General features: G+C 62.7%; 56 protein-coding genes, 1 tRNA gene and 1 pseudogene (2 of these 58 cut by a window edge). 21 read left to right on the top strand and 37 right to left on the bottom strand.

Translation table 11 applies throughout. From position 1 onward, the window contains the following. Positions 1–254, bottom strand: the start of a protein-coding gene (locus ACFPN5_RS03635; RefSeq protein WP_379780203.1) for a DUF1302 domain-containing protein. Its footprint begins 1471 nt before the window's first position; 254 of the gene's 1725 nt are visible here — the first part of the coding sequence; the start codon lies at positions 252–254; the stop codon falls past the left edge of the window. A gap of 351 nt (positions 255–605) precedes the next feature. On the opposite strand from ACFPN5_RS03635, the gene ACFPN5_RS03640 reads away from it, so the two are divergent. After that, positions 606–1358, top strand: coding sequence for a TetR/AcrR family transcriptional regulator (locus tag ACFPN5_RS03640; protein ID WP_379780205.1), 753 nt, complete (start codon positions 606–608; stop codon positions 1356–1358). Positions 1359–1378: 20 nt separating this feature from the next. Here ACFPN5_RS03640 and ACFPN5_RS03645 read toward each other — a convergent pair whose 3' ends face one another. Further along, positions 1379–2521: an LLM class flavin-dependent oxidoreductase gene (locus ACFPN5_RS03645; protein ID WP_379780207.1), complete on the bottom strand. Its 1143-nt coding sequence runs from the start codon at positions 2519–2521 to the stop codon at positions 1379–1381. A 154-nt stretch (positions 2522–2675) separates the two neighbouring features. Here ACFPN5_RS03645 and ACFPN5_RS03650 point away from each other — a divergent pair, with 154 nt between their 5' ends. Then, positions 2676–3461, top strand: coding sequence for an enoyl-CoA hydratase/isomerase family protein (locus ACFPN5_RS03650; protein WP_379780209.1), 786 nt, complete (start codon positions 2676–2678; stop codon positions 3459–3461). Positions 3462–3469: 8 nt separating this feature from the next. On the opposite strand, the gene ACFPN5_RS03655 is transcribed toward ACFPN5_RS03650, so the two are convergent. The 6 genes from ACFPN5_RS03655 to ACFPN5_RS03680 form a co-directional block, all read right to left on the bottom strand. Next, complete coding sequence (locus tag ACFPN5_RS03655; protein ID WP_379780211.1) at positions 3470–5116, bottom strand: class I adenylate-forming enzyme family protein; 1647 nt, start codon at positions 5114–5116, stop codon at positions 3470–3472. Between the two features lie 41 nt (positions 5117–5157). Beyond that, positions 5158–6345 (bottom strand): flavin reductase, encoded by a 1188-nt coding sequence (locus tag ACFPN5_RS03660; protein ID WP_379780213.1) that lies wholly within the window; start codon positions 6343–6345, stop codon positions 5158–5160. Between the two features lie 55 nt (positions 6346–6400). Continuing rightward, positions 6401–7171 (bottom strand): enoyl-CoA hydratase-related protein, encoded by a 771-nt coding sequence (locus tag ACFPN5_RS03665; protein WP_379780215.1) that lies wholly within the window; start codon positions 7169–7171, stop codon positions 6401–6403. Continuing rightward, entirely contained in the window at positions 7164–8036 is an 873-nt protein-coding gene (locus ACFPN5_RS03670) for an enoyl-CoA hydratase-related protein (RefSeq protein ID WP_379780217.1), read from the bottom strand. Before ACFPN5_RS03670 ends, ACFPN5_RS03665 begins: the two co-directional genes overlap by 8 nt. A gap of 14 nt (positions 8037–8050) precedes the next feature. Next, entirely contained in the window at positions 8051–8521 is a 471-nt protein-coding gene (locus tag ACFPN5_RS03675; protein WP_379780219.1) for a nuclear transport factor 2 family protein, read from the bottom strand. A 110-nt stretch (positions 8522–8631) separates the two neighbouring features. Further along, the gene (locus ACFPN5_RS03680; protein WP_379780221.1) at positions 8632–9822 is read right to left on the bottom strand and encodes an LLM class flavin-dependent oxidoreductase; all 1191 of its coding nucleotides are present in this window, start codon (positions 9820–9822) and stop codon (positions 8632–8634) included. Between the two features lie 220 nt (positions 9823–10042). Between ACFPN5_RS03680 and ACFPN5_RS03685 the strand changes: the two genes are divergently transcribed. Genes ACFPN5_RS03685 through ACFPN5_RS03695 form a run of 3 tightly spaced genes read left to right on the top strand, consistent with a single transcriptional unit; the run spans position 10043 to position 11900 of the window. Beyond that, positions 10043–10465 carry a nuclear transport factor 2 family protein gene (locus ACFPN5_RS03685; RefSeq protein WP_379780223.1) on the top strand — a complete coding sequence of 141 codons (423 nt, stop codon included), beginning with the start codon at positions 10043–10045 and terminating at the stop codon, positions 10463–10465. Next, complete coding sequence (locus ACFPN5_RS03690; protein WP_379780225.1) at positions 10462–11208, top strand: glucose 1-dehydrogenase; 747 nt, start codon at positions 10462–10464, stop codon at positions 11206–11208. Before ACFPN5_RS03685 ends, ACFPN5_RS03690 begins: the two co-directional genes overlap by 4 nt. A gap of 29 nt (positions 11209–11237) precedes the next feature. Beyond that, a complete protein-coding gene (locus ACFPN5_RS03695) occupies positions 11238–11900 on the top strand; it encodes a carboxymuconolactone decarboxylase family protein (RefSeq protein WP_379780227.1) in 663 nt (220 codons plus the stop codon). On the opposite strand, the gene ACFPN5_RS03700 is transcribed toward ACFPN5_RS03695, so the two are convergent. From ACFPN5_RS03700 to ACFPN5_RS03720, 5 genes are all read right to left on the bottom strand, one after another. After that, a complete protein-coding gene (locus tag ACFPN5_RS03700) occupies positions 11897–12403 on the bottom strand; it encodes a nuclear transport factor 2 family protein (protein ID WP_379780229.1) in 507 nt (168 codons plus the stop codon). The two genes, ACFPN5_RS03695 and ACFPN5_RS03700, sit on opposite strands and share 4 nt — an antisense overlap. An 11-nt stretch (positions 12404–12414) precedes the next feature. Continuing rightward, a complete protein-coding gene (locus ACFPN5_RS03705) occupies positions 12415–13101 on the bottom strand; it encodes a TetR/AcrR family transcriptional regulator (protein WP_379780231.1) in 687 nt (228 codons plus the stop codon). A gap of 49 nt (positions 13102–13150) precedes the next feature. Then, positions 13151–14242, bottom strand: coding sequence for an LLM class flavin-dependent oxidoreductase (locus ACFPN5_RS03710; RefSeq protein ID WP_379780233.1), 1092 nt, complete (start codon positions 14240–14242; stop codon positions 13151–13153). Between the two features lie 61 nt (positions 14243–14303). Continuing rightward, a complete protein-coding gene (locus ACFPN5_RS03715; RefSeq protein WP_379780235.1) occupies positions 14304–15443 on the bottom strand; it encodes an LLM class flavin-dependent oxidoreductase in 1140 nt (379 codons plus the stop codon). Between the two features lie 128 nt (positions 15444–15571). After that, positions 15572–15937 carry a hypothetical protein gene (locus ACFPN5_RS03720; protein WP_379780237.1) on the bottom strand — a complete coding sequence of 122 codons (366 nt, stop codon included), beginning with the start codon at positions 15935–15937 and terminating at the stop codon, positions 15572–15574. A gap of 507 nt (positions 15938–16444) precedes the next feature. On the opposite strand from ACFPN5_RS03720, the gene ACFPN5_RS03725 reads away from it, so the two are divergent. Then, positions 16445–17008 (top strand): TetR/AcrR family transcriptional regulator, encoded by a 564-nt coding sequence (locus tag ACFPN5_RS03725; protein WP_379780239.1) that lies wholly within the window; start codon positions 16445–16447, stop codon positions 17006–17008. Between the two features lie 383 nt (positions 17009–17391). Here ACFPN5_RS03725 and gstA read toward each other — a convergent pair whose 3' ends face one another. Beyond that, positions 17392–18000 (bottom strand): glutathione transferase GstA, encoded by a 609-nt coding sequence (gene gstA / locus ACFPN5_RS03730; RefSeq protein WP_379780241.1) that lies wholly within the window; start codon positions 17998–18000, stop codon positions 17392–17394. Positions 18001–18380: 380 nt separating this feature from the next. Here gstA and ACFPN5_RS03735 point away from each other — a divergent pair, with 380 nt between their 5' ends. After that, positions 18381–18725 (top strand): DinB/UmuC family translesion DNA polymerase, encoded by a 345-nt coding sequence (locus tag ACFPN5_RS03735; protein WP_379780243.1) that lies wholly within the window; start codon positions 18381–18383, stop codon positions 18723–18725. Positions 18726–19159: 434 nt separating this feature from the next. Here the strand turns inward: ACFPN5_RS03735 and mqo are convergent, their stop codons facing one another. Then, a complete protein-coding gene (mqo, locus tag ACFPN5_RS03740) occupies positions 19160–20878 on the bottom strand; it encodes a malate dehydrogenase (quinone) (protein ID WP_379780245.1) in 1719 nt (572 codons plus the stop codon). Positions 20879–21058: 180 nt separating this feature from the next. Here mqo and ACFPN5_RS03745 point away from each other — a divergent pair, with 180 nt between their 5' ends. Then, on the top strand, positions 21059–21250 hold the full coding sequence (locus ACFPN5_RS03745) for a hypothetical protein (protein WP_379780247.1): 192 nt from the start codon (positions 21059–21061) through the stop codon (positions 21248–21250). A 55-nt stretch (positions 21251–21305) separates the two neighbouring features. On the opposite strand, the gene ACFPN5_RS03750 is transcribed toward ACFPN5_RS03745, so the two are convergent. The 6 genes from ACFPN5_RS03750 to ACFPN5_RS03775 form a co-directional block, all read right to left on the bottom strand. Then, a complete protein-coding gene (locus tag ACFPN5_RS03750) occupies positions 21306–21938 on the bottom strand; it encodes a TetR family transcriptional regulator (RefSeq protein ID WP_379780249.1) in 633 nt (210 codons plus the stop codon). A 74-nt stretch (positions 21939–22012) separates the two neighbouring features. Continuing rightward, positions 22013–23434 carry an efflux transporter outer membrane subunit gene (locus ACFPN5_RS03755; RefSeq protein WP_379780251.1) on the bottom strand — a complete coding sequence of 474 codons (1422 nt, stop codon included), beginning with the start codon at positions 23432–23434 and terminating at the stop codon, positions 22013–22015. Beyond that, a complete protein-coding gene (locus ACFPN5_RS03760) occupies positions 23427–26585 on the bottom strand; it encodes an efflux RND transporter permease subunit (RefSeq protein ID WP_379780253.1) in 3159 nt (1052 codons plus the stop codon). Before ACFPN5_RS03760 ends, ACFPN5_RS03755 begins: the two co-directional genes overlap by 8 nt. Before the next feature lie 12 nt (positions 26586–26597). Further along, positions 26598–27788, bottom strand: a complete 1191-nt coding sequence (locus ACFPN5_RS03765; protein WP_379780255.1) for an efflux RND transporter periplasmic adaptor subunit — start codon at positions 27786–27788, stop codon at positions 26598–26600. Between the two features lie 445 nt (positions 27789–28233). Then, positions 28234–28800: a TetR/AcrR family transcriptional regulator gene (locus tag ACFPN5_RS03770; protein WP_379780257.1), complete on the bottom strand. Its 567-nt coding sequence runs from the start codon at positions 28798–28800 to the stop codon at positions 28234–28236. Positions 28801–29058: 258 nt separating this feature from the next. After that, on the bottom strand, positions 29059–29607 hold the full coding sequence (locus ACFPN5_RS03775; protein ID WP_379780259.1) for a TetR/AcrR family transcriptional regulator: 549 nt from the start codon (positions 29605–29607) through the stop codon (positions 29059–29061). Between the two features lie 122 nt (positions 29608–29729). Here ACFPN5_RS03775 and ACFPN5_RS03780 point away from each other — a divergent pair, with 122 nt between their 5' ends. From ACFPN5_RS03780 to ACFPN5_RS03790, 3 genes are read left to right on the top strand one after another with little or no spacing between them, the layout of a single operon-like run. Further along, entirely contained in the window at positions 29730–30449 is a 720-nt protein-coding gene (locus ACFPN5_RS03780) for a Rossmann-fold NAD(P)-binding domain-containing protein (RefSeq protein WP_379780261.1), read from the top strand. Continuing rightward, positions 30437–31507 (top strand): MBL fold metallo-hydrolase, encoded by a 1071-nt coding sequence (locus tag ACFPN5_RS03785; protein WP_379780263.1) that lies wholly within the window; start codon positions 30437–30439, stop codon positions 31505–31507. Before ACFPN5_RS03780 ends, ACFPN5_RS03785 begins: the two co-directional genes overlap by 13 nt. Positions 31508–31526: 19 nt before the next feature. Beyond that, on the top strand, positions 31527–31730 hold the full coding sequence (locus tag ACFPN5_RS03790; protein WP_379780265.1) for a hypothetical protein: 204 nt from the start codon (positions 31527–31529) through the stop codon (positions 31728–31730). Between the two features lie 110 nt (positions 31731–31840). On the opposite strand, the gene ACFPN5_RS03795 is transcribed toward ACFPN5_RS03790, so the two are convergent. Next, positions 31841–32032: a helix-turn-helix domain-containing protein gene (locus ACFPN5_RS03795; protein WP_379780267.1), complete on the bottom strand. Its 192-nt coding sequence runs from the start codon at positions 32030–32032 to the stop codon at positions 31841–31843. A 156-nt stretch (positions 32033–32188) separates the two neighbouring features. On the opposite strand from ACFPN5_RS03795, the gene ACFPN5_RS03800 reads away from it, so the two are divergent. Then, entirely contained in the window at positions 32189–33214 is a 1026-nt protein-coding gene (locus ACFPN5_RS03800; RefSeq protein ID WP_379780269.1) for a 2-dehydropantoate 2-reductase N-terminal domain-containing protein, read from the top strand. A 367-nt stretch (positions 33215–33581) separates the two neighbouring features. On the opposite strand, the gene ACFPN5_RS03805 is transcribed toward ACFPN5_RS03800, so the two are convergent. The 3 genes from ACFPN5_RS03805 to ACFPN5_RS03815 all read right to left on the bottom strand — a co-directional run bounded on the left by ACFPN5_RS03805 (position 33582) and on the right by ACFPN5_RS03815 (position 36851). Next, a complete protein-coding gene (locus tag ACFPN5_RS03805) occupies positions 33582–34562 on the bottom strand; it encodes an LLM class flavin-dependent oxidoreductase (protein ID WP_379780271.1) in 981 nt (326 codons plus the stop codon). Between the two features lie 167 nt (positions 34563–34729). After that, entirely contained in the window at positions 34730–36040 is a 1311-nt protein-coding gene (locus tag ACFPN5_RS03810) for an NtaA/DmoA family FMN-dependent monooxygenase (RefSeq protein WP_379780273.1), read from the bottom strand. A 133-nt stretch (positions 36041–36173) separates the two neighbouring features. After that, the gene (locus ACFPN5_RS03815) at positions 36174–36851 is read right to left on the bottom strand and encodes a nitroreductase (RefSeq protein WP_379780275.1); all 678 of its coding nucleotides are present in this window, start codon (positions 36849–36851) and stop codon (positions 36174–36176) included. Positions 36852–37028: 177 nt separating this feature from the next. Here ACFPN5_RS03815 and ACFPN5_RS03820 point away from each other — a divergent pair, with 177 nt between their 5' ends. Both ACFPN5_RS03820 and ACFPN5_RS03825 read left to right on the top strand, forming a co-directional pair. Next, positions 37029–37919, top strand: coding sequence for a LysR family transcriptional regulator (locus ACFPN5_RS03820; RefSeq protein WP_379780277.1), 891 nt, complete (start codon positions 37029–37031; stop codon positions 37917–37919). A 15-nt stretch (positions 37920–37934) separates the two neighbouring features. Next, a pseudogene (locus ACFPN5_RS03825) lies at positions 37935–38462 on the top strand (glutathione S-transferase family protein); the annotation flags it as partial. 79 nt (positions 38463–38541) lie between these two features. On the opposite strand, the gene ACFPN5_RS03830 reads toward ACFPN5_RS03825, so the two are convergent. From ACFPN5_RS03830 to cysS, 8 genes are all read right to left on the bottom strand, one after another. Next, the gene (locus ACFPN5_RS03830; protein ID WP_379780279.1) at positions 38542–38745 is read right to left on the bottom strand and encodes a hypothetical protein; all 204 of its coding nucleotides are present in this window, start codon (positions 38743–38745) and stop codon (positions 38542–38544) included. 197 nt (positions 38746–38942) lie between these two features. Next, complete coding sequence (locus ACFPN5_RS03835; RefSeq protein WP_379780281.1) at positions 38943–39410, bottom strand: tyrosine-type recombinase/integrase; 468 nt, start codon at positions 39408–39410, stop codon at positions 38943–38945. A 164-nt stretch (positions 39411–39574) separates the two neighbouring features. Next, positions 39575–39667 (bottom strand) — tRNA-Ser (locus tag ACFPN5_RS03840). 96 nt (positions 39668–39763) lie between these two features. After that, entirely contained in the window at positions 39764–41011 is a 1248-nt protein-coding gene (locus ACFPN5_RS03845) for an aspartate kinase (protein ID WP_379780283.1), read from the bottom strand. A gap of 145 nt (positions 41012–41156) precedes the next feature. Beyond that, on the bottom strand, positions 41157–42566 hold the full coding sequence (gene tilS / locus ACFPN5_RS03850; protein WP_379780285.1) for a tRNA lysidine(34) synthetase TilS: 1410 nt from the start codon (positions 42564–42566) through the stop codon (positions 41157–41159). Positions 42567–42690: 124 nt separating this feature from the next. Beyond that, complete coding sequence (locus ACFPN5_RS03855; protein ID WP_379780288.1) at positions 42691–43668, bottom strand: acetyl-CoA carboxylase carboxyltransferase subunit alpha; 978 nt, start codon at positions 43666–43668, stop codon at positions 42691–42693. Positions 43669–43736: 68 nt separating this feature from the next. Beyond that, positions 43737–44408, bottom strand: a complete 672-nt coding sequence (locus ACFPN5_RS03860; protein ID WP_379780291.1) for a DNA-3-methyladenine glycosylase family protein — start codon at positions 44406–44408, stop codon at positions 43737–43739. Further along, positions 44408–45814: a cysteine--tRNA ligase gene (cysS, locus tag ACFPN5_RS03865; RefSeq protein ID WP_379780293.1), complete on the bottom strand. Its 1407-nt coding sequence runs from the start codon at positions 45812–45814 to the stop codon at positions 44408–44410. The genes ACFPN5_RS03860 and cysS overlap by 1 nt, the downstream gene beginning before the upstream one ends. 260 nt (positions 45815–46074) lie before the next feature. Between cysS and ACFPN5_RS03870 the strand changes: the two genes are divergently transcribed. The 3 genes from ACFPN5_RS03870 to ACFPN5_RS03880 are packed head-to-tail and all read left to right on the top strand — an operon-like array spanning position 46075 to position 48052. After that, positions 46075–46686, top strand: coding sequence for a peptidylprolyl isomerase (locus tag ACFPN5_RS03870; protein ID WP_379780295.1), 612 nt, complete (start codon positions 46075–46077; stop codon positions 46684–46686). Between the two features lie 39 nt (positions 46687–46725). Beyond that, on the top strand, positions 46726–47220 hold the full coding sequence (locus tag ACFPN5_RS03875; protein ID WP_379780297.1) for a peptidylprolyl isomerase: 495 nt from the start codon (positions 46726–46728) through the stop codon (positions 47218–47220). 55 nt (positions 47221–47275) lie between these two features. Then, positions 47276–48052 (top strand): UDP-2,3-diacylglucosamine diphosphatase, encoded by a 777-nt coding sequence (locus tag ACFPN5_RS03880; protein ID WP_379780300.1) that lies wholly within the window; start codon positions 47276–47278, stop codon positions 48050–48052. 139 nt (positions 48053–48191) lie between these two features. On the opposite strand, the gene ACFPN5_RS03885 is transcribed toward ACFPN5_RS03880, so the two are convergent. After that, entirely contained in the window at positions 48192–50420 is a 2229-nt protein-coding gene (locus ACFPN5_RS03885; protein ID WP_379780302.1) for an NHL repeat-containing protein, read from the bottom strand. A gap of 449 nt (positions 50421–50869) precedes the next feature. Here ACFPN5_RS03885 and ACFPN5_RS03890 point away from each other — a divergent pair, with 449 nt between their 5' ends. The 4 genes from ACFPN5_RS03890 to ACFPN5_RS03905 are packed head-to-tail and all read left to right on the top strand — an operon-like array spanning position 50870 to position 53866. Continuing rightward, positions 50870–51238, top strand: coding sequence for a GntR family transcriptional regulator (locus ACFPN5_RS03890; RefSeq protein ID WP_379780304.1), 369 nt, complete (start codon positions 50870–50872; stop codon positions 51236–51238). Further along, complete coding sequence (locus ACFPN5_RS03895; RefSeq protein WP_379780306.1) at positions 51235–52107, top strand: ABC transporter ATP-binding protein; 873 nt, start codon at positions 51235–51237, stop codon at positions 52105–52107. Before ACFPN5_RS03890 ends, ACFPN5_RS03895 begins: the two co-directional genes overlap by 4 nt. Further along, entirely contained in the window at positions 52104–53093 is a 990-nt protein-coding gene (locus ACFPN5_RS03900; RefSeq protein WP_379780308.1) for a hypothetical protein, read from the top strand. The genes ACFPN5_RS03895 and ACFPN5_RS03900 overlap by 4 nt, the downstream gene beginning before the upstream one ends. A gap of 2 nt (positions 53094–53095) precedes the next feature. Continuing rightward, positions 53096–53866: a hypothetical protein gene (locus ACFPN5_RS03905; protein ID WP_379780920.1), complete on the top strand. Its 771-nt coding sequence runs from the start codon at positions 53096–53098 to the stop codon at positions 53864–53866. On the opposite strand, the gene ACFPN5_RS03910 is transcribed toward ACFPN5_RS03905, so the two are convergent. The 3 genes from ACFPN5_RS03910 to rlmB form a co-directional block, all read right to left on the bottom strand. Then, entirely contained in the window at positions 53826–54527 is a 702-nt protein-coding gene (locus ACFPN5_RS03910; protein WP_379780310.1) for a YceH family protein, read from the bottom strand. The two genes, ACFPN5_RS03905 and ACFPN5_RS03910, sit on opposite strands and share 41 nt — an antisense overlap. Positions 54528–54535: 8 nt before the next feature. Next, positions 54536–55273: a serine O-acetyltransferase gene (cysE, locus tag ACFPN5_RS03915; RefSeq protein WP_379780313.1), complete on the bottom strand. Its 738-nt coding sequence runs from the start codon at positions 55271–55273 to the stop codon at positions 54536–54538. A gap of 198 nt (positions 55274–55471) precedes the next feature. After that, on the bottom strand, positions 55472–55805 hold the 3' end of the coding sequence (gene rlmB / locus ACFPN5_RS03920; protein ID WP_379780315.1) for a 23S rRNA (guanosine(2251)-2'-O)-methyltransferase RlmB. The gene runs 407 nt beyond the window's last position; 334 of the gene's 741 nt are visible here — the last part of the coding sequence; its start codon lies beyond the right edge, outside the window; it ends in the stop codon at positions 55472–55474.

Genomic DNA, 55805 nt, shown 5'->3' on the forward strand with positions numbered 1-55805 from the left:
TGGAAGAACGGATGGTTGGCCGTATAGGGACTGATATCCTGGACGCGCCAGCCGGCGGTGTACATCACTGAATTGTCGATGTTGATTTTCCAGTCGGACCCGGCCTGGATCGTGGCGGCGTGCGCCGAGCCGGCCACCATGGCGGCAGCCAGGGCCACCAGCCTGACCACGGCCGTGCAAGCGACCGTGCCGCCACTGCTTACCACAGCGCCAACGGCGTTGCCCGCTTGTCGCCTGCTGTTCTTGATCCCCATTGCATGTGCTCCTTTGTCTGGATGTTTGTTCTGGTCGAAAAAGCCATCGTCGAGGCGCGCCGGCTGCCATCCCCCGCGCCGCCCGGCTGCTGTTGCCAGATTTCCCGAGAGAGCAAACTGATTCGCTCGTTTGAAGGATGCGCCATACTTTTTCTCTTGTCAACAGCCATGTTGATAATCTACGTAGGTGTTGACAGGCGGGGCATATACCCGTGGCGTCGGGCGCACCGGGCAGCCATCGAGGCCTGCTGCGGCGCCGCCCGGCGCAGCTTGAGCGCCTGGGACTGGTGTAAAATAGCGGGTCTACAACGCTGCCTTGAGGGCGTGCGCGCCTCTCGACTCAAAGGAAATATGGATCACACCCCCAAACCCGTTCGCAAGGCCAGGCCTGCGGTCAAGCAGGCTAGCAGCGCGGCGCTCTCGGACAGCGCCGTGGCGGCGCCGCAGCCGGCCAAGCCAAGCAATATCGCGCGCCGGCGCCAGGCGGCGTTGACTGAAGGCGGCGTCGAGTACACGGCCAAGCGCCGCGAGCTGGTCGAGCTGGCGGTGCGCGTGTTCAAGGACAAGGGATTCAAGGCCACCACGCTCAATGACATCTCGAAGGCAGCCAACATCGACCGGGCCACCTTGTACTACTACGTCGCTAGCAAGGAAGAGCTGCTGCAGGAAGCAGTGCAGGACATGCTCAAGAATAATCTGGAGGAAGCCGACCGGATCATGCGCAGGGACGAGCTCGATCAGCGCGGCAAGCTCACGCTGCTGTTCAAGATGCTGATGGTGTCGTACGAACAGAACTATCCACATATGTACGTCTACATCCAGGAGCTGATGCACGAGGTACCGCATGACAGTTCGCCCTGGGCCAAGCAGATGCTCAAGCAGACCCGGCGTTTCGAAAAGATGACGATGACCCTGATCGCGCAAGGCATTGACGAGGGCGTATTCCGCCCCGACGTCTCGGTGCATGTCGCCACCAACGGCCTGTTCGGCATGTTCAACTGGACCCACCGCTGGTTCAAGCCGAGCGGCAAGCTGAGCGCCGAGGATGTCGCAGAGCAGTTCTGCAAGATCTTCCTCGACGGCATCACCCTGCGCACTGCCTGAGCCTCTGCGCGCGCGGCCGCTCAGACGAAGGTGCCGTCCTTGTCCTTGTTGCCGAAACGCGGCGCCACCAGGCGGGCGAACTTTTCAAGCTCGTCGTTGTTCTGCTCCGGGTCGAGGTGCCCCTGGCCGAACATCAGGAACAGTTCATTGAAGCCGAGCCTGTCGTGTGCGCGGCCGATTTTGTCGGCAATATCTTCGGCGGTACCGATCAGCACATTGGGCATCTTCTGGCCGAAGGGAATGAACCATTTGTCCCAGAACCATTTGTGCTCGGCCATCAACTGCTCAGCCTGCGCCTTGTCGCTGGTCAGCATCAGGAAGCCGCCCCATGCCGCCAGGTCTTCGCGCGGTATTTCGCGGCCGGCCTGCTCGGCGCTGTCGGCATAGCGCTTCCATAGGGCTTCGCAAAAATCGAGATCCTCGGCCAGCACGATGAGCTTGCCGCCTTCGCGCGCCCAGAAATCAACGGTCTTCATGCTGGCGGCGAACCCGCCATACACTTTTGGATGCGGGTTTTGCAGGCAGCGCGGGGCGATGCCGATCTCGCGCACGATGCCTTCCGCATCCATTCCCTTGCCGAATTCGGCATACGCCGGATGGCCGGCCGAGCCGCCATTGGGCGGGAACTGCCAGTGCTTGCCCTGGTGGCTGAAAACATCATTGGCCCAGGCCTTCTTGATTACCTCGAACGATTCCTCGAACACTTCGCGGTTCAGTTGATCCTGGTCGCCCGACTTGGCGCCGGTCGCCTGCACGCCACGCACGGCGGCGAACGAATCAACCCAGCGCGGATGATACCCGCGCGTGAAGCCGACGAACAGGCGCCCGCCCAGCATATGGTCGAGGGTGGCGATTTCTTCGGCGATGCGCAGGGGATTATGGGTTGGCAGCGTGTAGCCCATGATCCCGGCGCGCATGCGCTTCGAATGCAGGCCAACGAACAGGCTGAACATCCCGGGGTGGTTGTTGATCTCGAAACCTTCGATCTGTAGATGGTGTTCGGGCTGGCAATAGCCGGCATAGCCAAGCTCATCAGCCAGTCCGACGTAACCCTTCACTTCGCTCAGGAAGCGCTGGTACAGCTCGGGACGCTGCCCGGCCATGCCTTGTTCGAGCTCATAACGACGGCCGATGACGCCGGTTTGCATTAGATTGAATTTCATGGTTTCCTCAGGTCGGTGGCGGATTATCGAACTTCCATTGTGCCGTCCTTCCGGCACTCAGTCAACACTTATGTTGACAGTCATCGAATGTGTTGACTGGGCCGCGCGAAGTGACATAAGCTCGGGCTTCATCCCTAGCCAACTGGAGTTCTTCATGAATCACCCAGCAGCACATCTTCGCTACACCTGCCAGGACGCCATCGCGCGTATCGTGTTCGACCACCCCCAGGCGCTCAACGCGATCGACAGCGCGATGGCGCGGGCCTTCCTCGACGCTTGCCGGCAGATCGCCGCCGACCCGTCGGTGCGGGTGGTGCTTATCAGTGGCGAAGGCCGGGCCTTCATGGCCGGCGGCGATATCGCCCAGTTCCGCGACGCGCCCGACAGCATTGCCGCGCAGCTGATCGATCCGATGCACGAGGGGCTTGCCTTGCTGGGTAAGGTGAATGCGCCGGTGATCGCTAGCCTGCATGGCGCAGTAGCCGGCGCCGGGCTCAGCATAGCGCTGGCGTGCGATCTGTCCATCGCTGCGGACTCGGCGAAATTCAACTTCGCCTATACCAGCCTGGGCGCCAGCTGCGACTGTGGCGCCTCATGGAGCTTGCCGCGCCTGGTGGGTCTCAAGCGGTCGCTGGAAATCGCCCTGCTGCCAGGCGCCATCGATGCCGCCGGTGCGCTCGGGATGGGCCTGGTGAATCGGGTGGTTCCGCTGGCGCAGCTGGCCGACGCCACCGAGGAACTGGCGGCCAAGCTGGCCGCCGGCCCCACGCTGGCGTATGGCAGCCTGAAGCGTCTGATGCGCGGCTCGCTCGGCCGCAGCTTCGGGCACCAGCTGGAGGCCGAGCGCGCCGCCTTTGTCGCGTGCTCCGCCACGGCCGACTTCAAGGAAGCCGTCGGCGCCTTCCTCGGCAAGCGCGGCGCGCAGTTCGCGGGCCGCTGAGCGGCTGCCTACGCTGGCGCCAGGCGCGCGCGCAAGGCGCGCTTGTCGACCTTGGTGGCCGACATCGGCCACTCCTGCTGCTGCATGAAATGGATTTCGCGCGGCACCTTGTAGCTGGCAATGCGGCCCTTGCAAAAGTCGATCAGCGCGGCCGCATCGACGCTGTGCCCGGGGCGCAATTCAACGAACGCGACCGGCACTTCGTCCAGGCGCGCATCGGGCTTGCCGACCACCTCGGCCAGCCTGACGGCGGGATGCTCGCACAGGAACGCCTCGACCTCGACCGCGGCGACGTTTTCCCCGCCGACCTTGAGCATATCCTTGAGACGCCCCTGAAACATCAGGTTGCCGTCGGCCGCCTGGCGGTACAGGTCACCCGTATGCAGCCAGCCATCGGCGTCCAGCGTGGCGGCGGTCTTGGCCGGGTCGCGGTAGTAGCCTTCCATCACGCAGTAACCGCGAACCTGGATCTCGCCCACCTGCCCGGGCGCCACCGGCGCACCGGAGTCGGGATCGATGATGCGGATCTGCATGCCCGGCACGACTTTGCCCTGGCTGGTGACGCGCAGCGCGTCCGGCGTATCGGGTGCGCTGAGCGCGAAAATGCCGGCCGTTTCGGTCATGCCGCAGCCCTGCACCACCTCGACACCCGGCAGTTGACGGAAGATCCGTTCGATCAGCGCCGGCGGCCCGATCACGATCAGATGCCGCAGCGCCGGCAGCGCCGCCGCATCGAAGCTCGGATGGTCGAGCAAGCCCTGCACCACTGCCGGGAACCATGGCCAGGCGTTGGTCACCCCTTCGCGCGCCATCAGCGCCAGCGCCCTGCCCGGGTCGAAATACGTGTCGGTCAGGTAGCTGCCGGCGGCGGCAATGGTGCCGATAAAGGGCGCCATCGAACCGATGTGGAACAGCGGACCGGCGCCCCAGGTCACCGGGTGGCCGTCGGCGCACAGCCGCTTGCGGCTGCGCTCGGCCGGCCCGCGGGTGACCGCTTCATGCGACAGTACGCAGCCTTTCGGGTTGGCCGTGGTGCCCGAGGTGTAGATGATCAGGGCCGGGTCGCGCAAGCGCACCGCCTGGCGCGCCTGTTCGACCAGGCTGGCGTCGACCTGCGCGGCCAGGTCGGCGAACCGGGCCATTCCCACGCAGCCGGCGCCACTGGTGCCACCGGCGCCGCGCAGCAGTACCACGCGGCGCAGCAGCGGCGCTTCGGGCAGCGCCAGGCAGGTGGCGTCGGCGGCATCGGCGAGCGAAGGCAGCGCGCTGCGCAGTACTGCGCAAAAGTCGACATACTGGCCTTCGTCGGCGGTGGTAAGCAGCGTAGTCAGTTGGGCGTTTTCGATAATGAACGCCAGTTCGCTGTTCTTGTGGCGCGCGTTGAGCGGCACCGCCACGCAGCCCAGCAGGCTAATGCCGAACAGGGCGGCGGCGAACTCGGGGCAATTTGCCGCGAGCACGCCGATATTCTCGCCCGGCCGCACGCCGAGCGCCAGCAGCCCGCGGCCGACTTCGACGGCGTCCTTGAGCAGCTGCTCGTACGACTTGCGGCTGTCGGGAAAGATGATGGCGTCGCGTTGCGGGTGCAGGCGCGTGGCCCGCACCAGCAGGTCGCCGATGGTCGACACTTCATTGTAATAATCAAGATCGGTCATGGAAGGTACTCGGATGGGTTGCCAGCAAGCTGGAATGGCGCCTATGCGCTGGTGGGGACGGTGCCTCCGATCCTGCGCGTGGCACGCGCCGCGGCGGCCAGCATCCGGTCGATATAGGACTGGATTCCGACGCCTTCGGCCGGCTTGGGAAAATCGTGCAGTGTCAGCGCGAGCGCCACGGCGCCGTCCGGGCCGAATACCGGCACTGAAATGAGACGGATATCGTTCTGCACCTCAGGCAGCAGGTGTTCGGGATCGAACGACAGATGCCGGATCAGTTCGCGCAGGTCGACATCCGGCGCGGCGCCGCCGCCATCGGCCCGCCGCGCCAGCGTGCTGACGAAGGCGCGATGGGCGTCACTTACCAGGCCGACCGAAAAACCGCGCGCGCGCACCGCCTGCAGCGAGGCCTTGCACTGCGCATGGACGGATGCCGGGGTCGAGCGTTGCAGCCATTGGCCGATGGCGGCCTCGCCGCTCCAGGCGCCGAACACCGATGCTGTGGGCGGCATGTCGGGCAGGCGCTGGCCGACCAGGGTCGGCACGGTGTTGCGGCGCGAGCTGCCGGCGCCGGCAATGATGACGATTTCGTTATCGACCCTGGCCGTGGCGATGCAGCGCGCCGCCAGGTCGTCGGCCAGCTCTTCCATCTCCGAGCGCACCATGTCGACCAGGCGCAGCTGCTCGGCAATCGTGCCCAGCGGGTCGGGCGCCACCAGCGACAGCGGCGAGAACTTGCCGTAGCCACCCTGGAAGAACAGCATGGGCAGGCCGCCCGTGTTGATCTGAAGTTCGTTGACCTTGCCAAGGACGATGAAGTGGTCGCCAGCTTCGGTGACCGACGCGATGTCGCAATCGATCCAGGCCACGCAATCGTCGAGAACGGGGGAGCCGGATTGCGCCGGCCGCCAGGCGATACCCTCGAACTTGTCGCTGGCCTTGGACGCGAAACGGCGGCACAGTGCTTCCTGGTCCGCGCCAAGGATATTGACACAGAATTTTCCGGCCGCCTCGATTTTTGGCCAGCTGCTCGAACTGCGGTCCGGCAGGAAGGCCACCAGCGGCGGTTCCAGCGAGACCGAGGTAAATGAACCGACTACCATGCCGGCCAGCTGCGCGCCGGGCGGCGCCGCGGTCACCACGCAGACGCCGGTCGGAAACTGGCCGAGTACCTGCCTGAACCACTTCGGGTTGTGCGCCTCGCGCGCTTCATCGCTATTCGTTGTCATGTCTGCCTCACTGGTTTGAATGGAACCGGCCGGATTGCACTGCGGATTGCACTGATTAGCGGCCGCGCCATTCCGGCTTGCGTTTTTCGGCGAAGGCGCGCTCCCCTTCGTGGCGGTCTTCGGTGAACGCATACGCTTCGATCGGTTCGAAGCGCGTGGCCAGCGCCACTTCCAGCGGCCAGTCGAGGCGCTGCAGCACCGCGGCCTTGGCCGCCTGGACCGCCAGTGGCGAGGCGGCGGCGATGCGCTCGGCCCAGCGCTGCGCTGCCTCCTCGAGTTCGGCCGGTTCGACCACCTCGTTCACCAGTCCATAATTGAAGGCGTCGGCCGCCTTCATCCGCTCGCCGGTCAGGATCATGCCCATCGCGATGTGGTGCGGCAGCTGGCGGATAGCGCGGTGCATGACGCCGCACTCGCCCATGATGCCGGCCTTGGTTTCCGGCAGGCCGAACTGGGTGGTGCTGGCGGCCACGATGATGTCGGCGCACATGGCCAGCTCAAAGCCGCCGCCCAGCGCATAGCCCTGCACCGCCGCGATCAGCGGTTTGGTGAGGGTCACCAGCGGCCCGCCGATGCCGGTCAGCCCGCCCCCCAGCGCCATGCGGCCTGCCCGGTCGGTTCCTTTACTGACGTCGGCGCCGACGCAAAACGCACGCTCGCCTTCGGCCGTCAGAATGGCCACCCAGATCTCCGGGTTGCGGTTGATTTCGTCCCACGCCGCGCGCAGGTCGCGGTCCATGCCGGGATCGATGGCGTTGAGCGACTTGGGGCGATTCAGCTTGACCTGTGCGACGTGGCCGCGGATGGTGAATTCGATGTCAGACATGGGGTGGTAACTCCTTCTTGATGGTTGGCGCCGATACGGTCAGCGGCGTGGTCGAGGCGACCCGATAGGCGGCCATGGCTTCCTTCAGGCCGACCCTGGCGATAAATTCCTTCACTTCCAGCACGGCCGGCGTCAGGTGCAGCAACGCGTCCATCTCGGCCACAGCGGCGCCCGCACTGCGAAATCCCATCGCCTCGGCGGCGCGGTTGATCGACAGCTTCTTGATGCGCAGGACAGTGGGCGGAGTCATGGCGATGCGCGCGGCCAGGTCTTCGACGATGGCGACGAGCTGGTCGGCCGGCACGCAGTGATTGGCCCAGCCCCATTCGACCGCGGTGGCGCCGTCGATACTATTACCGGGAACAAAGGCCATCTCCTTGGCGCGCTTGGCGCCGACCAGCGGGGCCCACAGCGGGGCGATATAGCCGCCGCCGATCGGCACGCTCGGCTCGCCGATGCGTGCGTTGTCGGCCACCACCGTCAGGTCGGCATACACGCACATCTGGGTGGCGCCCGCCATGCAATATCCGTGCACGGCGGCGATGATCGGCTTGGGGTGGTCCCACATCGCCAGGTAGCGGTTCAGGTTGCGCTGCAGGCGCTCGCGGTCGGCTACAGGGTCGGCGATGGTGCTCAGTTTCCCCACCTGCTCCAGATCGTAGCCCGATGAAAATCCCTTGCCTTCACCCCGGATCGCCAGCACCGGCCCGCCTTCGGTGGCCAGACGGCGCAACGCGTCGGAAAATTCGTCCAGCAGTTCGTTCGACAGCGCATTGGCCTTGTCAGGGCGATTCAGGATCACCCAGGTCAACGGGCCGCGATGTTCGATCCTGATGGTGCGGTAGTTAAATTCGGAGTTGAGCACAGCCGCTCCTTCCATCAGGCGCGCCGGCCGATTGGCATGGTTTCCTTGACGTGGAAATCCTTGGCGCCGGTAGTGCGCAGCTCGCGCCGCTTGAAGCGCCACACGCCGTCGACGCGTACGACTTCGTCATGGTACTGGCCCCACACATGCGAATCCGGGCGTTCGCGTGTGTAGCGGTGCCAGGCGTACAGGATGGTGCGCACCTTGGCCTCGTCTTCGCTGACGAAGTCGATCACGATGTTCGACACGTGGTGGCTGGTGGCCACGAAGTAGGAGCCGACGCCTTCAAGCGTCTTGGCATAGGCGGCGCGGCCCTCGGCGCCGAAATTGGGGCCGTACACGACCACACAGTCCTCGACGAACAGGTCGGCCAGTTCGGCCGTATGGTTCATGTCGAGGTGATAGGCATAGTCATAGATCAGGCGACTGATTTGCGATTCGGAAAACATCTGCTCGGCGTTCTGCTCGCGCGTTGCGGTATTCATTTCAGGCTCTCCAGGTCTTTGTCAACATGTGTGTTGACTTGTGGGTTAAAAAAATGGCGCGACGCGACAGCCTGCCGTGTCCATGCACGGCGGCCCGCTCCGCGCGCGTTTCAGGTCGGCAGCTTGATTTTCGGCGCGACTTCCTTGGCGATCAGTTCAAGCGACTGGAACCACGGCGCCGGATCGTCGTAATAGTCGTGCGACTCGACCTGCAGCGTGCCCCAGCCGCCGGTGGCTTCGAACAGGGTGTTGATCTTGTCGGCCACGGTGGCCGGAGAACCGACCACGAACACCTTGTCGACCAGGAATTCCAGATCGGCGTCGGCCGGATCGATCCCGGCATCCTTGGCGAAACCGTCCATCATGCCAAAGCGGCGCCAGATCGGAATCAGGTACTTCTGGAAGCAGTAGCCGATCGGGCCTTCCATGACCAGGCGCTTGGCTTCCTTGTCGGTTTCGGCGCAGAACACGGTCTGCGACACCGCATGGCGGGAGCGGTCGGGAGTGAAGCCGGCCTTGTGCTGCGCTTCCGAGTAGATGTCCCAATGGCTCTTGAGCGCTTCCAGGCCGGAGAAGATCGAGACCGGCTTGAAGTTGCGCTCGCCCGCCAGGCGCATTGACGGTGAGTTCATGCTAAAACCCGTGACCGCGATTTCCGGCGCGACCCCGCCCCATGGCGCGAAGTTGGCCAGCTTGTGCTGCTCGTCGTCCTCGTGGCCCGACTCGACTTCTTCCGGATAGCCCGCGTTCCAGAATTTGCCTTCGTAGAAGAACGGTTCGCGCTTCCAGATTTTTTCCATGATCTCGAGCGATTCACGCACCATCTGGTTGAGGAACTGGGTGTCCTGGCCATTCTTGATGCCGTGTATATAGGAAGCCTGCGGATACGCGCCGGCGCCGATGCCCAGGAAGTAGCGCCCCTCGAGGATCTGCGACAGCCAGCCGATCATGATGGCGAGCTTGGCCGGATGCTGGTGCGGCAGCAGGTGCGCCATCGGCGCGAACTTGATGGTCTTGGTCTGCAGCGCGGCGGCGGCGATCATCAGTTCTGGATTGGGGATGTTCTCCCATATCTGGGAGGCGTGTTCGGAAATCATCATCGAGCTGAAGCCTGCCTTGTCGGCCGCAATGGAGCTCTGCACGCCCCAATCGAAGGTTTGCCGCGCCGTACGCCCCGGGCGCATGTACGGGTGAAAAATTAGACCGGTCTCCATTGCCACGATATGTCTCCTCTGTTTGTTTGCTGGGTAAAGATCATTTCCGCCGTCGACAACGCTCTTTGGTGGCGACTTCGATGACATGGACGATATCTGACAAATCGCGATCAGTCAACGGTCTTGTTGATTTAGATGGAGCCTCCGCGCCGGCGGGTTCGACCAGCGCCGCGAGGTCAACATGATCGTTGACCACGAGCGGAGTTGCATGATAGGCTCGAACAATGCAAGCGGCCCGGCCTGGCATCGGGCAGCCATACTGCAGCGCAGCACAAGACACCGCCCACACCGAAAAACGGAGACCAGCATGAGCAGCCCTAGCGCCGAGAACAAGCAGATAGTCCGCGATTTTCTAGAAGTGTTTTCCAGCGGCGATGCGGCCGCCATCGTGGCGCGGCTGCACCCCGATGCGACCTGGTGGGTGTCCGGCAGGATGGCGGGACTGTCCGACACCTACACACGCGCGCAGCTGGGTGTCCTTCTGCAGGGTGTGACGACGCTCTACAAACACGGCGCCTTGAAGATCACCCCCACATCCCTGATCGGGGAAGGTAGTCACGTCGCGGTCGAGGCGGAGTCATATGCCGAACTTAACAACGGCAGGGTGTACAACAATTTTTACCACTTCCTGTTTGAAATCGCGGAGGGAAAGATCCTGCGCGTCAAGGAGTACATGGATACGCAACACGCGTTCGACACATTCCTAAAACCGCAAGAGGCCCCACAATGAATCGACTGAACGGAAAAGTGGCCATCGTCACCGGCGCGGCGCGGGGCATGGGGGCATCGCACGCGCGCAGGTTCGTGGCCGAGGGCGCCAAGGTGGTGCTGACCGACATGAACGAGAGCGCGGGCCGAGCCCTGGCCGAAGAGCTCGGCGCCAGCGCGCTGTTCGTCAGTCACGACGTCACCAGCGCGGATGGATGGGCGCGCGTCGTTAAGGCGGCCGAGCAGGCTTTCGGGCCGGTCAGCGTCCTGGTCAACAATGCCGGCATTCTGGGGCCGATGCAGAAAACCGCCGATCTGTCGGAAGCCGACTACCTGGCCGTCTGCGCCGTCAACCAGCACTCGGTCTTCCTCGGCATGCATGCGGTCATTCCGTCGATGCTGAAGGTGGGCATCGGGTCGATCGTGAATATTTCGTCGATTGCAGGCCTGGTGGCCAACTACGGCTTTCCCAGCGTTGCCTACGTGGCCAGCAAATTCGCCGTACGCGGCATGACCAAGGCCGCCGCCATCGAATACGGTCCGAACAACATCCGCGTCAACTCGGTGCATCCGGGCTTCATCATGACGCCGATGATGATCGAAGCGACCAACGAAGAAGGCGGCGACGCCATGGCACAAATCCCGCTCGGCCGGATTGCCGACCCGTCCGAAGTCACCAACCTGGTGCTGTTTCTCGCCTCGGACGAGGCCTCGTATATCACCGGGGCTGAACACGTGATCGATGCCGGCATGACCGCCCAATAAATTTGACCAGCACGAGGGAGCGACCAACGATGGTGACACTGGACGACCTTAGCAAGGAGGCCCACGCCCACCTGGCTGGTGTGGCGCACGGCGAGGGGCTCGATGCCCTGAACGCGGCCCTGATCGGACTGGCAGTCCACGCATCGGTCGCCAACCTGGACACCGACGCCATCGAGCGCTTCAGCGCGCTGGCGCTCGATGCCGGCGCCAGCGGCGCGCAAGTGCACGACGTACTGGTACTGGTGTCAGGGCTGGGTGTACACACGCTGATGGAGGGCTCACGCCGGGTCGCGCGCCTGCTTGCCGCACGCGCCGACCCGGCGTTCGGGGCCCCACTTGACAGCCGGCGCAGCGCATTGTGGGAGCAGTACGTGGGTTCGTCAGGCTACTGGGACGCCATGGAAAACGAAGCGCCGGGCTTCCTGGAGGCTTTGCTGCGCCAGTCGCCGGAAGCGTTCCAGGCGTTTTTCCAGTACTGCGCGGTACCGTGGAAAAGCGCGGCATTGAGCAGGGCAAGCAAGGAACTGATTTCGATCGCGGTCGACGCCACGCCGAACCACCGCTACCTGCCGGGCCTGCGCCTGCACCTCAAAAATGCCATCGCGCTCGGGGTGGGCGGCGCGGCGATCCTGGAAGCGCTTGCCATCGCCGCCGCCGTGCCGGCCCACCCCGGTGTAGGCCGGGCTGTTTAGCGTTTCGGGTAGTCGGACGCCGCCGGTGCGGCGCCTGGCCAGCGCACGCACAGCTCGGACGTCAGCGAGGTGCCAACATCCTCCCAGGGCCCGACATGCACGGTGCGCATCTCGCGCGCAAGAATGCGCCAGGCGCCCTGCTCGCGCACAAAGGTATCGATATAGCGCACCGCGCCGTACAAGGTCTTGCCCGCGCGCGCCAACTCCAGGTGGGCGCCGGTGGTCCCCGTCGCATGGTCGTCGTCCTGGAACGCAAACAGCGAGTAGTGCGGGGTGTGGATGGTGGGGCCCATGTTAAGGCGGTCATTCCTGAGGAAGTCCACCACGTTGTCGCGGCCCCGGCCGCCGACGAAGGCCCCGGCCGAGAAGGTGGCGTCGACGGCAAAGGTATCAGCGAGCACGTCGTAGGCATCGTCATCGACGGCAAGAAAATAACGGACGATGAGGTCGTGCAGCTCGGTCCGGTCTTCCAGCCTGCGGATACGGCGTTCCAATTCCGACATGATGATTCCTTTTATTGAATGAAGGTGGGGGTGTCGCGTTGCTCATCGCCGGCGTCCTGCATGCCGTCGAAGAAAATCCTGCAGAAGGCGGCGGCAATCGCCCGCGCGTTCAGCTGCCCGCCGGGACGGTGCCAACGGTGTGTCCAGTTAAACATGCCAAACAACATGTTTGCGGCAAGCTCGGCCGGGACATCGGCGCGGAATGCCCCGCTTGCGATGCCCTCCTTGAGCAGCAAGGTAACAATGCGTTTGAAACGCTTTGTCTGCTGCACCATATTGCGCTCCCACGGCGTCGCTTCCGCGTCGACATGCTGCATCTGTTCCTGGATGTAGACGTAAGTGTGGGGATAGTTTTCCTCATACGATGCCATCAGACGCTCGAACAGCAGTTGCAGCTTTTCGCGCGGACCCAGGGTGGCCGTCTTGAGCAGCCGTTCCGCTTCACGCAGATTGGCGTCGAGGACCCCATGCACCGCTTCTTCGAACAGTTCCTCCTTGCTGGCCACGTAGTAGTACAGCGTGGCGCGGTCCAGGCCGGCGGCTTTCGCAATATCGTTCAAGCTGGTGGACTTGTAGCCCTTTTCCTTGAACAGCGTGACGGCCACCCGGACAAGTTCATCGCGCTTGGCCGTGTATTCCACGCCGCCCTCGGCCATGGCCGCCTTGCGTCTACGGGCAATATTACTGTCGTCTTTCACCCTGAGTCCTCTTCCACGAAACTGCATGACCGTCCCGATGACGCCGCGCCTATAGCACGTTACAGTTGGGCACTACTTCTTTTGCGAGGCGCTGCAAGGACTCGAAATATGGTGCGGGGTCATCCATGTTGTCGTGGGAATTGACCACGATCTCGCCCCACCCGCCGGTCTTTTCTGCAAGCTCGTGCAACTTGCGGATGACGGTTTCCGGCGAACCGCACAACCACACATGCTCGGCCAGGAAATCCATGTCGACCTGGCTCGGATCGACGCCCGTTCCAGAGTCGGCGATGATCCCGGAAAACAGGTTGAATTTATTATAAATTGGAAACAAGTACTCGCGCCATGAATCCCCCAGGCCGCTGGCGATCGCGCGGCGCTTGGCTTCCGCATCGGTGTCGGCGATGAAGATGTCGCGGGTAATGCGAAAGCGTTGTCGGTCGGGCACAAAGCCTCGGGATTCAGCCGCAGCGGCCCAGGTATCCCAGTGCGATTTCATCACTTCGGTGCCGCCGAAGAACGAAATCGGGCTGTAATTGCGCTCCCCCGCCCATTTCAGCGAGGACGAGTTCTTGGTCAGGCCGGTGACGGCAATCTCCAGGTTGTCGCGGCCACCCCACGGCGCGTTGTTGGCCAGCTGGACTTCGTAGCCGGGCATATCGTCCGGGCCGGGGAAGCCGGCCTGGAAGTGCGCCGTCTTTTCCTTGAAAGGCTGGCGTGCCCACACTTTTTCGATCAGGTCGAGTCCCTCGAACATCTGGGCCTGCAGCGGTGCGATTCCGTCGAAGCCGTGCAGGATCGCATCGGTGTGATGCCCCCCCGGCGCTACGCCGAGGAAATACCGTCCTTCCAGTACTTGCGATAGCCAGCCGATCTGGATCGCCAGCGTGGCCGGGTTATGGTATGGCAGCAGATGGGCCATGGGGGCAAACCGGATATTTTTCGTCAGCGCCGCCGCCGCGCCGATGATGATCTCCGGACAGGGAATGTTTTCCCACGCCAGCGTGTGATGTTCGCCGATCATGAAATCGGCGAAACCGGCCTGGTCGGTGACCTGGGCCAGTTTCATTGACCAGTCGAATACTTGCCGTGCCGTACGATGCGGCAAGTTATAAGGCGTATGAAAAAATCCGCATTTCATGTTTGTCTCCCCGGCCTATTGGCCAATAGTTGCCTGCATGATCAGTGCCTGTTCGGCGGGTTTAGACCAGGGTGCCGTCCCCGTCTTTATTGCTGAAACGTGGCGCCACCAGGCGCGCGAATTTTTCAAGCTCCTCATTGTTCTGCTCGGGGTCGAGGTGACCCTGTCCAAACATCAGGAACAGCTCGTTAAAGCCAAGCCGGTCGTGGGCGGCACCGATCTGGTCGGCGATTTCGTCGGCCGTACCGATCAGCACGTTTGGCATCCGCTGGCCGTGCGGGATAAACCATTTATCCCAGAACCATTGGTGTTCCGCCATCAGCGCTTCGGCTTTCTGCTTGTCGTTGACCAGCATCAGAAATCCGCCCCAGGCCGCGACATCTTCCCTGGCGACCTCGCGCTCGGCCTTCTTGGCCGTTTCCGCATAGCGGTTCCAGAGCGTCTCGCAGAAATCGAGGTCGCCCGACAGCACGATGGGCTTGCCGCCTTCGCGCGCCCAGAAATCGACCGTACGCATGCTACCGGCGAAGCCGCCATAGATCTGCGGATGAGGGCTTTGCAGGCAACGCGGCGCAATACCGATCTGGCGCACGATGCCGTCGGCGTCCATACCCTTGCCGAATTCGGCATAGGCCGGATGCCCGGCCGAACCGCCGTTAGGCGGAAACTCCCAATGCTTGCCCTGGTGGCTGAACACATCGTTGGCCCAGGCCTTCTTAATGATCTGCAAGGACTCTTCGAACACTTCACGGTTCATCGAATCGCGCTCATCGCGCGCCTTGGCGTTGTCGACCGTCGTGGCGCCGACACCGCGCACTGCGGCATACGGGTCAACCCAGCGCTCCTGGTAGCCGCGTGTGAAGCCGACGAACAGGCGGCCTTGCAACATGTGGTCGAGCGTCGCGATTTCTTCGGCCACGCGGACCGGATTGTGGGTCGGCAGGGTGTAACCCATGATGCCGGCCTTCATGCGCTTGGAATGCAGGCCAACAAACAAGCTGAACATGCCTGGGTGATTGTTTACTTCAAACCCTTCTATCTGCAGATGGTGTTCCGGCTGACAGTAGCCCGCGTACCCGAGCTCATCTGCCAAACGAACGTAATCCTTCACTTCCGCCAGAAAACGCTGGTACAGCTCCGGCCGCTGCCCGGCCATGCCTTGTTCCAGCTCGTAGCGGCGTCCGATCACGCCGGTCTGCATAAGATTGAATTTCACTGTCGTTTCCTCACGTAATTGATGTAGCCGTGCGAAGAGTATGCGGCGACCCCACACCCCGTGTCAACAATAATGTTGACCGTCTACGCTATCGTTGACGTGCCTAGTTGGAACTATGCGATGGTGACGGGTTCAGGAGTTTTTATTCGGCAGCGCCAGCCGACTGCAACCGTCTCGGTGTCGCCGGCGCGCTTCTTGGAATTATTCAAGCCTTCTGCAATTACCGCGCCGATATCGACGCCGGTGATCACGATGAGTCCGCTATCCACTACTAGCGTCCGGGCCGTGACCGGGCGGACGCCGTCAAAGGCGAAGAACAGGACCGATGCGGCAATGTCGCTCGGACGCCCTGCGCGCGCGAGTGGAACGATCTTGCCAAACGAGACTTGCAGTGATTCCGTGAACGCTGCGCGATCGGCGGGTGCGATGCTGCACGCGGTTGCAATAATGGGCGCCAGGATCAGCCCTGGCGCGACCACGTTTGACCCGATCTAATATTTGCCAGCATAGAGGTCGCCGACCGGGCTGACTGGCTCACCGCCGACTTGGCGGGATCGTAGGACACGGCCGTCGCCCGCCTGCAATGTCGCGATGCGCGAGGTGGAAACGATGCTGCCGCTGCGCCAACGAGCGCAAAAGTTCGATGCACCACGTCAGATCCACTCTAAGGCAATGGCCGGCCTCGGTCAACATTTCTGTTGATCCGGCCCGCGCAATCCGCCCGGACACCGCTCAAGCGTTTTCGCGCTATGAAAGGACGAAAAAAGGCCAGCCGGCATAACGAAGATTGAATCATTGGAAACAGGCGAATCGATGGCCTACGAGTTGTCGGCATTAACGGCGCCGGCAACGCGCGACCTGGAGTCAGGAGCATGGATGGGCGCGCAAGCGCACGCCATGAATTTGCACGGTCTCAGCATTGCCTTCTATAATGAGCCGCCACTCTGGCATTCCTTAGCTGTGTCGCTGTCAATCGAGCCCATTCCATGTCACGTCCCAGAAGCGAAGAAAAGCGCCTTGCCCTCCTGAACGCTGCAGCCGAGACGGTGGCCGCTCATGGCCTCGGTGCGCCTACTGCGCTGATGGCAAAGAAGGCGGAAGTAGCCGAGGGGACCCTGTTCCGCTACTTCCCGACAAAAGATGAGCTGTTGAATGAGGTGTACAGGCACCTGAACGGGTGCGCCTACGAGGCCATCTCCAAGGATTTCCCCGCAGGAGCGCCGCTCGAGATACGCGTACGTTCGGTGTGGAACAGCTATATCGATTGGGGACTGGCCAACCGTGCGGCAAACGAGGCCATGACCCAACTTGCCGCGTCATCTGTATTGACCTCTTCGACGCGGGCTGAGGTCGAGGCCATGTTCGCCGGCCTCGTGCCAGGCTTGTCGGAAGCCGACCTCTTCAAGGGACAGTCCCCCTATTTTGCAGATGCCGTCTTCATGGCCCTGGCGAAGATCACCATGGATTTCGCATCGTGCGAACGCGATCGGGTCGAGGCTTACAAGGCAAGTGGTTTTGCGATGATCTGGAGGCTGTACAGCAAGGACTGACCGGGGCATTGCCAGCATCGCCGGCCGGGCCCAGACGTTTCCGGTCTCCCCCAGGTTAGCCGGCCTGGCGCACCGACGGCTCGGACTGTAGTGCGACGAACGCCGCCTGCAATGCCCGGTCGACGTGCGACAGTACATTGAAGCTATGGGCGACAGCAGCCAGTCACCGAAAAGGCCGGTGACGATCCCGTTCAGGAAAGTGATGCGAACTCGACGTCCGACCCGCGTGCCTGATTCGGACAATCCGGACAGCTGGTTGCTTGCGGAGCCGATGCTAGAACTGCTCTGCACTAACCTGCCCCTTCCAAGGCGGCCTTCTTGAAACGGCGTGACGGGCGAAGGCCTTACGGCCAGTCGTCCACCCATGGCAGGCTTCAAACAGCTTATCGTAGCCCTTCCGCCTCCAGAGCAGCTTGCACGGCCTTGCGCGCCAGCACGCGCTTGCTGAACGCGGCGAGGTAGGACCAGCGTTCGAGGTCGATCTGAATCCGGGGCGACCAGCTCAGCATTGTGAACAGGTAGGCGTCCGCCACCGTAAAGTCCGGGTCGGTCAGATAAGATCGTCCATCGGCGAGGATCTGTTCCATCACCTCGAGCTTGCGTTCGAGACCTTTTGTGACCGTTTCTCGCGCTTCGGGCGCCATCGCAGGGTTGAAGAGCGGAACGCAGCCATTGTGCAGTTCGGTCGCGATGAAGTTCAGGTGACCATTGACGCGGGCGCGCTCGACCGTGCCGGAAAGTGGCGCCAACGTGCCGGGGGCATACTTGTCGACCAAATACTGGACAATGGCCGCACCCTCAGTCAGCACCTCGCCATCGTCCAATTCAAGCGCCGGCACGTAACCCTCGGGATTGATGGCCGTGAAGTCCGCGCCGGACGCGGTCAGCTTCGTACCCTGATCGACGGCCTCAAGCGCAAACGGCAGCGCGAGTTCACGTAGAACGATGTGGGGAGACAGCGAGCAGGAGCCGGGCGTGTAGAAGAGTTTCAAATATATCTCCAATGTTGATGCGGTAACAGGACGCTGATTACGGCCACGGTGCCCAGCACGAGGCTGACGAACTAAACAAGCGTGAGGCGATCCATTGCACAGTGCAGCCGACGACCCCGTTACCCATAGGCTTTTGACCTGACCGGCTTCGAGCGTTCCGACGATATTGGGAGTCCAATGCGCACAAGTATGACGATCGCCTTCAGCAAGGTGCCGCTGATCGACAACATAATTTACGGATAAATTCTTAGCCGAACGAGGCGATGCCGCTTGCCACGCCACGCCGGCCTCCGCGCACAATTCAAAGCGGCGCAATGACGGCCGGCTCCTGGTGGACAGCCGATGGCTCCGTGCACCATTCGCGAGTTGCAGGGCGAGACATGCATCGAACTGGAAGATGCACCGCCGCAAAAGCAGCAGATCGCGTGCACGCACAGCTTTGGTCAACCGATCTCGGCCTTGCCGCCATTGGTGCAGGGAGTCAGCGACTTTACCAGCCGGGCAGCCGGGCAGCCGAGAAGCTGAGGGAGCAGAATCGCGTTGCCGGCAACGTGCTCCTGTTCGCCCACACGTCACCGTTTCGGGCGAGGCCGCAATTCTCCCGGCAGACAACCGTGAAGCTCACGTGTCTGTTCCGAGATGCCGTTCTCCCGCGCCAGCACGGATACCAAGCTGTTCTCTGGTGGCATGATCCGCCTCAGGACGGCTTGCTTGCGTTATGCTAAATAACGTTTTACTGCATGTCTCGCTCCGCCTGCAAACACGATTAATGTAAATGAAATGACGCGACATCTATCCTGACACCGGGGGGCAGCCGCATAGCCCAGATCAAGTTGGAGAGCCATAATAAAAAACGGATTCACGTTGCACGTGAATCCGTTTTAGCTCAAGCCGGTCACAGGTCAATGCCTTAAGTGACTGGCATTAACCCAAAAGCAGCGTTCTACTTTGCTGCCGAATTGTTGATGGCCGGGCGGTATCGAACACTCGACACAAGGATTTTCAAAAACAAGGTTCCCTCGCCCGCGCCGACATGTGACATAGGCGTCAGCTGAGTATCGGTCTGACGCCCGTCAGCGCCTGCGTTAAGGAAACCCCGGGATTGTTCCGGGAACCGGAGAGTTCCAAGCGGACACGCTGACCTTGCAACTTGACAGGACTACAGCGCGATGTCAGGCGTTTTTTTCACTTGCCCAGGTTGAACGATGGCAGCTGCGCCCGGGACGAAGTTCTTCAGGCTTGGCGACGCGATCGTCAGCTGCAGTGTTTCAGCGGTGCTTGCCCAAGTGGCCGCCAGCAGCTGCACATTTTCATTCAGCTTTTCGCCATAGGACGGAACGATTTCGCGAATTTTTTCCTGCCAGGCGTCTGTCTTCATTTGATCCGGGAAAACTCTCTCCAGCAGCGACAGCATGATTGCTGGCGAGGTAGAGCCACCTGGTGACGCCCCCAACAACGCAGACAGCGAGCGATCTTCGGAAACCACCACTTCCGTACCAAGCTTCAGTACGCCGCCCTTGTCGGGCACGTTCTTGATGATCTGCACACGCTGGCCAGCTTGCCACAAACGCCAATCATCGTCCTTTGCCTCGGGCATGTAGCGGCGCAGCGCTGCCATTTTTTCTTCCTTGGACAGCTTCAATTGCTGCGCGAGATATTTGACAAGTGCAAACTCATTGGCGCCTACTTGAAGTTGCGGAATGATATTGGAGGGGGTGGTTGCCTTCACGATATCGGAATAAGCCCCATTCTTGAGGAATCTGGTGGACCAGGTGGCGAATGGCCCGAACAGCAGTACCGTTTTACCATCCAGCACGCGGGTATCCAGATGCGGCACCGACATTGGTGGCGAACCCGTGTCCGCCAGGCCGTACACTTTGGCCAGATGGCGCGAGGCGATTGCCGGATTTTCGGTGACCAGAAACTCGCCGCCGACCGGGAAGCCAGCATACTGTTTCGCTTCTGGAATGCCCGACAACTGTAGCAACGGCAATGCGGCGCCACCTGCACCGATGAAGATGTGGCGCGCATCAACCGTCTGGACTTTGGAACTGTCGTTGACGTCGAACGCTGACACGCGCCAGGATCCATCCTTGTTGCGCGTAATCGATCGGACCTCATATCCGGTCGAGATCTTGCTGCCCACAGTCTGGCTGAGATGCTTGTAGAACTGGCGGGTAATCGCGCCCAGGTTGACGTCGGTGCCGAGCGGCGAACGGGTGGCGGTGACCATCTCATCCGGTTTGCGGCCTTCCATCATGAGCGGAATCCATTGGGTAATCTTGGCCGGATCGGTAGTCAATTCCATGCCGGCGAACAGCGGCGATGCCTTTAACGCCGCAACGCGCTTGTGCATGAAGTCCCGGTTCTCCTTGCCAAAAACCAGATTCATGTGAGGCGTCGAATTGATGAATTCGCGCGGATTGCCCAGCACGCCCTTGCGCACCTGATGCGACCAGAATTGGCGAGAGATCTGGAAGCTCTCGTTGATCTCGATCGCCTTGGTAATATGCACTTGTCCTTTATCGTCCATCGGGGTGTAGTTGAGTTCGCAGAGCGCAGAGTGACCTGTGCCCGCGTTGTTCCAGCCATTGGAACTTTCTTCGGCAACTTTGTCCAAACGTTCGAACACCTCGAAGGTCCATTTTGGCTCCAGTTCGGCCAGATAGACGCCAAGCGTCGCGCTCATGATGCCACCGCCGATCAGCAGCACGTCAACCGTGCGATCTGCCTTGGCGGCACGGAACTGGCCCCCGAATGCAACCGAGTAGCCGCCGACCACGGCTGCGGCGCCGACAGCGGTTCCGATAAACTTGCGACGGGAGAAGCGCTTGCGGCTGGCGGGCGCTGCTGGATTCTTGCTGGTTTCTTGACTCATGCGATGAGTCCTCCTAAAAAAAATTGAATGCGACAGGCAGTCGTCGGTTAAAAAACGGTGCGCAGACGCGAGCTGATGTATTCAAGAATTACTTTTCTATGAATGACGCAGTGATGATTTGCACGTCTCAGCATTGCCTCCTCCGTATTGACCCCTTCGACGCGGGCTGAGGTCGAGGCCATGTTCGCCGGCCTCGTGCCAGGCTTGTCGGAAGCCGACCTCTTCAAGGGACAGTCCCCCTATTTTGCAGATGCCGTCTTCATGGCCCTGGCGAAGATCACCATGGATTTCGCATCGTGCGAACGCGACCGGATCGAGGCTTACAAGGCAAGTGGTTTTGCGATGATCTGGAGGCTGTACAGCAAGGACTGACCGGGGCATTGCCAGCATCGCCGGCCGGGCCCAGACGTTTCCGGTCTCCCCCAGGTTAGCCGGCCTGGCGCACCGACGGCTCGGACTGTAGTGCGACGAACGCTGCCTGCAATGCCCGGTCGACGTGCGACAGTACATTGAAGCTATGGGGCGACAGCAGCCAGTCACCGAAAAGGCCGGTGACGATCCCGTTCAGGAAACGTGATGCGAACTCGAGGTCCAGGCTGGCAGGCAAATGCTTCTGCTCGACAGCCGCTTCCAGCAGACGCTGTAGCGGCAGCTTGTATCGGACGATCGGTGTCAGCTGGCACAGCAGCGGGCGCCCGACGGGGCCGGCGGGCGTGTGGGTAGCGGGAGCTTCACTCCCTTCACCCAGGCCCAGCGAACCGATCGCATCGACGACCGCGCACTTGCAGGTCTCGCGCAGACGGACCAATGGATCGCCGGCGCGAGCCGAGGTGGAAACACTGTTGAAGGGCCCGGATGGCGACGACCTGGATTGGCATACCTCCCTGAAAAGCGCGTCCTTGCCGCCGAAGTGCCAGTACACCGCGCCGCGCGTGATACCGGCAGCAGCCGCGACCTGTTCCAGGCTTACTTCTTTCCAGTGATGCCCTTCGAAGATCGCGATGGCCGCGTCCAGAATCCGCCGGCGCGTCTCCAGCGCTTCCTCTTTTGTTCTCCGCATGATTAACCGCCTATCTGTTTATGCAGCATGCAGCATGCAGCAGCGCTGCATGCCCTGGAATTCCGGCGCGCAGCTTACGCCCCGTCGCGCCCTTCGTTCCAGCCCCCCCCGAGAACCCGATACAGGACGATGCGATTGCTTTGCTCGGCCAACTGGGCGGCGACCAGCCCCTGCTGGGCCGCGTACAGGGTCCGCTGGGCATCAAGCAGCACCAGGTAGCTGTCGCGGCCGCGGTCATAGCGCTCCTTCGACAGGCGGTGCGTCCGTTCGGCCGCCTGAAGCAGTGCCTGCTGCGCGTCGCGGCGCGCGGCCAGCGTCCGGGTCAGTGCCAGGGCGTCTGCCACGTCGCGGAACCCTGCCTGGATCGACTGTTCGTAGCGCGCCAGCGCGATGTCACGGTCTGCCGTGGCAACCCCCAGCTGCGCCCTGAGGCGGCCGCCCTCGAAGATCGGCAGGCTCACGCTGGGCATGAAGCCCCAGACCCGCGTGCCCGATTCGAACAATCCCGACAGCTGGTTGCTTGCGGAGCCGATGCTGCCGGTCAGCGAGATCGACGGGAAGAAAGCCGCCCGTGCCGCGCCGATATTTGCGTTCGCCGAGCGCAGCAGATGTTCGGCCTGGCGCACGTCCGGACGCCGCAGCAGGACTTCCGACGGCAGGCCCGCAGGCAGCGCCTGCAAGCCGGATACGGCCAGGTCGAAGCGCTCCGGCAAGCGGTCCGCCGGTACCGGCCGGCCAGCCAGCAGGTTCAGGTAGTTCTTCCCGGTGGCGACCCGCCCGGCGTAGTAGGCGACATCGGCGCGCGCGCTTTCGACCGTCGTGCGTGCCTGCTCGATGTCCAGGCCCGATACGGCGCCGGCGGTGTGGCGCTTGCCGATCAGGTCGAACAGCGCCTGCTGGGTGTCGAGGGTGGCCTGCGCGACGCGTTGCGACTCGAGGTCGGCCGCGAGCGTCAGGTAGATGTTCGCGATCTCGGCGATCAGGCTCAGCTGTACACTGCGGCGCGCTTCGCCCTGGGCGAGATACTGCTGCAGGGCGGCGTCGGTCAGGTTGCGCACCCGGCCGAACAGATCGAGTTCGAAGGCGGCGATACCGAGCGAAGCCGAGTAGACGTTGGAGGTAGCCGCTGCGCTGCCGCCGCTCCGGTCGCCGCTGAGGTTCACGCCTACCGACGGCAGCCTGTCGGCGCGCTGCACCTGGTAGGCGGCCCGGGTACGCTCGACGTTCAGCGCCGCAACCCGGAGGTCGCGGTTGCGTGCAAGCGCATCCGCAATGATTGCTTCCAGCTTAGGGTCGGTAAAGAAGTTGCGCCAGCCGACGTCGGCTACGGCGGATGCGCCGGCCTGTTCCGCTGCGCCCTCGCCCGCCGAGCCCGCCTGGCCGAACTGGGCGGGAATCTCGGCCTGCGCCCCGGGAAGCGCCGGCTGCAGGAAGCTGCAGCCCGCCAGGGTCATGGACAGCGCGAGCGCCGCCGTTTTGAGTGTTAATTTATTCACTTGCAATACCCTCTGCCACTGGTTGATGGGTAGCCGGACGCGCCGCAGGCTTTTTCTGGCCAAGCAGGCGCTGCACGACCACGTAGAACAGCGGAATGAAGAACAGTCCGAGAAGCGTACCGACGACCATGCCGCCCACCACCCCGGTACCGATCGCGCGCTGCGCGCCAGAACCTGCGCCGGAGGCCAGCGCCAGCGGCAGCACGCCCAGGCCGAAGGCCAGCGACGTCATGATGATCGGACGCAGGCGGTCGCGCACTGCCTGCATGGTGGCCGCGACCAGCTCCATCCCGCTGTCGAGGTTCGCTTTGGCGAATTCGACGATCAGGATGGCGTTCTTGCTGGTCAGGCCAACCGTGGTCAGCATCGCCACCTGGAAGTACACGTCGCGGCTCATGCCTGCCATCGTATTGGCCAGCACGGTACCGAGGATGCCGAGCGGTGCCACCATCAGCACGGCGGTCGGCACGGTCCAGCTTTCGTACAGCGCCGCCAGGCACAGGAACACGATCAGCAGCGACACGGTGTACAGCATGGTGGTCTGCGATCCGGCCTGGCGTTCCTGGTAGGACAGCGCAGTCCATTCCACGTTAAAGCCTGCCGGCAGCGTTGCTGCGAGGCGCTCGATTTCGGCCATTGCCTCGCCCGAGCTCACGCCCGGCCGGCCTTCGCCCTGGATTTCCATGGCGGACACGCCGTTGTAGCGTTCGAGGCGCTGCGAACCGTACTCCCAGCGCACACTGGCGAAGGAAGAGAACGGCACCATCTCGCCATTAGCGGCGCGCACCGACCACAGCTTGAAGTCTTCCGGCGTCATGCGGTAGGTGGCATCGGCCTGCACGTAGACGCGTTTCACCCTGCCGCGGTCGAGGAAATCATCGATGTACTGGCCGCCCCATGCGGTCGACAGCGTGGCGTTGATATCGGAGACCCGCACACCGAGCGCCGCTGCACGCTTCTTGTCGACCTCGACGCGCAGCTGTGGCGTATCCTCCTGGCCGTTGGGGCGCACGTTGGTGAGCAGCTTGCTTTCGGCGGCGGCCGCCAGCAGCTGGTTGCGGGCCTGCAGCAGTGCATCGTGGCCGAGGTTGGCGTTATCCTGCAGGAAGAAGCTGAAACCGTTCGCCGTACCGAGTTCGATGATCGCCGGCGGCGCGAATGCGAACGCGAGCGAATCCTTGATCTGCCCGAACGCACCCATGGCCCGCCCGGCAACCGCGTCGACGCTCAGTTCCTTGGTAGTACGCTCTTTCCAGTCGCGCAGCTTGACGAACGAGATACCGTTGTTCTGGCCCATGCCGGCGAAGCTGAAGCCCTGCACCGAGAACACCGATTCGACGGCGCCCTTCTCGTTTTCCAGGAAGTGGCGCTCGACTTGCTTGATCGTGTCGACAGTGCGCTCCTGGGTAGCGCCAACTGGTCCCTGGATCATGGCAAACAGCACGCCCTGGTCTTCGGCAGGCAGGAAGGAGCTCGGCATGCGCAGGAACAGCACACCCATCACCACGAACAGGCCGGCGAAGATCAACATGAATCGCTTGCCGCGTTGCAGGATCCCCTGCACGCCGCGCTGGTAGCTGATGTTGCCGCGATCGAATTTGCGGTTGAACCAGCCGAAGAAGCCGCGGCGCGGCGCGTGGTGGTCCTTGGTGACCGGCTTGAGCATGGTCGCGCACAGCGCCGGCGTCAGCACGATCGCGACCAATACGGACAGCGCCATCGCCGCCACGATTGTCGCCGAGAACTGACGATAAATGATGCCGGTCGAGCCGCTCATGAAGGCCATCGGCACGAACACTGCCGACAGCACGACCCCGATACCGACCAGGGCGCCGGTAATCTGCTCCATCGACTTGCGCGCCGCTTCCAGTGGCGACAGTCCTTCTTCGGCCATGATGCGCTCGACGTTCTCGACCACCACGATCGCATCGTCGACCAGCAGGCCAATCGCCAGCACCATGGCGAACATGGTCAGCATGTTGATCGAGAAACCCATGACCGAGAGCAGACCGAAGGTACCGAGCAGCACGACCGGCACTGCGATGGTTGGAATCAGGGTGGCGCGAAAATTCTGCAGGAATAGATACATCACGAAGAACACCAGGACGATGGCTTCGATCAGCGTATGGACGACACCCTCGATCGACACCTTCACGAACGGCGTCGTATCGAACGGCACGACTGCCTTCATCCCTGCGGGGAAATAGGGTGAGAGCTTGTCGAGCTGGGCCTTTACGGCGGTCGCAGTGTCGAGCGCGTTGGCGCCGGTGGCGAGTGAGATCGCCACGCCGACTGCCGGCTTGCCATTGTGGAAGGTCTTGAATTCGTAGCTTTCCGCGCCGAGCTCCACGCGTGCGACATCGCCCACTGTCAGCACCGAGCCGTCCGGGTTGCTGCGCACCACGACCTGGCGGAACTGTTCAGGCGTGCGCAGCCGGTCCTGGGCCGAGATGGTCGCGTTCAGCTGCTGGCTCGCCACCGCCGGTGCGCCGCCGAGCTGGCCGACAGCCACCTGGGCGTTCTCCGCCTGGATCGCAGTGATCACATCGGTCGCGGCAAGATGGAAGGTTTCGAGCTTTTTCGGGTCGAGCCAGATCCGCATCGCGTATTTCGAACCCCAGACCTGCAGGTTGCCCACCCCCGGAACCCGGCTGAGCGGGTCCACCAGGCTCGAAGTGACGTAGTCGGCGATGTCATCCTTGTCCATGCGGCCATCTTCGGACACGAAGGCCAGCACCTGCAGGAAGCCGGACGCAGACTTGCTGACGTTCACGCCCTGGCGCTGCACGTCCTGCGGCAGCAGTGGCATGGCCAGTTGCAGCTTGTTCTGGACCTGCACCTGGGCGGTATCCGGATCGGTTCCATTCGCAAAGGTCAGCGTCAATTGGGCCATGCCATTGGACGAGCTGTTGGAGGACATGTACAGCAGGCCGTCCAGGCCCTTCATGTTCTGCTCGATGACCTGGGTGACGGAATCCTCCACCACCTTGGCCGATGCACCTGGATAGGTTGCCCGGAGTTCCACGGTGGGCGGCGCGATGGTCGGGTACATCGACACAGGCAGCTTGACTACCGCCAGCGCACCCGCGAGCATGATGATGATTGCGATCACCCAGGCAAAGATCGGGCGATCGATAAAGAAGCGTGCCATCTGTTTCTCCGATCAGGATTTCGCAGGCAGCTGTGCCGCCGCGGTGGACGCGGCCTGCGCTGCCGGCTTGGCCTCGGTCGCGGTGACCGAGATGCCTGGCTTGATTTTTTGCGCGCCTTCGATGACCACGCGGTCCCCGGCCATCAGGCCCTGGTCGACCAGCCACTGGTTCCCGACCGCGCGGTTGACGACGACCTGGCGCGCTTCGACCTTGCCCGCCTTGTTGACCACCATCACGGTCGCATTGCCGCGCGGATCGCGCGCAACGCCTTGCTGGGGCACCAGGATCGCATCAGGACGCACGCCGTCGCCGAGCTTGGCTCGCACGAACATTCCCGGCAGCAGAAGACCCTCGGGGTTCGGGACAACCGCCCGTACCGTGTAGCTGCCTGTGGTCTGGTCGACCGTGACATCGGCGAAAGCCAGCTTGCCCTTGTGGGCGTAAGGCGTGCCATCCTCGAGCAGGATCTGGATGGGAAGATTGTCAGCCGTCGTGACCTTGCCGGCGGACATTTCCTGACGTAGCTGCAGCAGCTCGCTGCTGGACTGCGTGACGTCGACATATAGCGGATCAAGGCGCTGGACGACCGTCAGCGGCGCTGGCTGGCTGGCAGTGACGAGTGCGCCTGCGGTCACGGTCGATTTCCCGACGTGGCCACCGATCGGCGCGTCGATGCGCGCATAGCTGAGCGTGACACGGCTGCGCTGCAAGGCAGCCTGCGCCACGCCCACGTCCGCCTTGGCCTGCGCCAGTGCAGCCTGCGCATTCTCGTTGTCCTGGCGGCTGACCGCATCGATCTCGACCAGTTCCGCGGAGCGGCGCGCATTCAGTTCGGCCTGCCTCAAGGTGGCCCGGGCGCGGCCCAACGCCGCGCTTGCGCTGGCGACATCAGCCTCGTAGAGCGGGTCCGACAGCTGGTACAGAGGCTGCCCCGCCTTGACCATTTCACCCTCGACAAACAGGCGCTTCGTCACGATTCCACCAACTTGCGGCCGGACCTCGGCGATCAGGGAGGGCGTCACGCGTCCCGACAGCTCGCGCGTCAGCGTGAGCTCTTGCGCTTGCAGTGTGACGACTGTGACCGCCGGTGCGGCCTGGGACGGTGCGGGAGCTTCGGTCTTGCCGCAACCGGCCAGGAAGAGAGAAGCGAGCGCCAGGGCGAGGATGCCTCGGCCCGTAGCCCTTGAATTTTTTGTTGACATTGATGCTCCAGGGAAGACGGATATAACTGCTGTAAATATAGATGAGTGAGTACTCAGTCTTTAAAGGATATACCAACACGCTTGTATGTGCAAGCGGTAGAACTACGTAGGAGGCGCTGAAATCGTTTCGGGAGCTTGTCCAGGCCTGGAACAAGCGGCAGAGCAGCTGAAGGTCGCATCATCCGCTGGCGCTGGTAACGCGCAGGCAACCCGACGCCGACGACTCACACGGACGGTAACCCTCGCCTATTGATTTTGACGAGGATGTGGATGGAGAAGTACGGGCGCCCTACCCGTGCGCGACTCGACAGACCGATTTGACGGGCGGCTGTACGAGGTCGCCACGGGTCCACCATCGCTGCCGCAACGCCTATTTCCGACAGTATCTGTCCCGGCAAGCGGCACCGACAAGCGTGCAAATTGCACATTTGGTGGCCGACGACCGCTACGCGAAAAAAACGCGCCAATGCGCGTCGAAGCCGCTCTGCTTGTACAAATCGGCGCGTTGTGGATCGCGGCCTGCAAAGTCGATCGTTGCGTCTGCAAGTGCAATGAAGATGGTTTCGCCGAATTCCGGCGGATGGTCACCGAAGACATCACTCTCGCTACCGGCTTCGGCTAGGCCAACATCCGGAAACAGCAGGGCTTCTGTTTTCCGGGTGTGATCAGTCAGGATGTCGCTAACCATCAGCCGATGGCGGGCGCCCCGCCTCTCGGGATTGGCAAGACCCCAGTCGATGTAGGAATTCCAGATCGCCCGTGCGCGTTCCAGCAAGGGCTCTCCTAGGACCACGCATTCGCGCAATTTGCTGCACAGGTCGCAGTGAATATCGACATACAGGGTATTCAGCAGCGCCTCTTTGCTCACAAAATGCTTGAATAAAGTTGTTTCGTCGACGCCGGCCGCCTTGGCAATCCGGGAAACAGACACGTCGACTCCGTATTTCGACACCGTGTGGGCGGCAGCCGTCAGAAGGAGCGCCCGGTGGTTATTGCTTTTCAGGGACATCATATAATCCGGTAGTTTGAAAGACTGAGCACTCACTCATTAAAAAGAAAGAAAGACGGATGTAATGCATTGATCGTGGCGCCGTCCGTAAGGTTTACGACAACGGCATGGAGCTCGTAAAAACGTGTTTCGGGTTTATGTAGCGATGCACGCCTGGTATGCGCGCACGCAGGAGCGGCCAGCTTCAACGGCCAGGAGCACATCGTACAAGACACCAAAGCTGCCCCCTTGCCTTGACCGGTTGCCGTACGGGCCGTTCAGTCAAGGTGCGACCAGGCGCCGCACCGCTTCCACCAGGGACGCGCGCAGTGCGCTGCGTTCGCAGGAGTCGAGGCTGCAATAGTCGATCTGGGTCGACGCCAGGCGGTTGACGAAACCGAGCAGCTGTTCAGCCGGGATGGCGTTGGTGATGACCCCGGCCTGCTGCGCGGCGCGCACTTTCTCGCGCTTGTCGGTACGGGCAGCGAGCATGGCCTCGCTCATCTGCTTGGGGTCGCCCTGTTCGAGCTGCATCCAGTTCCACAGGCGCAGCACCTCGGGATTATCGCCGTACCAGTCGAATACGCGCCCCGCGTAGCCTGCCAGGTCATGGGAGTCGACCGGCACTTCCGACACCGCGCGCGCCACGATCGTGTCGAGCACCGCTTCGAACAAGCCATCCTTGCTGCCGAAATAGCCGTAGATCGACTGCTTGTTGCAGCCTGCCCCCTCGGCGATACGGTCGACGCGTGCTCCGGCAATGCCGTAGGCGGCGAATTCCGCCGTCGCGGCCTCGAGCAGGCGGCGCCTGGTCTCTTCGGGGTTTCTCATCTTCGCTCCAGTTTGACTCAAAATAAACCAACTAGTTGGTTGACAACGTCTGGATTGCCGCCTACAGTATATCAACCAACTAGTTAGTTGGAAAGCGACACACGTTTGATTTGGAGAGCGGCATGAAGATTCTGGTATTTGGAGCGAGCGGGATGGTGGGACAGGGCGCCGTGCGCGAAAGCCTCCTGGCGCCCGATGTCAGCGAGGTGATCGTGGTCGTGCGGCAGACGCTTGCGCTGAGCCACCCGAAGCTGCGCCAGATCGTCGTCGACGACGTACTCGACCTGAACCTGCACCGCACCCAATTGAAAGACGTGAGCGGCTGTTTCTTTTGCATCGGTGTCAGCTCCTCTGGCATGTCCGCCGATGCCTACAAGAAGTTCACGCACGGCTTGACGCTGGCAGTGGCCAACAAGCTTCTTGCCATAAATGAGCGCATGGTCTTTGTTTACGTGTCCGGTGCCGGCGCTGACAGTTCGGAGCGCAACGGGCGGATGTGGGCACGGGTGCGCGGACAGACCGAAAACGCCATCCTGCGCCTGCCGTTCGCCAACAGCTTCATCCTGCGCCCTGCCCTGATTCAGCCGCTGCACGGCGCGCGCTCGAAAACCCGTTCTTACCGCGTGCTGTACCGCATCCTCGCTCCGGTGCTGCCGTTGCTGCGCTGGATCGCGCCCGGTTCGGTGCTGAGCACGCAGCTGCTGGGCGAAGCGATGCTCGGCCTGCTGCGCCGCGGCGCGTCGGTGCGCGTGCTCGAGTCGAGCGAGATCCGCGCGCTCGTCGAGCAAAGTCCACCGACATGTCCAGCGGAACGCGAAAGCGCCTCACCATGCGCCCCCTGATCGTCGCCGTCCTGGTCGGCCTGCTGCTGGGCGTGTCCATGTTCGCGGCGACCTCGGCGTCCGGCAGCAGGCACGCGTCGCCGCAGTTTCGCGACGGCCAGTTCCACAACGCCGACCCGATGCTGAAGCAAAGCGCCACTGAAATGGCGCGGCTGATGTGGGACTTCATGTTTAATGTACCCGAGGGCGCATCGCCCGCGGGGGCGATACCGGTTCGGGCCATGACCAGAAGCGCGCTCCTGGCTGCACCCGACAACACGCTGTACCGCCTCGGGCACTCGAGCACCCTGCTCAAGCTCGGGGGCGAGTTTTATCTGCTCGACCCGGTCTTTTCGAAGCGCGCCTCGCCGGTGCAGTGGGCCGGCCCGGCGCGCTTCCATGCGGCGCCGATCAGCATCGAGGAATTGCCACCGATCAAGGCGGTCTTCATCTCGCACGACCATTACGATCACCTCGACCACGCCACCGTCACGGCGCTGGCGAAAAAGACGCAGTTCTTCCTCACGCCGCTCGGCGTCGGCGAGCGCCTGGTCGACTGGGGCGTGGATGCGGCCAAGGTGCAGCAGTTCGACTGGTGGGAGGGCGGCGAAATCGACGGCCTGCGCTTCGTGGCCACGCCCGCCAAACACTTCTCGGGACGCAGCCTCACTGACGGCGACGCCACCCTGTGGGCTTCGTGGGTCTTCATGCATGGCGACCTGCGCCTGTTCTACAGCGGCGACAGCGGATACTTTGGCGGCTTCAAGGAGATTGGCGCCAAGTATGGGCCGTTCGACGTGGCCATCATCGAAAACGGCGCCTACGATAAGCAGTGGCCGGACGTCCACATGCAGCCCGAGGAAACCCTGCAGGCGTTTGCGGACGTCAAGGGCGCCTGGCTGTTGCCGGTCCACAACGGGACCTTCGATCTCGGCCTGCACCGATGGCAGGCGCCGTTCGAGTGCATCGCCGCCCTGGCGCAGCAGCAGGGCGTATCGGTAGCGACGCCGCAGATGGGCGAAGCCGTCAACCTCAAACAACCGCATGCCGGACAGCCTTGGTGGCGCGGCCTGAAGTAAATCCTCAAGGAGTCGGCGCGTGAGACCAGGACAGCACCAAGGCCGTACCGAGCCGGCACATCCGGCGCCACATTACCCGGAGCCACTCGACTACCAGGCCGCCGTGGCCGAGTTCGACCGGCTCTGGGAAACCGGCGCCGCCTGCCGCGAGCCGGAGCGGATGCGCCAGCTGCTACAGGTAATCGACGCGGTCGAAGGCGCGCCGGCCGCGCGCACGGCATAGCTGGCGGCTGGCGCCGATTATGAACCCAGCCTGATCATGACCGGGCTATTCGCGCGCCGACGCCCTATCGCTTCGACGGGCTTATAAGTCTCAGATGTCTGCAGGTTCTGTCAGCGCCGGTTCGACCTGTTGGCCATCATGCGGCTTCTACGCGCCTTCGCACTGCAGGGTGCCCGTTCTATTTCCTCGACATCGCCGAGGAGGCCGCGCATGCCCTGGCTCAGAGCCGATCGCGACACGCCCGTCTGCGCAGCCGCGCGTGTAAAACTTCCTGTGCGCGCGATGGCGACGAACGTAGACAAGTCACACGACGCTTCTCTCGCAATTTATAAGATTTCCTAATAGACCCATGCGGATTATGCCTCTTATCAAAGGCAAATTGGTCGTGTACAGTTGTGGGCTTTTGACCGTCCAGCGACTGTCTTTTGGCTTTTCATTCTTCAATATAGGAGTTACCCATGACCGGATCAAATACCCCATCCGTTTGTGTCGTTGGCGCCGGCTCGATGGGTGTCATCACCGCATACCACCTGAGCCTCGCGGGCGCCACGGTCACCTTCTTGGTGCGGCCGCACCATCGGGAACGCTTGTCGAGGCCGCAGATCCTCTACTCGTACGACGACAACAGCCTGAAGACCTTCACCGGCTACGAACTGCTCACCGATCCGACCGAACTGGCCGGAACCTCGTTCGATTTTCTGGTCATCACGCTCGATGGAGCGGCACTGCGCGCGGAAGCTGGCCAAAGGCTGGTGGAAGAAATAGGCCGCGCATTCCGGGGCACCAACACCAAGGTCATCCTCGGCAGCGTTGGCATCGATCTTCGGTCGTGGTTCCTGGAAAGATCCGGACTTGCAGAGACGCAGGTAATCAAAGGCGTTCTTGGGAACCTCATCTACGAAATCGGCCCGGCGACGATTCCTCTGCATCCTGGTGTCGATCCGGACCTGCTGGCCAGGGCCGACTTCGGGTATCGCCATTTCACTCCGGCCGGCTTCCACGTGGATCTCAGCGTGCCGCAGGTGGCGCATGAGTTCGCCACACTCTACAATCGATGCGGCGTCTCTGAATGCGGTGTCATCCCCGTCAACGAATTCAAGGTGTGGATTACGTACTTTGCGGCGTTGGCAGCATGGGAACTGCTCGGATGGCCTGTCACTGCTGATATCGATCCTACAGATGAGACCTGGAAGCTCGGCACCGAAGCGATGCGCGAATTCCAACGTTTGCCGATCTTCGGACAGACCGGTCTCGCCGCCAGCGAAAAGATCAATGCGGACACGCTCCTGGAGTTCTTCCGCGAACAGGAGACGGGAACCCTGCCCCTCGACCTGGCTGCCTTCTACCGGTACCACCACGGTGGCAAAGTCAACGGCCAGGACCATCAAATTCTTGGTGAGGCGCTGGCCCTCGGGGAGGCAGAAAGTGCCGACGTGCCCGCGCTGCGTCGGCTGGTCGCGCGACTGGCATCATCCAAGGAGTAATCAGATCGGCGAACTGCTGAGGGGTCGTGATGCGCTCTGAAGCACCCTGGCGCCTGCGCCAAACAGGATTTCGTTCGCCGTCAAGTCCATGGGCAGGCTGATCGCAAATGCGTGCGTGCGAATGAGTCGGCGCCGCCTGTAGCGTCGAGGCCGCAGCCGGGCCTCCCCTGCATGGTGCAGCGGCTCGCCGGTGGCCTCCAGTTTGCAGGGTCCTTCCGCAGAATGATCGTGGTGCTGATGTTGAATGCGCCAAACTCCCGTCGTAGCCTCCACACAAACGTTCGAGGCAGGTTCAGGCGGGACGGCCAGGCGCATGCAGAACTGTCGAGGCAACGCTCTTTCTGGCGTACGCGTCCATCGCGGGGAATCAAGCCATCGCCTGCGCTATGAGTTCCAATGATCGCAGCCGTTTTGCTGAATCGAATACGTCGGAGACGATCATCAATTCGTCCGCCCTGGTCTTCTTGACGAGCCCTGTCAAACCGCTGCGCACCGTTTCGCGGCTGCCGATGACACTGCAAGCAAGCATCTGCCCTGCCTGGTACTTCTCGTGCGGGGTCCAATACGCCTCGATATCCTCGATCGGCGGCTGCAACAGCCCGCGGACCCCGCGGAACATGTCGGCAAACGACATCTGCTGCGACGTCGCCAGATGGCGGGCTTCCTCGTGCGTATCGGCCGCAATCACATTCACACCGACCAACGCGTACGGTTTGTCCAGCTGCGCCGATGGCTTGAAGCCCGAACGGTAGAGCGCAAGCGCCTGGTGTAGCGCCTGCGGCGCAAAATGGGACGCAAAACCAAAGGGTAGTCCCATGGCCGCCGCCAGCTGCGCGCCGAACAGGCTTGAACCCAGTATCCAGAGCGGTACGGCGGTGTCCGAGCCAGGTACCGCCTCGATGCCCTGCACGGCGCCATCGGGTGCGAGGAAGGCCTGCAGTTCGCGCACGTCCTGCGGGAAGTTCTCGGCGTTGGCCGGGCTCCTGCGCAAGGCGCGCAAGGTGTTCTGGTCTGTCCCGGGCGCGCGGCCCAGCCCGAGATCGATACGTCCAGGGAACAGTGTTTCCAGGGTGCCGAACTGTTCGGCAATAACGTAGGGCGCGTGATTCGGCAGCATGATGCCGCCGGCACCCACGCGAATGCTGCTGGTTCCTGCCGCAATGTGGGCGATCACGATCGAAGTGGCGGCCGTGGTGACGGCAGGCGAATTATGGTGCTCGGCCACCCATATACGGCGGTAGCCCAGCCGCTCGGCATGCTGTGCAAGCGTTCTGGCGTCATCCAGGGCGGTGCGACGGTCCGATCCCTGGCGCACACGCCCGAGTTCGAGAATGGAAAGTGGAATCATGGTATTTCCTGACGGTGAGCTTTTCGTCGCAAACAAAGAGGTGTACAAGGGTTCGGCCGTCGCACGGTCGCGGCAGGAGGTCGTACGGCGACGCGATCGTCCAGCCAATATTGTGCCGGAGCGCTGAGGTGGTCACGTAAAGTTGCTCCTGGCAATCCGTTTCGGTCCTACCCGTTCCGGTACGGCAGTCCCAAACGGCCGCGCAGGGTCGGTTCGTCATAAGCCTTGCGGAACAAGCCCCGGCGCTGCAGGATGGGGATGACTTGGTCGACAAAGTCGGTGAGCGCAGTCAGGCCCGAGTCGGGCGTGATGTTAAAACCGCGGCCGATATCGGCCCTGAACCAGGCCTCGAGGAGATCTGCGACCTGCTCCGGCGTACCGAGCGCCACAGGATGATAGTTGATCGGCCCGTGCGCGAGGATATCGCGAATGGTCAGCCCTCGCTTCGCCAGCTCGTATGCCCTGCGCGATCGTGGATCTGCGGGCGTCGGCCGCGCCCGGGCCATTAGGTCCTGCGGAATGGCCTTGCCACGATCCAGGCCGTCCAGGTGAATTCCGAGCATGTAGCCCAGATAAGCAACTCGCGAGTCCGGATCGGCCAGATCGTCGAGCGCCGCGCGGCGATCGAGCGCTTCGCGCTCAGTCGAAGCGACAGACGTAATGATCCCCGAAAAAACAGTGATATCCTCAGGCTTGCGGCCATGGCGCGCCATGGCGTTCTTCAGCGTACTCCAATAGCGTTGGGCACTCTGGATGTCGTAGGGATTGTTATAGGTCGCGTCCGCGCTTGCGGCGGCCAACTGGAACCCGTCCTGGGCGCCGCCGGCGGTAAAGACCACCGGCATACCTTGTGGAGAAGGCGGCAGGTTCAAAGGACCCTTTGTAGTAACGAACTCGCCGCGATAGTCGATCGACTTGATCTTGCCTGTATCGGCGAATCGGCCACCCTCGACGTCCAATAGAAGCGCATCCTGTGGCCAGCTTCCCCACAGCTTCACGACCGCTTCATGAACTTCGCGCGAGCGCGCGTGTTTATGCTCCGACGATGGCAGCCCCGGCAAGTAGTTAAGAAGCGCGGCCGACGCACCCGTTGTGACGACGTTCCAGCCGACGCGCCCTTTGCTGACCAGATCAAGCGACCGGAACTGGCGCGCGATGTTATAGGGCTCGTTAAACGTCGTGGACATGGTCGCGACAAGTCCCAGCCGCTCGGTTGCCATGGCCATCGAAGTCAGTACGACGATGGGATCAAGGCTGGTCTGGGGCTGGGAGCGCGCGATGTCGTTGGCGGTTCCAGGGATATCGACCATGAAGAATGCGTCGACCATGCCACGCTCAGCGACCTGCGCTGCTTTGACGAAGGTCTCGATGTCGACAAAGGCCGACGGGTTTTCACCAGGCCAGCGCCAGCCGCCCGGTTCGACGCCGTAACCGCTCGACAACTGGACTGTCAGGTGCATCTGTTCGCTGTTTGTCATCTTTGTATACTGTTTCGGATTCCACGGGGTTGTGAGCGACTAGCCCGACGCGCGCGGGGCCCCACGCTGGGCAAGAACCCGCCGTCTTGCGTCGGCATGGGCCACCACCCGGATCAGGCGCAGACCGTCATGTTCAGCGATGGAAGATCACGCTTTCCTCCACCGGCGCCTTTTCGATCCGGTATGCATTTGCCGCAGACGCCGTGTCGGGATAGCCGAATGAGATTCCAAACAGCATCTTCATGGACGGGTCGATGCCGAGTACCTCGCGAATCGTTTCCGCGTAAAAGCCGAGCATGGTTTGCGGGATTCCACCGAGGCCATGCGCGGTCAGCGAAAGCAGGAACGTCTGGCCATACATGCCCATGTCACCGGCGGCGCGCACGTTATCGCCAAAGGCGGGCATGAACAGCAGGGCGACATGCGGCGCGCCGAAGAAGTCGAGGTTCAGTCTCGCAGCGGTCCTGCGGTCCTCCGTCGCTTCACGCGCGACCCCGATCGCCTGGTAATAGGCCGCGCCCTGGTCCTTGGCGCGCTGGCTATAGACGCCATGGAAGTCGCGCAGATCGAAGCTGAAATCCGGCGTGATTCGCCCAGCGTCGTCAGCGGCGAGGATAGCCTTGCTGAGCTCGTCCCGCTTTGCACCCGACACGATGTGGATCTGCCAAGGCTGCGTGTTGCAGTTCGAGGGCGCAAGCTGCGCATCTTCCAGCACGGCGCGGATCACCGCATCGGGCGCTGGGGCGGGCAGGAAGTTACGGACAGAATGGCGGTTGCGGACGACATCATGGAACAGTTTCGATTCGGGCATTTTGCGCGTTTCCATTGGTAGGGTGAGAGCGGGAGTGACAAACTTGAAGATGAACTGCAGTGGAGGCGGCGCCTTCGTGCGCTCTCGGGCATGGAGTGCAGGCTTCCTACTGTAATGGAACGGGCTGTCTTTGATAAGGGGGCATAATCCGCAAGGGCTTATTAGGAATCCTTATAAATGGCAAAAGAAAACCTGAACGATCTGACTGCTTTCGTTGCGGTGGCGCGTGCAAAGAGCTTCACCCGTGCGGCTGCCCAACTCGGGGTATCCCAATCGGCATTGAGCCAGACGATCCGTGAACTGGAAGCGAGGCTGGGCGTGCAGCTGATTTCAAGGACCACGCGCAGCGTTGCGGCCACGGAGTCCGGGGAACGACTGCTGATCACAGTCGCGCCGAGACTCGAGGAGATCGAGGCGGAGCTGAGCGCACTGCGCGCGTCGCAGGACAAGCCGGCAGGGACAATTCGCATTACCACCCCCGGTCATGCAGCTGACTCCATTCTTTTGCCAAAGCTCGCCAGGGTGCTGCCTGACTACCCCGACCTCAAAGTCGACATCACGACGGATTACACGATGGTTGACATCGTCGAGCAGCGGTTCGACGCCGGGGTGCGTATCGGCGACCAGATTGCAAAGGACATGATTGCGCTACGCATCGGGCCGGATCTTCCTGTCGCCGTAGTCGGGTCGCCAGCGTATTTCGAGAGGCACGCGCCGCCCAGGGCGCCCGGGGATCTGGTCAACCATACCTGCATTAATTTCCGCATGCCGACATATGGGCAACTGCATGTCTGGGAATTTTCAAAAGGCAAACGAAAACTCAACGTGCGTGTTGAGGGCCAGGTGAGTGTGAATAGCCCGCCGCAGCAAATAGAAGCGGCGCTGAAAGGCCTGGGCCTGGCTTATCTTTTGAAAGATGGCGTTCAGGAGCATATCGATCAGGGGGGGCTTCGATCGGTACTCGCGGACTGGTGTCCAACCTTGACCGGCTACCACCTTTACTACCCGAGCCGTCGGCAATCGCCCGCTTTTGCATTGCTAGTCGACACTCTACGATATAAAAAGTGACGGGAACTAGAGCGTGGCACCGTACCCGCCTTGCTGGATGGCGAGGTCCGGATGACCGAGTCGGCGGCGATCTGCCAGTACCTCGCCTCCCGGGCCGTCTCGAGCATGCACGTCGAGACCGGCGAAAGCGATTACGGCGCCTACCTGAACTTCCTGCATTTCGGCGAAGCGACCCTGACCTTCCCGCAGACGCTGGTGCTGAGATATGGGCACTTTGAAACGCTGGAGCGGCGGGTGCCGCAAGTGGCCTACGATTACACGCGCTGGTTCCTGGCGCGGCTGCGGACACTGGAACCACGTCTGCGAAAGCATGCGTATCTCGCCCAGGACCGCTTCACTGCTGCTGACGTGTCGGTCGGCTATGCGCTGTTGCCGGCCGAGCACCTGAGCCTGGACACACGGTTTACGCCCGTGGTGGCGGACTATTGGAAGCGCCTTCGCATGCGTGACGGCTTCCAGCGCGCTCTGGCTTCCCAGGAACGTGCCGCGCTAGCGCAGGGTATTTCCACGGTACTTGCGCCTGACATACGGCCTGGCGCTTAACGAGCCTTGGCGGGCACGCCAGTTCCTTGGTGGTTCAACTCTGCATTCGAGCACTCCGGCGGGCGCCCTGCTTCGACATCTACCAGGTCCAGGATTCCATCAGCGTCAATGCGCTGGCCATCTTGCAGGAGCGAGCGTCATTCCCGGTTTTGTTCGCACCGTCCACCATCTCGACCACTCCGACGATGCCCGGCTCCAGGCCTGGAAGACAGCGCGGTTTCGGAAAGCGGCTCGTGACCTGTGCGTTTGCGGTCTCCGGCAGGGAACGCTGAAACAAGATCATGGGAGCGACACCGCGGTGGTATCGAACGGCGTCGATACCACATGCTACACCAGCCGCGCCAAGGCACGCAGCGTGCTGCTGAGGGAGCGCCTGGGACTCTGGGCCTGCGCCGTATTCGTGGCAGACGGCGGAATCGAACCCCGCAAAGCCGCCTGGCGATCTCGCGTGCGCCACGCTGCTCGACCGCACGTATCGCCTCAAGGACATCCTGCGGCCTGATCTCGGTGACCCAGAAGGTCTCTAAATTTCGGGAAAATATCAAGCTCGAAGCGATGAAGAATATCGTGCGCCGTTTGCGGTTGCCATTGCCCGAGCATGGTTCGGTGCCACTCGCGTGCGAGCTTCTCGAACGTGTTGGCCGCGATCGCCTGCTGGTGACTCACGCGTTCAGTTCGGACACGCCCCGGGTCCTTGCCCTCCGCGAGCAGCTGGCGAGTCGCGTCGCGTCTGGCCCGTGCGTCGACCAGGGAGACGTCCGGATAGCTGCCGAAGCTCAGCCGATTTTCCTTGCCATCCGGCTGCCGGTACTTCATCCGCCACAGTTTGCCTCCGGCTGGCATCACCTCGACATACAGCCCCCCTCCATCCGCGAGCTTGTACGGCTTCTCCTTCGGCTTTGCGGCCTTGATCTGCAACTGCGTCAATGGCGGAACGCGCTTAGGCATTTTGGGGGCATGTAGTCTGGCTGAGGGCGTCGATGCCCATAATTCTGCCCCTATGCTTTCTGGCTCTGCTGGGACAGCGGAGGCCAGTATTGGACGAAAAAAAACCCGCTGTCCTATGAGGACTGCGGGTCTCTTGATATCCGTCGACTGGAACGGAAGTGTTCTGGCGGAGACGGTGGGATTCGAACCCACGATACAGGTATAAGCCGTATGCATCCTTAGCAGGGATGTGCCTTCGGCCACTCGGCCACGTCTCCAATCAACTCCAGCAAGTTTCGCTAGCGCTGAGTGCAAGCATCTTAATGGCCGGTGCCCGATTGGTCAAGGCGGCGCGGCCAAAAATATGGAAAAAGTTAAGCTTTCTCCAAGTCAAACGCTTTGTGCAGGGCGCGGACGGCCAGCTCCATGTACTTCTCGTCGATGAGGACCGAAATCTTGATCTCGGAGGTCGAGATCATCATGATGTTGATGCCCTCTTCGGCCAGCGTGCGGAACATCTGCGAGGCGACGCCGACGTGGCTGCGCATGCCGACGCCCACGGCCGACACCTTCGAGACCTTGGCGTCGCCGACGATGCGGATATAGCCCAGCTCTTCGCGCTGCGCTTCCAGCACGGCCATCGCGCGCTGGTAATCGTTGCGCGACACGGTGAACGTGAAGTCGGTCTTGCCGTCGACCGACTGGTTCTGGATGATCATGTCCACTTCGATGTTGGCGTCCGACACTGGACCCAGGATGTGGTAAGCCACGCCCGGCTTGTCCGGCACGCCGATGACGGTAATCTTGGCTTCATCACGGGTGAATGCGATACCGGAGATGACGGCTTGTTCCATGTTGGTTTCTTCCTCAAACGAAATCAGGGTGCCGGAGTTGGCTTCTTCTTCCAATGGCATGTGCGGATCGGTCAGCGACGACAGCACGCGTGTCGGCATCTGGTAGTTGCCGGCAAACTCGACCGAGCGGGTTTGCAGCACCTTCGAACCGAGCGATGCGAGCTCCAGCATTTCTTCAAAAGTGATTTTTTCCAGGCGGCGCGCTTCGTCGACGACGCGCGGGTCCGTCGTGTAGACGCCGTCGACGTCGGTGAAGATCAGGCATTCATCGGCCTTCAGCGCGGCGGCGATTGCCACGGCCGAGGTGTCCGAGCCGCCGCGGCCCAGGGTCGAAATGTTACCCTGCTCGTCCACGCCCTGGAAACCGGTGATGATGACGATCTTGCCCGCGTCGAGGTCGGCACGCACACGGGTGTCGTCAATCGACTGGATGCGCGCCTTGGTGAACGCGGAATCGGTGCGGATGCCGACCTGCCAGCCGGTGTAGGACACGGCGTCCTTGCCGATGGCCAGCAGCGCCATCGCCAGCAGGCCAACCGAGACCTGCTCGCCGGTCGAGGCGATCATGTCCAGTTCGCGCGGATCGGGCTGCGCCATGATTTCTTTCGCCAGGCCGATCAGGCGGTTCGTTTCGCCCGACATGGCCGACGGCACCACGACGATCTTGTGCCCCGCATCGTGCCACTTGGCGACGCGGGTCGCGACATTCTTGATACGGTCCGTCGAGCCCATCGACGTACCACCGTATTTGTGGACAATTAAAGCCATAACAGGAAGGTTTCCAGCTTGTAGAGGATCAAAAGGGAGCACCTACTCTAGCATGTTGCAGTGCAAAATCACAAGGGAGGCAATCCGAAAAGCTATACGAAATGAAAATAAAGTAATACGTTTTTCGCATAGAAACTATTTGACTTTACCCCGGCTGTGATTCCCAGCGCAACGCAACGAGCTCGGCCGGAGCGGCGCCAAAATGGCGGCAGTCCATGCCGAGGCCGGCGGCAAAGAGCAGATCGCGGCCGGTGCTGATGGTCGGCAGCCGCCCGCGCTCCCAGGCCGGTACGTCCGCCGCCTGGTAATGCGCCTTCAGGCCACGCGTGGGCCGGTTCGGCGCCAGCTTGAGGCGTTCGCCGCCCTTGCGGAAATCGATCACGAGCGGCCGGCCCTGCAGCCAGGCGGCATCGAATCCGGTGTCGGCAGGATCGAAGCGCAATACCCCGCCGTAAGCCGGGAACGCCAGCTGCGCCTCGCCGCGCCAGACGAAGCTTTCACCGGGCTTGTCGATCACGCCTTCGTCGTCCGGGTCGCGCATGCCGGCCAGATCGGGCAGCTTCGGGGTGATGTGGAGCCGGTCGCGGTAGCGCCGGATGTGGCAGGCTGGATGGGTCACCAGCAGCTGCGCGTCGTGCCGCGCCTCGATCAATTGCCCCACCATTTCGGTCAGCCAGGCTGTCGAGGGCATCGCCAGGCCCTGGACCGCAAACCAGTGGCGCAGCATGTTGTAGGCCCGATCCAGGCTCATTGCGCGCAGGCGCGCGCAATCGATGGCGCCATCCATCAGGCTGGCGGCCAGGTCGTCCTGCGCGAGCTCGACCAACAGCCGCTGCGCCGACTGCGCATGCCCCGCGCTGCGCGCAAAACGCTCCTGGAAACCGGGAAAGGCCTGCGCGAGCGCCGGCATCACCGTGTGGCGCAGGGCATTGCGGGCATAGCGCACATCGAGGTTCGATTCGTCCTCGACCCAGGAGAGATTCGCGCCGCGCGCATGGGCTTCCAGCTTGGCGCGGCCCACGGTCAGGAGCGGGCGCGCCATCACGAGCGCGGGATTGCCCAGCAATTCGGGAGCGGCATTGGCCGCATCCATGCCCGACAAACCGGCCGGGCCCGAGCCGCGCAGCAGTTGCAGCAGGACGGTTTCGGCCTGGTCGTCGAGGTGATGGGCGGTCAGGAGGACGGTCGCGCCATGCGCGCGGCACATGTCGCCCAGTGCCCGGTAACGCAGCTTGCGGGCACTCGCCTCGACGCCGGAACCGGATGAGGCAACCGCGACCCGGCGCGCCTCGAAACCGGCGCCGAGGGCGCTTGCCGCCTGCCCGACATGGGCCAGCCAGGCGTCGGCATTCGGGCTGAGCCCGTGATGGACGTGGAAGACGTGCAAGGCGATGCCATGCGTGCGGCACCAGGCTGCGGCGAGGTCGAGCAGGACCATCGAATCGAGGCCACCGCTGCAGGCAATGGCCATCGTAAAGGGAGAATACTGGGCGCGCAGCGCATCGAGCGCGCGCGCGAAAGTTGCCGGGACTGGTCCGGTTTCGGTGCGGCTCACGGGATGGGACTCACTCGGTAGGACTGGCTTAGGGACGTGCGTCAGGTGCATAAAGCAGGCCGCGACGGGGACGGCGGGAAACAGCGGCAGCAGGCCCCAGCGACGGGGACCTGCTGCGAGGTACTTACTCTTCGCTTGGCGTCATTTCCTTGAACTTGCCGTAAGACATTAGCTTCTGGTGACGGGCTTCGAGCAAATCCTTGGTTTTCATGCCCTGGAACTGGCGCAGGGTATCGGCCAGCGCGCGCTTGAGCATCTGCGCCATGCCCTTCGGGTCGCGGTGGGCGCCGCCGAGCGGCTCGGTGATGATCTTGTCGATCACGCCCATTGCCTTCAGGCGATGCGCGGTCAGGCCCAGCGCATCGGCGGCGTCGGCCGCGCGCTCCGAGGTCTTCCACAGGATCGAGGCGCAGCCTTCCGGCGAAATCACCGAATAGGTGGCGTATTGCAGCATCAGGACCGCGTCGCCGACGGCAATCGCGAGCGCGCCGCCCGAGCCGCCTTCACCAATGATGGTGGCGATCAGCGGCACTTTCAGTTCGGCCATGACGTACAGGTTGTGGCCGATCGCTTCCGACTGGCCGCGCTCTTCGGCGTCGATGCCGGGGAACGCGCCCGGGGTGTCGACGAAGGTGAAGATCGGCAGGTTGAATTTTTCGGCGACCTTCATCAGGCGCATGGCCTTGCGGTAGCCTTCGGGCTTGGGCATGCCGAAATTGCGCATCGCGCGCTCTTTCGTGTCGCGGCCCTTCTGGTGGCCGATGACCATGCAGGCCTGGCCGTTGAAGCGCGCGAGGCCGCCAATGATCGACTGGTCGTCGGCGAAGGTACGGTCGCCGTGCAGCTCATGGAAGTCCGTGAAAATATTGTTCACGTAGTCCATGGTGTACGGGCGCTGCGGATGGCGGGCGATCTGCGACACCTGCCACGGCGTGAGCTTGGCGTAGATGTCCTTGGTCAGCTGCTGGCTCTTCTTGTCCAGGCGGTCGATTTCTTCAGAAATATCGACGGCCGAATCGTCCTGGACGAAGCGGAGCTCTTCGATTTTCGAATCGAGCTCGGCAATTGGCTGCTCGAAACTGAGGAAAGTTGTTTTAGTCATTGTACCTCCGGGTTGTTCTGTTGCCAGGGCGCAAGGCGGCCACGTGGCGCGATGTGTCCAATTCGGCGTTATTCTACCGTACCCGGCGACGCAACTGGGTCGAGACTACGCCATAAATACCATGTGGCAACTGTGCGCCAGGGCTCCCAGTTGGCCGCCACTTCACGCGCATCGCTGCGCGAAACCGGTTCACCGGAGAAATAATTCTGGCTGATACCCTGGATCAGGCCAGGGTCGTCGAGCGGCAGGACATTCGGCCTGAGCAGGTTAAAGATCAGGAACATCTCTGCGGTCCAGCGGCTGATGCCGCGGATCTGGACCAGCTCGGCAATAACGGCCTCGTCGTCCATTTCGGACCACAGGTTCGCATGCACGCGCTTGGCCTTGAAATGGTCGGCCAGGTCGAGGATGTATTCGGTCTTGCGCTTGGACAGGCCGCAGCCGCCGAGTTGCTCGGCACCCAGCTTGATGACCTGACTCGGCGTCATTTTCGGACAGGCCTGGCAGAGTTTGGTCCAGGCGGCGTCGGCGGCCTTTGCAGTGACCTGCTGGCCGACGATCGAGCGCGCCAGCGTCGTGAACGGATCGGGGTGGCCCTTCAGGTAGAGGTCGCCGAATTGCGGGATGAGGCGCTTCATGATGCGGTCGCGCCGCATCAGCTCTTCCTTGGCTTCGGCCCAGTACGCGGGCACCTCGATATCCGGCGCTGCTGCGCCCATGCTGTCCTGTTCTGCGGCCATTATGCGCGGCGCCAGTTCGTCGTTCCGTCCGGTTTATCTTCCAGAATGATCCCGGCGGCAACGAGTTCGCCACGAATGCGGTCGGCCTCGGCAAAGTTACGGGCTTTCTTGGCGGCGGCGCGCTCGGCGATCAGGCCGTTGATGCCGGCCTCGTCCAGTCCGCCCTCGCTCGCGCCCGCAGCTGGACCTGCCTGCAGGAAATCCTGCGGCGCACGCTGCAACAGGCCGAGCACGCCGGCCAGGGCCTTGAGCTGGCGCGCGGTGCCGATCGACTTCGTACGGTTCACTTCGCCTGCCAGGTCGAATAGCTCGGCCACGGCCAGCGAGGTGTTGAAGTCGTCGTCCATCGCTTCGCGGAAACGGACGGCATGCGCTTCGTCCCAGTCAACGGCCGGTGCCTCGATGCCCAGGTCGAGTTCGGCCAGCGCCGTGTACAGGCGCGTCAGCGCAGCCTTGGCGTCGTCGATGTGGACGTCGGAGTAATTCAGCGGGCTGCGGTAGTGGGCGCGCAGGATGAAGAAGCGCACCACTTCGGCATCGTATTTCTTGAGCACGTCGCGGATCGTGAAGAAGTTGCCCAGGGACTTGGACATCTTCTCGTTATCGACGCGCACGAATCCATTGTGGATCCAGTAATTGACCATCGGACCGCCGAACGCGCCTTCGCTCTGGGCGATCTCGTTTTCGTGGTGCGGGAATTGCAGGTCCTGGCCGCCGCCGTGGATGTCGAAGTGTTCGCCCAGCAGCGCGCACGACATGGCCGAGCACTCGATGTGCCAGCCCGGGCGGCCGCGGCCCCATTTCGAATCCCATTTCGCCTCGGCCGGCTCGGACTCCTTGGCCGCTTTCCACAGCACGAAGTCGAGCGGGTCGCGCTTGCCGGTGTTCACGTCCACGCGCTCGCCGGCGCGCAGGTCGTCGAGCGACTTGCCTGAGAGCTTGCCGTAGCCTTCGAAGCCGCGCACGGCGAAATTGACGTCGCCGTCCTCGCTCTTGTAGGCCAGCCCTTTTGCTTCGAGCGCCTCGATGATCGACAGCATGCCCGGCACGTGTTCGGTTGCGCGCGGCACGAAACTGGCCGGCAGGATGCCGAGCGCCGCCGTGTCTTCGTCCATGTACTTGGTAAAGCGCGTGACGAGCGAGGACAGCGTTTCGCCGTTCTCGACCGCGCGCTTGATGATCTTGTCGTCGATGTCCGTGATGTTGCGCACGTACTTGACGTCGTAACCCGATTCCATGAGCCAACGGTAGATGACGTCGAAGGCCATCATCATACGTGCGTGCCCGACGTGGCAGTAGTCGTAGACGGTCATGCCGCAGACATACATGCCGACCTTGCCGGCCTCCATCGGGACGAATACCTGCTTTTCGCGCGCCAGCGTGTTAAAGATCTTTAATTGGCTCATTGGTGGTGATGAATCGAGAGGGAGGATCGGAGCTCCGGAGCAATACGAATTCCTGGCACGGTCGCCGCAGGGCGCGCGCCTGGAATCAATCTTTACGTCGGGACCGCCTGCCGCTCTGTATTGTTCTTCTTTGATAGAATGGGACGTTCTGCGCAAAGTATAGCATTGATAAAATCCGGGCTGGCCGCATATGGCTCAGGTTTATTTTTCTGCAAAAGACTTGACACGGCTTTGCGCCACGTCCACCGAGGAGACGCTCCATGCACCCACAAAAACAATCCCGCCGCTCCATCTTCGCCGCCCTCGGCGCTGCCGCGCTCGCGCTCAGCCTGTCGAACACGGCCCTCGCTTTTGAAAATCCGCAGGTCGCCCTGAAGACGACGATGGGCGAGATCGTGCTCGAACTCGACCAGGAAAACGCACCAAAGAGCACGGCAAACTTCCTGCAGTATGTGAAGTCGGGCTTCTACAAGGGCACCGTGTTCCACCGCGTGATCGACGGTTTCATGATCCAGGCCGGCGGCTACACGGAAAAACTGGTCGACAAGCCTGGCGTGCGCAAGGCAATCGCGAGCGAATCGAAGAACGGCCTGTCGAACAAGCCGTATACGGTCGCTATGGCGCGCACCGACAACCCGAACTCGGCCACTTCGCAGTTCTTCATCAACGTCGGCGACAATGCCGGCCTCGACTATCCGGGCCAGGACGGCCACGGCTACACCGTGTTCGGGCGCGTCGTGAAGGGCCAGGAAACGGTCGACAAGATCCGCGCCGTGGTGGTCGACGACATCCGCGGCATGCAGAATGTGCCGGTCACGCCGATCGTGATTCAGTCCACGACCCTTCTCAAGGGCGAGAAGCTTGTAAAATAACGATCTGGCTAGATTTATCAACAAACAAAAGGACACCCCATGACCTCCGTACTGCTGACCACCAACAAGGGCAACATCACTCTCGAACTCGACGCCGACAAGGCGCCGAAGACCGTTGCCAACTTCCTGGATTACGTGAACAAGGGTCATTTCACCAACACGATCTTCCACCGCGTGATCAAGGACTTCATGATCCAGGGCGGCGGTTTCGAGCCGGGCATGAAGCAGAAAGCCACCGACGCGACCGTCGAGAACGAAGGCAAGAACGGCCTGAAGAACGACAAGTACACGGTCGCCATGGCCCGTACCTCGGCGCCGCACTCGGCATCGGCCCAGTTCTTCATCAACACCAAGAACAATGACTTCCTGAACTACCCGGGCCAGGACGGCTGGGGCTATGCCGTGTTCGGCAAGGTCACGCAAGGCACCGAGCTCGTCGACGAACTCAACAAGGTGGCGACCTCGCGTGCGGGCATGCACTCGGATGTGCCGGTCGAGCCGATCATCATCGAAAAAGCCGAAGTCATTCAATAAGCCAACAGCGCGCGGGGCATTACGACAGCACATCACGACCAGCAACACCTTCACGATGTCCACTCCCGCGCGCACGCTCGCGCTTTTCATTTCCGACCTGCACCTGCAGGAGTCCCATCCGCGCACGGCCGACGCGTTCTTCCGCTTCCTGGAGACGCACGCGGCGCATGCCGAACAACTGTACCTCCTCGGCGACATCTTCGAATACTGGGCCGGCGACGACGACATCGATTCGCCCTTCCACGCGCGTGTCATCCAGGCACTGCGCCATCTCTCCGATTGCGGCGTGGCCGTTTTCTGGATGGCGGGCAACCGCGACTTCCTGGTCGGCGACGGTTTTGCGCGTGCCGCCGGGCTCACCCTGCTGCCTGAACCGCATGTGGCAGTGATTGGCGGCCGGCGCATCGCCCTCGTGCACGGCGACGCCGAGTGTACGCTCGACACCAAGTACATGGAATTTCGCGCAATGGTGCGCCAAAGCGCCTGGCAGGCGCAATTCCTGGCGCTGCCGCTGGCGCAGCGCAAGCAGATCATCGCCGGCCTGCGCGAAGGCAGCCGCGAAGCGCACACCACCAAGACCTACGACATCATGGACGTCACGCCTGGCGCGATCGAGGCCGTGTTTGCCGCCACCGGTGTCGATGTGCTGATCCACGGCCACACGCACCGCCCTGCCCTGCACCTGCACCTGCTCGATAACAGGCGCAAGCATCGTTATGTCCTGCCCGACTGGGAACTGGACGCCGAACCGCCACGCGGCGGCTGGATCGCCGTCGACGAGCACGGCGAGCTCACCCGCCACGCCCTCGACGGCACCACTGCCCCAGCCTGACGGCGGCAGGACTCCGGCAGCACCTCCGCAGCAGGGCATTCCCCTGCCACAAGCAGCTGAAATAAAAAAACCCCGTCGGAGCATGGCGCTTTTGCGCGCCATGCTCCGACGGGGTTACTGCTCGACTACTGCCTGACGCTTACTTCGTGTCGGACTGCAGGATCGCGTAGCGGGTCATACCGTACAGCCTGCCCTTGGCATACGTGACAGCACCAATCGATGCGTTGCCCCAATCGAAAGCTGGCGACGACACAACACCGGTCGGGCTGATCTTGCGCACGCCGCCCTGGCCGCTGAGGTAGAGGTTGCCGGCTTCGTCGATCGTCATGTACTCGACTTCATAGAAGCCCAACGTTGCCGTGCCTGCTGCGCCTTCGACATCGCCGGCTTCCTTCAGCGGCGTGCCTGCAAAGACGCTCAGTTCGCCTGCTTTCGTCAGTTTGTAGACGGCTACGGTACCGGTATCGGAGATATACAGGTTACCTGCGGCATCGGCCACCACCGACTGCGGTGCGAAGCGGGCAACGGTGGTCTTGAGCAGGGCTTCGATCTTCGCCTTGTTCACCAGCTCGGTTTTGGCGCCCGCCGGGGTAACGCGCTGCACCAGGCCGTTGCCCGGCACCTGGCCGTTGCTGGTGACCACGGCATTGCCATCGGCTTCCACGAACAGGTTGTTTGCTCTCAAATCTCGATCGACGGTGGTCACCGTACCGTTCAGGATACGGCGCAGGCCAACGGTCTGAGCCACCCAGATCGAGCCGTCGCGGCCTGCCGCCACCGAGAGCGGCTCGTTAAACAGTGGCACGCCTGCGGCACTGTCCGTCACACCGGCGATGCCTGCCCTGCCGGCAATGGTGGTCACGTTGCCATCCGGCGTCGTCTTGCGCACGACGTGGGCAATGCTGTCAGCGACGTACAGCGAGCCGTCCGCATCGGCGGAAAGCGAGCTGCTCCAGTTGAAGCGTGCCGCCGCGCCAACGCCGTCGACGTGGCCGCGCAGGGCAGGCGTTGCCGAGAGCGTGCTAACGGTGCCGTCCATGCTTACCCGGCGCAGTGCTCCCTGGTCGTTATCGAGGACGATCACATTGGTGCCGTCGAAGCCGATCGAACGCACCGAGCTGAACCGCGCTGCAGTGCCCACGCCATCGGCGAAGCCGCGCGTCATGCTGCCCGCGAGCGTGGTGACGACGCCAGCCGGCGTTACCCGGCGAACCATGGAGGCATCGCCCACATACAGGTTGCCGTCGGTTCCAACGACCATATCGGTCAGGGCGCCGAAGCGCGCCTGGGCGCCGGTGCCGTCGAGCGGAACGCCCGACGCGCCGCCGGCGTGCAGCACCAGCGTGCCGCCCACGTCTTTCCAGATGCGGCTTTCGAAGTCGGAGAAATACAGGGTGCCATCGTTGCCGCGGGCAATCCCGTAGAACGAAGGAGGCGCGGTGAGGCCACTCGGCGTCGCATAGGTCGTGGTGGTGACGACACCGGCCGCGGTGACGCGGCGCACCGAGGCGCGCGCGGCTGCGTCGAGTACGAAGACGCCGCCCTGGCCGTCGAATACCATCCGCTGCGGACGCTCGAACCTGGCGGCATTACCGGTGCCGTCGGCACTGATCGACGGCGTAGCTGGAGCGACGTTGTTGCAGACCGCCGAGCCATTGCCGGCGAGCGTCGTTACCAGGCCGCCCGGCGTCACCTTGCGAATCGCGCCGTTGCAATCATCCGAGACGAACAGGTTACCCTGCGGATCGACCAGGACATCGCTCGCGAAACCGAAGCGGAAGCGCGCAGCGGCGCCCTGTCCGTCCACCAGTCCCGGCTTGCCGGAGCCGCCGGCCAGCGTGGTGACCGCGCCCGATGGGGCGATCTTCAGGATGGCATGCGGGCCGCCATCGAGGACATACAGGTTGCCGGCGGTGTCGGCAGCGACGCCTTGCGGCTCCTGCAGGGCGGTGATCGTGCCAGCCAGCAGCACAGGTGCGCAGGCGACTGCCGTCTTGGTGCTGTCGGCGGCGGCGATCGTGCCCGTGCCTTCCGTGACCCTGCAGGTGTAGCCGCCCGTTGGCGTGGCCTTGATGTTGAAAGCCGTGCCGGCATTCAGTTTGGTGCCGAAGGTGAAGGTGCCATTGTTAGCGACCTGAACCGTCTCGGTGCCGTTGGCAAGCGTTACGGCCGTGCCCGGCGCAAGTCCGGTGACGGTGCCGCCCAGTCCGAACTGGATCGCGGTCGGTGGGGTGACGCCCGTTGGTGGCGTCGTCCCGGATGAACCGCCGTCCCCGCCGCCACCGCCGCCACCGCAACCGCCCATAAGACCGAGCACCGCCACAGCAAGTGCGATTTCCATCGGTTTGATTATTCGCTTCGTATTCATTATTTCTCCGGGTTCTGGACGGCGCGACCTGCGCTGTGCCTGCAAATAAGGTGTTAAAAATATAAAAAGCACAATATATTCTCGACAACTATACATGAAGCAAGAAAATAGGCGCGCACTCCTGCCGCTGAGCCCGCTTCTGGTGCCCGGCCTGCAACAGTTGGTTAGTTTTCCGCCCGGAAAATCCCCTATCATGTCCCCGTTATTTCGGTAACGAAATGGGTGTTTGCCCGTAAGGTCGGCCTGCGCATGGTCCTCGGTTTGGCTGCGCGGTTTCATTCCGGCATCGCGTTTTTGCCGTTCATGTCCGTTTTTATGCAATTCATCGCCTTCCCGCTGCCCGGAAAAGTAGCGCTGTTATAGTTCACTACAACACCACAGCAATACTTCACCCAGGAGCCACACATGATTGAGCATGCTGCAGCACCGCTACGACAGGAGGGCTATCCATGAACATCGGCTGGAACGACAACGCACCGATTTACCGCCAGCTCAAGGACCGCGTCATCGACATGATGCTCGACGGGATCCTGAAAGCCGGCGACGCCCTGCCCTCGGTCCGGCAGATCGCCGCCGAATACCAGCTCAACCCGATCACCGTGTCCAAGGCATACCAGGAACTGGTCGACGAAAACCTAGTAGAAAAACGAAGGGGGATTGGCATGTATGTCACTGAAGGAGCAAGCGAGAAACTGCTGGCAAGCGAGCGCGAACGTTTTTTGCGCGAGGAATGGCCGGCCATGGTGGAGCGTATCCGCCTGCTGGGCCTGAATGTCGAACAATTGCTGCGCAGCCCGCAGGCCGGAGGTGCAGCATGAGCGCCGCCATCTCCGCCCGCGGCCTGACCAAGCGCTATGGCAAACGGGTCGCGGTCGACGGCATCGACTTCGAGATCCCGGCCGGGCGCATCGTCGGCCTGATCGGGCCGAATGGCTCGGGCAAGACCACGACGCTGAAAGCGGCCCTGGGCCTGATCCCGTTCGACGGCGAACTGTCGGTCATGGGCCTGGACCCGCGCACCCAGCGCGACGCGCTGATGCAGGACGTGTGCTTCATTGCCGACGTCGCCATCCTGCCGCGTTGGCTGCGCGTGATGGATGCGATCGATTTCGTGGCCGGCGTGCACCCGCGCTTCGACCGCCAGCGCGCCGAGCGCTACATCGCCAACACCCGCCTGACGCCGACCATGAAGGTCAAGGAAATGTCGAAAGGCATGATCGTCCAGCTACACCTGGCGCTGGTGATGGCCATCGACGCCAAGCTGCTCGTGCTCGATGAGCCGACGCTGGGGCTCGACATCATTTACCGCAAGCAGTTCTACCAGAACCTGCTGGAAGACTATTTTGACGAAAACAAGACCATCATCATCACGACGCACCAGGTCGAGGAAGTCGAGCACATCCTGACCGACCTGCTGTTCATCCGCGACGGGCGCATCGTGCTGGCCGCCTCGATGGACGAAGTGGGCGAGCGCTATGTGGAAGTCATGGTCGCGGCCGACAAGGTCACCGCCGCCAACGCCCTGCAGCCGCTCGACCAGCGCACCGTGTTCGGCAAGTCGGTGATGCTGTTCGACTCGGCACGCGCCGGCGGCGTCTCGCGCGCCCAGCTCTCGGCACTCGGCGAAACCCGCAATCCAAGCGTTGCCGACCTGTTCGTGGCAACCATGAAAGGAACCTACGCATGAATACGATGAAATGGCTGCTCCGCCGGGAATTCTGGGAGCACAAGGGCGGGTTTGTCTGGGCGCCGCTGATCGCAGCCCTGATCATGGTCGTGCTCGTCGGCGGCGTGCTCGGGTATGGGGTCGCCAGCGGCAAGATGGGCGGCGACAGCATCAGCATCCAGGTAGACGGCGAGGAAGTGCACAACACGTCCTTGGCCAAAGCCCTGACGGCCGAGAAGCGTGCCGAGGTGGCGAATGTCGCCGCCAACAACTATATCGCTGTGGGCGCGCCGATCTTCGTCGTGCTGCCGGTGGTGGCCTTCTTCTACTGCCTGGCCGCGCTCTACGACGACCGGCGCGACCGCAGCATCCTGTTCTGGAAATCGCTGCCGATCTCCGACACCGACACCGTGCTGTCGAAGCTGGTGACGGTGCTGGTGGTGGCGCCCCTGATCACGATCGGCATGGCCACCGCCGCGGCGCTGGCGATATGGTTCCTCGGGGCCCTGGGCGCAAGCCAGCTCGGGATCAGCCTGTTTGGCCCTGTGCTCACCAATGTGAACTTCTACCTGGCGCCGCTCTACCTGGTGGCCATGCTGCCGGTCTACATCCTGTGGGCGCTGCCGACGGCCGGCTGGCTGCTGCTGGTGTCGAGCTGGGCGAAGTCGAAGGTGTTCCTGTGGGCGGTCGGCGTGCCGCTGATGGCCGCCGTGCTCCTGAAGTGGCTCGACTACCTGCTGGGCATGACCGGCGGCGTGACGATCAACGCCGACTGGATCATCAACAACGTGCTCGAGGCGATCCTGCTCGGCCTGGTGCCAGGCACCTGGTTCATGGAGGCCGGCTCCGCCCTGCCGCAGCCGGGCGCCAATGGCGTCCCCCTGCTGCCGATGCTCACGTATTCGTGGTCGACACTGGCCAAGCCCGAGCTGTGGGCCGGGGTGGTGGCCGGGGTGGCGATGATCGCCGGCGCCATCCGCCTGCGCCGCTGGCGCGACGAGGGTTGATGATGGGGCGCGTGAGGCTTGCACTGAGCCTGGGCGCCCTGCTCTTGTCCAACCCGGCGGCAGCGGTGCCGGGAAAAGACGAGCCGGACACGGTCCACGTCAGCGCGATCCGGAATCCGGAGATACACAAGTACAAGGCGATCCTGGCTGGGCTCGACACTTTCGACAAGCACCGCGCGCTGGCGCCCGGCGTACCCGAGCTGCGCTTCCGGGTCGCGCCGCGCGAGGGCGTCGGCCTGCCGGAGCAGCCGAAGGCAAGCATCGAGGGCGAGCGCGGTTTCATGCTGCCGCTCGCGATCGATGCCCGCAACCGCTTCACGGTGCCGCGCAGCGAGGCGGCACTGGCGGCCGAGGGGGAACTGGTGCTGAACCAGAGGCGCCATTTCTACCAGGTCATGCCGGACGTGCGCACCCCCGGCCTGCCGGACAACGTGCGGCGCCTGGGCGACCTGCGGCTCGAATGCAAGGTGATGATTACCATTGCCAAGGAAGAGGCGCCCCTGCTCCTGGTCGCCACCCTGAATGGCCTCCTGAGGACGCGCGACTGGTGCGGCTTCTTCAACGAATATGCGTACACCATCGACTTCAGGACCGAGCTGCCGGTCGTGTCCGCAATCCTGAGCGAAGGCAATCGCAGCGCGGCGCTCAAGACGGGGAAGCAGTCCTTCAGCATCGCACTGAACGAACCGAGCTGGAGCGACGATGCGCTGGTCGAACTGACCTTCGCCGCGCCTACTGGAACTGCTGGCGGAACGCCTCGAACTGCGCCTTGAGGTCGTTCAGCTCGCCGCGCAGGGCGGCGACTTCCGCTTCCAGCTGGCCAACGCGGCTGCCGGGGGCGGAACTGGAAGGTACGGAGGCGCCAAAGGCCGAGTCGTCGCGCGCGACCGAAATCTCGCCTCCCAGCAGCTGGCCGTAACGTGGTTCCTTGGTGCCAGGGGCCCGTTCCAGGCGCGCCACCAGCGGCGGGTATTTGTCGACCAGGAACTGCAACGCCGCCTCGACATCCGCCACCGACCTGAATTCGTGCAGGCGGCCGCTGCGGGTGCGGATTTCGCCGGCCGTCTGCAGGCCGCGCAGCATCAGCACGGTGAGCACGGCTACCTTGTCCTGCTCCAGCGTCCACTTGATGCGCATCCGGTGCTCGTATTTCGTCACGCGCGCGCCGGCGGCGCTGACGCCACTGACCAGGCGGCGCTCGATCAGGCGCTGCAGGGTGTCCTGCACCGTTTCTTCCGATAATTGCATCACCGGATCGCGGCTGGAGAGCTGGTTGCAGCCGTTGACGATCGCGTTCAGCGACATCGGGTAGTTGTCAGGCGTGAGCGCTTCCTTTTCGGCCAGCACGGCCAGCACGCGGATCTCGAAGGGATCGAGCACAGTTACGGTGGACGTCGCGGCAGCAGTTGCGCCGCCAGTTACTTCATCAGTCATTGGATTCCTCAGTCAACCAGCCGGTTCAGTTCGGCCGAATCGAGTTTATCACCCTCGAGCACGTTCGGGCAGGCGATGCCGGCGGCCTTGATGGTGGCGGTCAGGCGTTCCAGTTGCTCGTCCTGGCGCGCCACGTGGTCGATCAGGCCGCGCAGGGCTTTCGAGAGCGGGTCGTCGCCGTTCGGCACCACGCCATAGGCGGCAAACAGGCGGGCACTGCGCGACTGGTCTTCCTTGAGGATGATGTGGGCGGGGTTGCCGACCGCGGTGGCGCCGGCCGGCACCGGTTTCACCACGACGGCGTTCGAGCCGACCTTGGCGAATTCGCCGACCGTGAACGCGCCCAGCACCTGGGCGCCGGCGCCGACGATCACGCCGCGCTCGAGCGTCGGGTGGCGCTTGGTGCCGGCCACCAGCGTGGTGCCGCCCAGGGTCACGCCCTGGTAGATCGTGCAGTCGTCGCCGACGACCGCCGTTTCGCCGATCACGACGCCGAAGCCGTGGTCGATGAAGACGCGGCGGCCGATGGTCGCGCCGGGGTGGATTTCGATGCCGGTGATCACGCGCGCAAGGTAGGAGAGGAAGCGGCCGAGCCACTTCAGGTTCAGGCGCCAGCACGCATGCGCCCAGCGGTGCATGACGATCGCGTGTAGGCCGGGATAGCAGGTGAGCACTTCCCAGCCGTTACGAGCGGCCGGGTCGCGTTCGATGATGCTGTTGATATCTTCGCGCAACGAGGAAAACATAATAAGTACAGAAGGAAAACAGCGGCAATGGTAGCTTATCCAAGGGGCGGCTGCTTGGGAGAGGGCAATTTTCAGTCGGTTGATCGATACTCCCATGTTACCGCCCCTGTCTTCATGGCGCACGGTGCTGAAAGCCCAATGAAAAATGGGCCGCCCGGAATCACCGGACGGCCCATTCAAGCTGTCGGTTCAGGCTGCTTACGCCTGGATCCCGCGCTGGCGGCGCGCTTCGTACAGGCACACGCCCGAGGCAACCGACACGTTCAGGCTCTCGACCGAGCCGAACATCGGAATGTTCACCAGAAGGTCGCAGGTTTCGCGGGTCAGGCGGCGCATGCCTTCACCCTCGGAACCCATCACCAGCGCCGTCGGGCCGGTGAAGTCGGCTTCGTAGAGGCCCTTTTCGGCGTCGTCGGAGGTACCGATCAGCCAGATGCCCCGGTCTTTCAGTTCGCGCATGGTGCGCGCCAGGTTGGTGACGGTGATGTAAGGCACGGTTTCGGCGGCGCCGCTGGCGACTTTCGCCGCCGTG

The sequence above is a fragment of the Massilia niabensis genome (genome assembly GCF_042655085.1).
GTDB classification, from domain to species: domain Bacteria; phylum Pseudomonadota; class Gammaproteobacteria; order Burkholderiales; family Burkholderiaceae_D; genus Telluria; species Telluria niabensis.

Bases quoted from the DNA above. Each gene is read 5' to 3' on its own strand.
- ACFPN5_RS03725 (WP_379780239.1), top strand. From the start codon at position 16,445: ATGTCACGTCCCAGAAGCGAAGAAAAGCGCCTTGCCCTCCTGAACGCT.
- ACFPN5_RS03640 (WP_379780205.1), top strand. From the start codon at position 606: ATGGATCACACCCCCAAACCCGTTCGCAAGGCCAGGCCTGCGGTCAAG.
- ACFPN5_RS03875 (WP_379780297.1), top strand. From the start codon at position 46,726: ATGACCTCCGTACTGCTGACCACCAACAAGGGCAACATCACTCTCGAA.
- ACFPN5_RS03660 (WP_379780213.1), bottom strand. From the start codon at position 6,345: ATGACAACGAATAGCGATGAAGCGCGCGAGGCGCACAACCCGAAGTGG.
- ACFPN5_RS03745 (WP_379780247.1), top strand. From the start codon at position 21,059: ATGTTCGCCGGCCTCGTGCCAGGCTTGTCGGAAGCCGACCTCTTCAAG.
- ACFPN5_RS03810 (WP_379780273.1), bottom strand. From the start codon at position 36,040: ATGACAAACAGCGAACAGATGCACCTGACAGTCCAGTTGTCGAGCGGT.
- ACFPN5_RS03785 (WP_379780263.1), top strand. From the start codon at position 30,437: ATGCGCCCCCTGATCGTCGCCGTCCTGGTCGGCCTGCTGCTGGGCGTG.
- ACFPN5_RS03760 (WP_379780253.1), bottom strand. From the start codon at position 26,585: ATGGCACGCTTCTTTATCGATCGCCCGATCTTTGCCTGGGTGATCGCA.
- ACFPN5_RS03685 (WP_379780223.1), top strand. From the start codon at position 10,043: ATGAGCAGCCCTAGCGCCGAGAACAAGCAGATAGTCCGCGATTTTCTA.
- cysS (WP_379780293.1), bottom strand. From the start codon at position 45,814: ATGAGCCAATTAAAGATCTTTAACACGCTGGCGCGCGAAAAGCAGGTA.
- ACFPN5_RS03775 (WP_379780259.1), bottom strand. From the start codon at position 29,607: ATGAGAAACCCCGAAGAGACCAGGCGCCGCCTGCTCGAGGCCGCGACG.
- ACFPN5_RS03870 (WP_379780295.1), top strand. From the start codon at position 46,075: ATGCACCCACAAAAACAATCCCGCCGCTCCATCTTCGCCGCCCTCGGC.
- ACFPN5_RS03655 (WP_379780211.1), bottom strand. From the start codon at position 5,116: ATGACCGATCTTGATTATTACAATGAAGTGTCGACCATCGGCGACCTG.
- ACFPN5_RS03820 (WP_379780277.1), top strand. From the start codon at position 37,029: ATGGCAAAAGAAAACCTGAACGATCTGACTGCTTTCGTTGCGGTGGCG.
- ACFPN5_RS03715 (WP_379780235.1), bottom strand. From the start codon at position 15,443: ATGCAGACCGGCGTGATCGGACGCCGCTACGAGCTGGAACAAGGCATG.
- ACFPN5_RS03765 (WP_379780255.1), bottom strand. From the start codon at position 27,788: ATGTCAACAAAAAATTCAAGGGCTACGGGCCGAGGCATCCTCGCCCTG.
- ACFPN5_RS03680 (WP_379780221.1), bottom strand. From the start codon at position 9,822: ATGTCATCGAAGTCGCCACCAAAGAGCGTTGTCGACGGCGGAAATGAT.
- ACFPN5_RS03800 (WP_379780269.1), top strand. From the start codon at position 32,189: ATGACCGGATCAAATACCCCATCCGTTTGTGTCGTTGGCGCCGGCTCG.
- ACFPN5_RS03910 (WP_379780310.1), bottom strand. From the start codon at position 54,527: ATGACTGATGAAGTAACTGGCGGCGCAACTGCTGCCGCGACGTCCACC.
- mqo (WP_379780245.1), bottom strand. From the start codon at position 20,878: ATGAGTCAAGAAACCAGCAAGAATCCAGCAGCGCCCGCCAGCCGCAAG.
- ACFPN5_RS03695 (WP_379780227.1), top strand. From the start codon at position 11,238: ATGGTGACACTGGACGACCTTAGCAAGGAGGCCCACGCCCACCTGGCT.
- ACFPN5_RS03665 (WP_379780215.1), bottom strand. From the start codon at position 7,171: ATGTCTGACATCGAATTCACCATCCGCGGCCACGTCGCACAGGTCAAG.
- ACFPN5_RS03815 (WP_379780275.1), bottom strand. From the start codon at position 36,851: ATGCCCGAATCGAAACTGTTCCATGATGTCGTCCGCAACCGCCATTCT.
- ACFPN5_RS03690 (WP_379780225.1), top strand. From the start codon at position 10,462: ATGAATCGACTGAACGGAAAAGTGGCCATCGTCACCGGCGCGGCGCGG.
- ACFPN5_RS03890 (WP_379780304.1), top strand. From the start codon at position 50,870: ATGAACATCGGCTGGAACGACAACGCACCGATTTACCGCCAGCTCAAG.
- ACFPN5_RS03845 (WP_379780283.1), bottom strand. From the start codon at position 41,011: ATGGCTTTAATTGTCCACAAATACGGTGGTACGTCGATGGGCTCGACG.
- ACFPN5_RS03710 (WP_379780233.1), bottom strand. From the start codon at position 14,242: ATGAAATGCGGATTTTTTCATACGCCTTATAACTTGCCGCATCGTACG.
- ACFPN5_RS03835 (WP_379780281.1), bottom strand. From the start codon at position 39,410: ATGCCTAAGCGCGTTCCGCCATTGACGCAGTTGCAGATCAAGGCCGCA.
- ACFPN5_RS03675 (WP_379780219.1), bottom strand. From the start codon at position 8,521: ATGAATACCGCAACGCGCGAGCAGAACGCCGAGCAGATGTTTTCCGAA.
- ACFPN5_RS03830 (WP_379780279.1), bottom strand. From the start codon at position 38,745: ATGATCTTGTTTCAGCGTTCCCTGCCGGAGACCGCAAACGCACAGGTC.
- ACFPN5_RS03860 (WP_379780291.1), bottom strand. From the start codon at position 44,408: ATGGCCGCAGAACAGGACAGCATGGGCGCAGCAGCGCCGGATATCGAG.
- ACFPN5_RS03805 (WP_379780271.1), bottom strand. From the start codon at position 34,562: ATGATTCCACTTTCCATTCTCGAACTCGGGCGTGTGCGCCAGGGATCG.
- ACFPN5_RS03750 (WP_379780249.1), bottom strand. From the start codon at position 21,938: ATGCGGAGAACAAAAGAGGAAGCGCTGGAGACGCGCCGGCGGATTCTG.
- ACFPN5_RS03905 (WP_379780920.1), top strand. From the start codon at position 53,096: ATGGGGCGCGTGAGGCTTGCACTGAGCCTGGGCGCCCTGCTCTTGTCC.
- ACFPN5_RS03895 (WP_379780306.1), top strand. From the start codon at position 51,235: ATGAGCGCCGCCATCTCCGCCCGCGGCCTGACCAAGCGCTATGGCAAA.
- ACFPN5_RS03880 (WP_379780300.1), top strand. From the start codon at position 47,276: ATGTCCACTCCCGCGCGCACGCTCGCGCTTTTCATTTCCGACCTGCAC.
- ACFPN5_RS03885 (WP_379780302.1), bottom strand. From the start codon at position 50,420: ATGAATACGAAGCGAATAATCAAACCGATGGAAATCGCACTTGCTGTG.
- ACFPN5_RS03770 (WP_379780257.1), bottom strand. From the start codon at position 28,800: ATGATGTCCCTGAAAAGCAATAACCACCGGGCGCTCCTTCTGACGGCT.
- ACFPN5_RS03645 (WP_379780207.1), bottom strand. From the start codon at position 2,521: ATGAAATTCAATCTAATGCAAACCGGCGTCATCGGCCGTCGTTATGAG.
- ACFPN5_RS03900 (WP_379780308.1), top strand. From the start codon at position 52,104: ATGAATACGATGAAATGGCTGCTCCGCCGGGAATTCTGGGAGCACAAG.
- ACFPN5_RS03855 (WP_379780288.1), bottom strand. From the start codon at position 43,668: ATGACTAAAACAACTTTCCTCAGTTTCGAGCAGCCAATTGCCGAGCTC.
- ACFPN5_RS03700 (WP_379780229.1), bottom strand. From the start codon at position 12,403: ATGTCGGAATTGGAACGCCGTATCCGCAGGCTGGAAGACCGGACCGAG.
- ACFPN5_RS03780 (WP_379780261.1), top strand. From the start codon at position 29,730: ATGAAGATTCTGGTATTTGGAGCGAGCGGGATGGTGGGACAGGGCGCC.
- ACFPN5_RS03735 (WP_379780243.1), top strand. From the start codon at position 18,381: ATGCATCGAACTGGAAGATGCACCGCCGCAAAAGCAGCAGATCGCGTG.
- ACFPN5_RS03650 (WP_379780209.1), top strand. From the start codon at position 2,676: ATGAATCACCCAGCAGCACATCTTCGCTACACCTGCCAGGACGCCATC.
- cysE (WP_379780313.1), bottom strand. From the start codon at position 55,273: ATGTTTTCCTCGTTGCGCGAAGATATCAACAGCATCATCGAACGCGAC.